At 53.4% G+C, this 52,597-nt stretch carries 53 protein-coding genes (1 of these 53 running past the window's edge); 28 read left to right on the top strand and 25 right to left on the bottom strand.

The window, feature by feature from the left end; all coding sequences use genetic code 11:
- The 9 genes from KWG64_RS25815 to KWG64_RS12875 all read left to right on the top strand — a co-directional run.
- On the top strand, nucleotides 1–717 hold a 717-nt coding region (locus KWG64_RS25815; RefSeq protein WP_218522114.1), incomplete at its 5' end, for a DUF4329 domain-containing protein.
- 18 nt (nucleotides 718–735) lie between these two features.
- Nucleotides 736–1,056, top strand: coding sequence for an NTF2 fold immunity protein (locus KWG64_RS25680; protein WP_255562175.1), 321 nt, complete (start codon nucleotides 736–738; stop codon nucleotides 1,054–1,056).
- Between the two features lie 108 nt (nucleotides 1,057–1,164).
- Nucleotides 1,165–1,461, top strand: a complete 297-nt coding sequence (locus tag KWG64_RS12905) for a hypothetical protein (protein WP_218522113.1) — start codon at nucleotides 1,165–1,167, stop codon at nucleotides 1,459–1,461.
- A 5-nt stretch (nucleotides 1,462–1,466) separates the two neighbouring features.
- The gene (locus KWG64_RS12900; RefSeq protein ID WP_218522112.1) at nucleotides 1,467–1,802 is read left to right on the top strand and encodes an Imm58 family immunity protein; all 336 of its coding nucleotides are present in this window, start codon (nucleotides 1,467–1,469) and stop codon (nucleotides 1,800–1,802) included.
- Nucleotides 1,803–1,846: 44 nt separating this feature from the next.
- Nucleotides 1,847–2,173: a DUF6258 family protein gene (locus KWG64_RS12895; RefSeq protein ID WP_218522111.1), complete on the top strand. Its 327-nt coding sequence runs from the start codon at nucleotides 1,847–1,849 to the stop codon at nucleotides 2,171–2,173.
- Between the two features lie 198 nt (nucleotides 2,174–2,371).
- Nucleotides 2,372–2,653, top strand: coding sequence for an RHS repeat-associated core domain-containing protein (locus tag KWG64_RS12890; RefSeq protein ID WP_370628664.1), 282 nt, complete (start codon nucleotides 2,372–2,374; stop codon nucleotides 2,651–2,653).
- A 15-nt stretch (nucleotides 2,654–2,668) separates the two neighbouring features.
- Nucleotides 2,669–3,103: a hypothetical protein gene (locus KWG64_RS12885; RefSeq protein ID WP_255562174.1), complete on the top strand. Its 435-nt coding sequence runs from the start codon at nucleotides 2,669–2,671 to the stop codon at nucleotides 3,101–3,103.
- A gap of 11 nt (nucleotides 3,104–3,114) precedes the next feature.
- Nucleotides 3,115–3,591 (top strand): hypothetical protein, encoded by a 477-nt coding sequence (locus KWG64_RS12880; protein WP_218522109.1) that lies wholly within the window; start codon nucleotides 3,115–3,117, stop codon nucleotides 3,589–3,591.
- A gap of 101 nt (nucleotides 3,592–3,692) precedes the next feature.
- Nucleotides 3,693–4,103 carry a hypothetical protein gene (locus tag KWG64_RS12875; RefSeq protein WP_218522108.1) on the top strand — a complete coding sequence of 137 codons (411 nt, stop codon included), beginning with the start codon at nucleotides 3,693–3,695 and terminating at the stop codon, nucleotides 4,101–4,103.
- A 101-nt stretch (nucleotides 4,104–4,204) separates the two neighbouring features.
- Here the strand turns inward: KWG64_RS12875 and KWG64_RS12870 are convergent, their stop codons facing one another.
- A complete protein-coding gene (locus tag KWG64_RS12870) occupies nucleotides 4,205–5,011 on the bottom strand; it encodes an IclR family transcriptional regulator (RefSeq protein ID WP_218522107.1) in 807 nt (268 codons plus the stop codon).
- Nucleotides 5,012–5,311: 300 nt separating this feature from the next.
- On the opposite strand from KWG64_RS12870, the gene yiaK reads away from it, so the two are divergent.
- The 9 genes from yiaK to KWG64_RS12825 all read left to right on the top strand — a co-directional run bounded on the left by yiaK (nucleotide 5,312) and on the right by KWG64_RS12825 (nucleotide 14,013).
- The gene (gene yiaK / locus KWG64_RS12865; protein ID WP_218522106.1) at nucleotides 5,312–6,310 is read left to right on the top strand and encodes a 3-dehydro-L-gulonate 2-dehydrogenase; all 999 of its coding nucleotides are present in this window, start codon (nucleotides 5,312–5,314) and stop codon (nucleotides 6,308–6,310) included.
- 11 nt (nucleotides 6,311–6,321) lie between these two features.
- Nucleotides 6,322–6,789 (top strand): YhcH/YjgK/YiaL family protein, encoded by a 468-nt coding sequence (locus KWG64_RS12860; protein ID WP_218522105.1) that lies wholly within the window; start codon nucleotides 6,322–6,324, stop codon nucleotides 6,787–6,789.
- A 52-nt stretch (nucleotides 6,790–6,841) separates the two neighbouring features.
- Nucleotides 6,842–7,831: a DUF4862 family protein gene (locus KWG64_RS12855; RefSeq protein ID WP_218522104.1), complete on the top strand. Its 990-nt coding sequence runs from the start codon at nucleotides 6,842–6,844 to the stop codon at nucleotides 7,829–7,831.
- A gap of 94 nt (nucleotides 7,832–7,925) precedes the next feature.
- Nucleotides 7,926–9,263 carry an MFS transporter gene (locus tag KWG64_RS12850; protein ID WP_195814726.1) on the top strand — a complete coding sequence of 446 codons (1,338 nt, stop codon included), beginning with the start codon at nucleotides 7,926–7,928 and terminating at the stop codon, nucleotides 9,261–9,263.
- A 9-nt stretch (nucleotides 9,264–9,272) separates the two neighbouring features.
- Nucleotides 9,273–10,802 carry an FGGY-family carbohydrate kinase gene (locus KWG64_RS12845; protein ID WP_218522103.1) on the top strand — a complete coding sequence of 510 codons (1,530 nt, stop codon included), beginning with the start codon at nucleotides 9,273–9,275 and terminating at the stop codon, nucleotides 10,800–10,802.
- Complete coding sequence (gene ulaD, locus KWG64_RS12840) at nucleotides 10,795–11,454, top strand: 3-keto-L-gulonate-6-phosphate decarboxylase UlaD (protein ID WP_218522102.1); 660 nt, start codon at nucleotides 10,795–10,797, stop codon at nucleotides 11,452–11,454. The genes KWG64_RS12845 and ulaD overlap by 8 nt, the downstream gene beginning before the upstream one ends.
- Nucleotides 11,451–12,311: an L-ribulose-5-phosphate 3-epimerase gene (locus KWG64_RS12835; RefSeq protein WP_165061092.1), complete on the top strand. Its 861-nt coding sequence runs from the start codon at nucleotides 11,451–11,453 to the stop codon at nucleotides 12,309–12,311. The genes ulaD and KWG64_RS12835 overlap by 4 nt, the downstream gene beginning before the upstream one ends.
- The gene (gene araD, locus KWG64_RS12830; protein ID WP_218522101.1) at nucleotides 12,305–13,006 is read left to right on the top strand and encodes an L-ribulose-5-phosphate 4-epimerase; all 702 of its coding nucleotides are present in this window, start codon (nucleotides 12,305–12,307) and stop codon (nucleotides 13,004–13,006) included. The genes KWG64_RS12835 and araD overlap by 7 nt, the downstream gene beginning before the upstream one ends.
- A 137-nt stretch (nucleotides 13,007–13,143) precedes the next feature.
- Nucleotides 13,144–14,013 carry a phosphoribulokinase gene (locus tag KWG64_RS12825; RefSeq protein ID WP_104923613.1) on the top strand — a complete coding sequence of 290 codons (870 nt, stop codon included), beginning with the start codon at nucleotides 13,144–13,146 and terminating at the stop codon, nucleotides 14,011–14,013.
- 6 nt (nucleotides 14,014–14,019) lie between these two features.
- Here KWG64_RS12825 and KWG64_RS12820 read toward each other — a convergent pair whose 3' ends face one another.
- Together KWG64_RS12820 and KWG64_RS12815 are read right to left on the bottom strand one after the other, a co-directional pair.
- Complete coding sequence (locus tag KWG64_RS12820) at nucleotides 14,020–15,204, bottom strand: M20 family metallopeptidase (RefSeq protein ID WP_218522100.1); 1,185 nt, start codon at nucleotides 15,202–15,204, stop codon at nucleotides 14,020–14,022.
- A 15-nt stretch (nucleotides 15,205–15,219) separates the two neighbouring features.
- A complete protein-coding gene (locus KWG64_RS12815; RefSeq protein ID WP_218522099.1) occupies nucleotides 15,220–16,410 on the bottom strand; it encodes an MFS transporter in 1,191 nt (396 codons plus the stop codon).
- Between the two features lie 204 nt (nucleotides 16,411–16,614).
- Here KWG64_RS12815 and KWG64_RS12810 point away from each other — a divergent pair, with 204 nt between their 5' ends.
- Nucleotides 16,615–17,526, top strand: coding sequence for a LysR substrate-binding domain-containing protein (locus KWG64_RS12810; RefSeq protein WP_218522098.1), 912 nt, complete (start codon nucleotides 16,615–16,617; stop codon nucleotides 17,524–17,526).
- A 1-nt stretch (nucleotide 17,527) separates the two neighbouring features.
- Here KWG64_RS12810 and KWG64_RS12805 read toward each other — a convergent pair whose 3' ends face one another.
- On the bottom strand, nucleotides 17,528–17,935 hold the full coding sequence (locus tag KWG64_RS12805) for an OsmC family protein (RefSeq protein WP_101077441.1): 408 nt from the start codon (nucleotides 17,933–17,935) through the stop codon (nucleotides 17,528–17,530).
- 362 nt (nucleotides 17,936–18,297) lie between these two features.
- On the opposite strand from KWG64_RS12805, the gene crp reads away from it, so the two are divergent.
- Nucleotides 18,298–18,930 (top strand): cAMP-activated global transcriptional regulator CRP, encoded by a 633-nt coding sequence (gene crp / locus KWG64_RS12800; RefSeq protein ID WP_013573634.1) that lies wholly within the window; start codon nucleotides 18,298–18,300, stop codon nucleotides 18,928–18,930.
- 61 nt (nucleotides 18,931–18,991) lie between these two features.
- Nucleotides 18,992–21,067 carry a YccS/YhfK family putative transporter gene (locus KWG64_RS12795; protein ID WP_218522097.1) on the top strand — a complete coding sequence of 692 codons (2,076 nt, stop codon included), beginning with the start codon at nucleotides 18,992–18,994 and terminating at the stop codon, nucleotides 21,065–21,067.
- A gap of 83 nt (nucleotides 21,068–21,150) precedes the next feature.
- Here KWG64_RS12795 and KWG64_RS12790 read toward each other — a convergent pair whose 3' ends face one another.
- The 9 genes from KWG64_RS12790 to KWG64_RS12750 all read right to left on the bottom strand — a co-directional run bounded on the left by KWG64_RS12790 (nucleotide 21,151) and on the right by KWG64_RS12750 (nucleotide 29,809).
- Nucleotides 21,151–21,546, bottom strand: a complete 396-nt coding sequence (locus tag KWG64_RS12790) for a hypothetical protein (protein ID WP_218522096.1) — start codon at nucleotides 21,544–21,546, stop codon at nucleotides 21,151–21,153.
- Nucleotides 21,547–21,778: 232 nt separating this feature from the next.
- Nucleotides 21,779–22,996, bottom strand: a complete 1,218-nt coding sequence (locus KWG64_RS12785) for an aspartate aminotransferase family protein (RefSeq protein ID WP_218522095.1) — start codon at nucleotides 22,994–22,996, stop codon at nucleotides 21,779–21,781.
- Nucleotides 22,997–23,163: 167 nt separating this feature from the next.
- Nucleotides 23,164–23,739 carry an aminodeoxychorismate synthase component II gene (locus tag KWG64_RS12780; protein WP_218522094.1) on the bottom strand — a complete coding sequence of 192 codons (576 nt, stop codon included), beginning with the start codon at nucleotides 23,737–23,739 and terminating at the stop codon, nucleotides 23,164–23,166.
- Between the two features lie 91 nt (nucleotides 23,740–23,830).
- Nucleotides 23,831–24,433: a putative adenosine monophosphate-protein transferase Fic gene (locus KWG64_RS12775; protein WP_218522093.1), complete on the bottom strand. Its 603-nt coding sequence runs from the start codon at nucleotides 24,431–24,433 to the stop codon at nucleotides 23,831–23,833.
- Nucleotides 24,423–24,593, bottom strand: a complete 171-nt coding sequence (locus KWG64_RS12770; protein WP_152327499.1) for a YhfG family protein — start codon at nucleotides 24,591–24,593, stop codon at nucleotides 24,423–24,425. Before KWG64_RS12770 ends, KWG64_RS12775 begins: the two co-directional genes overlap by 11 nt.
- Nucleotides 24,594–24,689: 96 nt before the next feature.
- The gene (locus tag KWG64_RS12765; RefSeq protein ID WP_218522092.1) at nucleotides 24,690–25,895 is read right to left on the bottom strand and encodes an aldose 1-epimerase family protein; all 1,206 of its coding nucleotides are present in this window, start codon (nucleotides 25,893–25,895) and stop codon (nucleotides 24,690–24,692) included.
- A gap of 242 nt (nucleotides 25,896–26,137) precedes the next feature.
- Nucleotides 26,138–27,661, bottom strand: coding sequence for a helicase HerA-like domain-containing protein (locus tag KWG64_RS12760; RefSeq protein ID WP_218522091.1), 1,524 nt, complete (start codon nucleotides 27,659–27,661; stop codon nucleotides 26,138–26,140).
- A gap of 140 nt (nucleotides 27,662–27,801) precedes the next feature.
- The gene (ppiA, locus tag KWG64_RS12755) at nucleotides 27,802–28,368 is read right to left on the bottom strand and encodes a peptidylprolyl isomerase A (protein ID WP_152327502.1); all 567 of its coding nucleotides are present in this window, start codon (nucleotides 28,366–28,368) and stop codon (nucleotides 27,802–27,804) included.
- 145 nt (nucleotides 28,369–28,513) lie between these two features.
- A complete protein-coding gene (locus KWG64_RS12750) occupies nucleotides 28,514–29,809 on the bottom strand; it encodes a cytosine deaminase (RefSeq protein WP_370628663.1) in 1,296 nt (431 codons plus the stop codon).
- A gap of 199 nt (nucleotides 29,810–30,008) precedes the next feature.
- Between KWG64_RS12750 and nirB the strand changes: the two genes are divergently transcribed.
- The 5 genes from nirB (at nucleotide 30,009) to KWG64_RS12725 (ending at nucleotide 37,549) form a co-directional block, all read left to right on the top strand.
- A complete protein-coding gene (nirB, locus tag KWG64_RS12745; RefSeq protein WP_218522089.1) occupies nucleotides 30,009–32,561 on the top strand; it encodes a nitrite reductase large subunit NirB in 2,553 nt (850 codons plus the stop codon).
- The gene (gene nirD, locus KWG64_RS12740) at nucleotides 32,558–32,908 is read left to right on the top strand and encodes a nitrite reductase small subunit NirD (protein WP_101077450.1); all 351 of its coding nucleotides are present in this window, start codon (nucleotides 32,558–32,560) and stop codon (nucleotides 32,906–32,908) included. The genes nirB and nirD overlap by 4 nt, the downstream gene beginning before the upstream one ends.
- A gap of 60 nt (nucleotides 32,909–32,968) precedes the next feature.
- Nucleotides 32,969–34,351, top strand: a complete 1,383-nt coding sequence (gene cysG, locus KWG64_RS12735) for a siroheme synthase CysG (RefSeq protein ID WP_218522088.1) — start codon at nucleotides 32,969–32,971, stop codon at nucleotides 34,349–34,351.
- 239 nt (nucleotides 34,352–34,590) lie between these two features.
- A complete protein-coding gene (locus KWG64_RS12730; protein WP_218522087.1) occupies nucleotides 34,591–35,742 on the top strand; it encodes a collagen-like triple helix repeat-containing protein in 1,152 nt (383 codons plus the stop codon).
- Nucleotides 35,743–35,830: 88 nt separating this feature from the next.
- Nucleotides 35,831–37,549 carry a ShlB/FhaC/HecB family hemolysin secretion/activation protein gene (locus KWG64_RS12725; RefSeq protein WP_370628662.1) on the top strand — a complete coding sequence of 573 codons (1,719 nt, stop codon included), beginning with the start codon at nucleotides 35,831–35,833 and terminating at the stop codon, nucleotides 37,547–37,549.
- Between the two features lie 81 nt (nucleotides 37,550–37,630).
- Here KWG64_RS12725 and trpS read toward each other — a convergent pair whose 3' ends face one another.
- The 11 genes from trpS to pilM all read right to left on the bottom strand — a co-directional run bounded on the left by trpS (nucleotide 37,631) and on the right by pilM (nucleotide 47,672).
- Nucleotides 37,631–38,647 carry a tryptophan--tRNA ligase gene (trpS, locus tag KWG64_RS12720; protein WP_152327509.1) on the bottom strand — a complete coding sequence of 339 codons (1,017 nt, stop codon included), beginning with the start codon at nucleotides 38,645–38,647 and terminating at the stop codon, nucleotides 37,631–37,633.
- A gap of 1 nt (nucleotide 38,648) precedes the next feature.
- Nucleotides 38,649–39,347, bottom strand: a complete 699-nt coding sequence (locus tag KWG64_RS12715; RefSeq protein WP_195825421.1) for a phosphoglycolate phosphatase — start codon at nucleotides 39,345–39,347, stop codon at nucleotides 38,649–38,651.
- Nucleotides 39,340–40,017, bottom strand: a complete 678-nt coding sequence (gene rpe / locus KWG64_RS12710; protein ID WP_152327511.1) for a ribulose-phosphate 3-epimerase — start codon at nucleotides 40,015–40,017, stop codon at nucleotides 39,340–39,342. The genes KWG64_RS12715 and rpe overlap by 8 nt, the downstream gene beginning before the upstream one ends.
- A 49-nt stretch (nucleotides 40,018–40,066) precedes the next feature.
- Nucleotides 40,067–40,882, bottom strand: a complete 816-nt coding sequence (dam, locus tag KWG64_RS12705) for an adenine-specific DNA-methyltransferase (protein WP_152327512.1) — start codon at nucleotides 40,880–40,882, stop codon at nucleotides 40,067–40,069.
- 80 nt (nucleotides 40,883–40,962) lie between these two features.
- Complete coding sequence (locus tag KWG64_RS12700; RefSeq protein ID WP_218522086.1) at nucleotides 40,963–42,021, bottom strand: SPOR domain-containing protein; 1,059 nt, start codon at nucleotides 42,019–42,021, stop codon at nucleotides 40,963–40,965.
- Nucleotides 42,022–42,150: 129 nt separating this feature from the next.
- The gene (gene aroB / locus KWG64_RS12695) at nucleotides 42,151–43,233 is read right to left on the bottom strand and encodes a 3-dehydroquinate synthase (RefSeq protein ID WP_195825419.1); all 1,083 of its coding nucleotides are present in this window, start codon (nucleotides 43,231–43,233) and stop codon (nucleotides 42,151–42,153) included.
- A 56-nt stretch (nucleotides 43,234–43,289) separates the two neighbouring features.
- Nucleotides 43,290–43,811 carry a shikimate kinase AroK gene (gene aroK, locus KWG64_RS12690; protein ID WP_104923635.1) on the bottom strand — a complete coding sequence of 174 codons (522 nt, stop codon included), beginning with the start codon at nucleotides 43,809–43,811 and terminating at the stop codon, nucleotides 43,290–43,292.
- A gap of 348 nt (nucleotides 43,812–44,159) precedes the next feature.
- Complete coding sequence (hofQ, locus tag KWG64_RS12685) at nucleotides 44,160–45,416, bottom strand: DNA uptake porin HofQ (RefSeq protein ID WP_218522085.1); 1,257 nt, start codon at nucleotides 45,414–45,416, stop codon at nucleotides 44,160–44,162.
- The gene (locus tag KWG64_RS12680; RefSeq protein ID WP_218522084.1) at nucleotides 45,416–46,273 is read right to left on the bottom strand and encodes a DUF2531 family protein; all 858 of its coding nucleotides are present in this window, start codon (nucleotides 46,271–46,273) and stop codon (nucleotides 45,416–45,418) included. The genes hofQ and KWG64_RS12680 overlap by 1 nt, the downstream gene beginning before the upstream one ends.
- Complete coding sequence (locus KWG64_RS12675) at nucleotides 46,270–46,833, bottom strand: PilN domain-containing protein (RefSeq protein WP_218522083.1); 564 nt, start codon at nucleotides 46,831–46,833, stop codon at nucleotides 46,270–46,272. Before KWG64_RS12675 ends, KWG64_RS12680 begins: the two co-directional genes overlap by 4 nt.
- Nucleotides 46,833–47,672, bottom strand: a complete 840-nt coding sequence (gene pilM, locus KWG64_RS12670) for a pilus assembly protein PilM (RefSeq protein ID WP_218522082.1) — start codon at nucleotides 47,670–47,672, stop codon at nucleotides 46,833–46,835. The genes KWG64_RS12675 and pilM overlap by 1 nt, the downstream gene beginning before the upstream one ends.
- A gap of 121 nt (nucleotides 47,673–47,793) precedes the next feature.
- On the opposite strand from pilM, the gene mrcA reads away from it, so the two are divergent.
- A complete protein-coding gene (mrcA, locus tag KWG64_RS12665) occupies nucleotides 47,794–50,352 on the top strand; it encodes a peptidoglycan glycosyltransferase/peptidoglycan DD-transpeptidase MrcA (protein WP_218522081.1) in 2,559 nt (852 codons plus the stop codon).
- Nucleotides 50,353–50,449: 97 nt separating this feature from the next.
- Here the strand turns inward: mrcA and nudE are convergent, their stop codons facing one another.
- The gene (gene nudE, locus KWG64_RS12660) at nucleotides 50,450–51,007 is read right to left on the bottom strand and encodes an ADP compounds hydrolase NudE (RefSeq protein WP_104923641.1); all 558 of its coding nucleotides are present in this window, start codon (nucleotides 51,005–51,007) and stop codon (nucleotides 50,450–50,452) included.
- A gap of 442 nt (nucleotides 51,008–51,449) precedes the next feature.
- Between nudE and KWG64_RS12655 the strand changes: the two genes are divergently transcribed.
- Nucleotides 51,450–52,597, top strand: partial view of an intracellular growth attenuator family protein gene (locus KWG64_RS12655; RefSeq protein ID WP_218522080.1) — the 5' portion only. It continues 994 nt past the right edge of the window; 1,148 of the gene's 2,142 nt are visible here — the first part of the coding sequence; the start codon lies at nucleotides 51,450–51,452; the stop codon falls past the right edge of the window.

The following is a 52,597-nucleotide window of genomic DNA, read 5'->3' as shown; positions in this document are numbered from 1 at the left end:
ATTTCAGACGTCTGGGGCAACGCGGTAGATATTTTTAATCCGTACAAACTGCGTCAGCCAATTAAAATGCAGGGCCAGCATTACGACGAGGAATCAGGGCTGCATTACAACCGCCACCGTTATTATGACCCGGCGCCGGGACGGTATATTACTCAGGATCCTATTGGGCTGAGAGGGGGATGGAATTTATATTCGTATCCGTTGAATCCGTTAAATCAGTTTGACCCAACTGGTTTATCTCCTTGGGGGGATGCAAATTCTGGTTCTTGCGAAGGTGGTCTGTGCGAGGTTTATAGTTTTATAACTGGCCCTGAGAAATTTAATAATGAAGAAGAGGCAGCCTTAGATGCGCTTAAAAAAATAAATGGGCTGTCAATAGCTAATAATAGAGAATACGCTGGTATGATTTTTAAGGATAAGAAGAATAGATATTTTTCAACAAAACCAAATGAAGGTAGCCGTGATAGTTCTAATTCATTGAGCAGCCCATGTCCAGCAGGTACAGATTCCACAGGGGCTTACCATACACATGGGGCATACGATCGCCATTACAAAAATGAAATATTCTCTCCTGCTGATATTAATTATTCATCAAAACATAATCTCAATGGTTATCTTGGTACACCAGAAGGGCGTTTTGGAAAAATGAATTCAAAAGGAAAAGACATTAGTTATTCAGAAATAAACACATTACCCACTGTTTATGAAATACGGTGAGACTGACTTGAGGTTTTTATGGAAAAAAAATTTAAACTTAATGCAATTTTATTATTTTCATCTATATTTTTATTTATAGCCAAAAACAATTCTTATGGTGGAGAAGTGTTAATAGATGTATTGGTAAATAATCAAAATATGGCAAAGGAACTGTCATATATTTACATCAAGAGTGTGTACGGAGAAGCGAGTGCTGAGAAACAAAAACCTTACAAGGTTATTGACAAAAAGAGTGAGTGGTTAGTAGAAGGTAAGACACCTGATGCGCAGGGTGGAAATTTTACCATTGTTATAATCAAGAAAGATGGGCAGGTTACCGAACTTATTCATACGAAGTAATACTATTCAACACAATTTAAGGTTATGCATTTTAATTATTCGAAGGCAATACGATGAATATATTGAACCCGTACAAATTACATCAACCAATAAGAATGCAGGATCCGATTGAGTTGGGAGGAAGATGGAAATATTCGTAAAATCACTGCCTTTAATCTAGAAATTGGACCTGATGGTTACCCAACAGGGACATCTATGGATAAGTTGCTAAAATCATTATCCACTAAAGCAGGTAAAGGAACATCTGCGCAACTAACCTGTAATGCAAACGCTGACCAAAACAAGGTTTACAAATATGCAGAAGATATTGCGAAAAACAAAAATAGGGATAAATACAATTGGAATCCGTTTAGTTCAAATCAATGCAGAACTTTTGCAGAAAAAGCATTAGAAGCAGGAGAGTGAAAATAATGAAAAAAACAATCGCAATTCTTTCCATTTTACTTCTTTTATCATTAATTTCTGGTGTTTGCTTTGCCTATTTATGGGTCGACCGCTCGATTACACTTTCTTATAGTGAAAAATGTGTTAATAACAGCACTCAAACGACTAATACATTAGAAATACTGCTTGAAAAGGAGTGGTTCGGGAAGTCAAAGAAAAGTGTCTTGGAAAAAGTCAAAACCGGATTAAAATCCTCTGAGCAGGAAAATGAAATAATTCAAAATGATGACGGGACTATTATTTTGGTCGATAACATAAAAATTTCATTTAGTAATGGTAAGTTAATTAAAATCGGTGAGTAGGTGATATTTATCAACGTAACCTTTACGATAACTAAGGGCTTGTCATGATTGAGAGCGTTTACTTAGGCGAGAGGGCAGTCAAAGGGATTGAAATAAACTCTTGGGATTTGATTGTTAGAATTAAGATTGATTTTATTTCGAGGCTAAAGGTTGGTACTCACAATTGGGGGTTTTATACTGATGAAGATATTGAAGATGGTTATATGGTGTTCTCAGGTGTAACACATTTTCAGATAACTCCCCAAGGGGCAATTCCGGATGACTATATTTTTGATTATTCCATGGAGAAAATTAGAGATAATAAATCTCTATTCAAGATTTATTCAGGAGGAATGACTCCTGATATGCCTGATAACAGAGGAGGCTGCTAAACTTTAATCAGATACAAGGACTCTTGGCTCAAAGATAGTTCGAAAGTAAAAATGGAATGAATATTTCAGAGGCTGCAGTTATTTTAGTACAACTTACTTTTTGGATATGTTCGCTCCAACTACAATACTGTCAGGCACACGGACACAGAACTCGGCGATTATCACTACACACATATGCAGTCGACCGGGACTAATTGCGTGATTAATCACAAAACCGGCAAGGTGGAATGGGACGCGATTTCAGACGTCTGGGAAAACGCGGTAGATATTTTCAACCCGTATAAACTGCGCCAGCCAATAAGAATGCAGGGTCAGAATTACGACGAAGAATCGGGGCTGCATTACAACCGCCATCGTTATTATGACCCGGCGCCGGGGCGGTATATTACTCAGGATCCGATTGGGCTGAGAGGGGGATGGAATTTATATGCGCATGCATTAGATCCAGTTCTTGGAGGGGATCCTCTTGGATTAAATTGAGCCTTATTGGGCGATATGGCTAATCAATCTGGTATTAAAGATTCTGCAAACCGTGCGCAACAACAGATTTTAGAACCTTGGTATGTGAATGCAGGAACATTCAGCATACTGAATACAACAAATAAGGATATGAAAAGATTAAATCTTGGCAAAAGCGACCAGTTTTTTCACTGCACTGCTTTTTGCCGGGTATCAAAATCAAGTGGTTACAATAAAGCTTGGGCTACATCATTAGGGGGGATGAAAGAAATGAGTGATTTTGCACTTAATAAATTTGGTCTATATGGTAAGGGGAAATTGAGTGAGGAGGATATGCTCAGAGATAATCTAGCGGATCTGGAAGTGAATAGTTACGGCTTAAGTTGTCCATCACAAACGAGTTGTTCTGATCGATGTGAAAAATATATTGACTCATCTAGCATTGAGACCAAGAAAAAATTAAGAAGCTAAGGGTATTTAGAATGAATAATATAAAGAAATTAATTATTTCAATACTTTTCTCTATCCTATGTATTTTGTGTTGGGCATTTTTTTCTACAGAAAATGATATTGTGACGTTGGAATATAATTCATATGTAGGCATTAAGGAGGATGGTGGCGTGAAAAAATGGTTACCTGAATTCTTTCCAAAAGATGCAGAAAATATATACTTTTACTCTAATTTGGATGTTAATTTCTTTTATATAGAATTTGAATTAAATGAAAAACAATCGGTTTTATTTGAAAAGGGTATGGTAGTAAAGACGACTGAAAAAGGAACTTTATATATAGATAAAATAAATAAAATTGAAACATCATGGTGTAAGCATGGAGTCTCTGAAAGTGAAGGAAGCGACGAATTATATCTTGTCGGGAAAGTAAACCAGAAGGGGAAGTATGTATTAACGGCAATATTTAAAGGTGAGAAGAGAGATCTTCAATCTTACTGCGAGAAATAATGAGAGAATTACTCGATGCAGAAATTATTTATGATATGTCGTTTTTTAAGAAACGGTTCTAGTTTCATGCGGTAAGTAAAAATACACTTAGGAAGTACTCTGTGAAAAAATACCGCCTTTACATACTTGCATATATACTTTTGCTATCAATGGGATGCACTGAAAATGACGAATCTGTTTTACTTAAAGAGAAAGTTGATGGGTTTAGAGAATTGTATGCAAAAAGTGAATATACTGAAATATATGAAAATTGTACAAATAGAATGATGGTAACCACCACAGCGAAAGAGTTCAATAGTTTCATGAAGGTGGCTAAGGCTGAACTAGGAGAATTCAAAATATCTCAATTAATAAATCTTAATTACATTAGTTATGTGGTTGGTGATCCTGATATTATTTCCACCTATAAATCAGAATATTACACCGTCTATGTCACAGAAAAATTCACATTCAACAAAGTAAATAATGATCTTAAACTTTCAGGCTATAGCTACACGCTTAATGCGGGTTAAAATAGAGTTTATAATTATAAACTAAAAAACAAACCACATTGCCAGAAATGTATAATTCTTAACCGATACCCCAACCTGAGGTACCGGCTACTGACTCTCCCTCACCCCACCTTCAGCCCAAGCTCACCGGAAATCGCGGCCGCGGTTTCTTTCAGCGGTTTCAGCAGGGCGTCTTCTCCGATCACGCCGAGTTTTGCCGTCGAGAGTGAAATCGAGACGGCATAGGTCACGCGCCGGTGGATATCAAATACCGGCACCGCCAGACAGGATACGCCAAGCTCATTTTCTTCCCTGTCCATCGCCAGGCCCTGCTCGCGGATTTGCGCCAGCTCTTTGTCCATCTCTTTCAGGCTGACAATCGTATTGCGGGTCAGCGGCTGGATCTGTTCGCTGTGACTTTCCCAGTAAGCCGGCACGTAATCCTGATGCCCGTACGCCATGTAAATTTTGCCCATCGCCGAACAATACAGCGGCATATGCTGGCCGATGTACGCACGCGTTCGCAGCATTCCGGTGGTCGGTTCCAGCTTGTAAATCAGAATGGCGTGGTCGTCTTCACGGCTGGAGAAATTAACGGTTTCCCCGGTCGCGATATTCAGCGCTTCAAGATGCGGCGCGGCGACGTGGATAATATTCAGGGAAGACAGTGACTTCTGGCCGACAGAAATAAATTTGGTGGTTAAGCGATAACTTCCTGCCGCCGGAGCAGGCGTGACATAACCACAGGATTGCAGCCCCTGAAGTAAACGGTGAACCGTACTTTTATTCAGTTCCGCCAGTTCAGAAAGATGCGCCAGCGGGCAGCCGTTCGGGTAATTGCTGAGGATTTCGATCAGCTGTAACCCACGGAACAGGCTCTGACTTCCTGCCGGTTTATCTTTGCCCTGTTCGTTCTCTGCGTCTTTCATACCTTGAAGAATTCCCGTTGTGCCGATGGCGTTTCAATCCTGAACCGATGGTATAGCAAACTTCCTTCGCACGCGAAATAACTCCTTTTCCCTGCCTCCTTTTTGCCCTGCCTAAAATGTGTCCTTCATCACGAACCGGACATGATTTTTTTATCCACCTGATTTTAAAGCGTTTTAAAAACACCCGGATGGATTGTGATCCGTACCGGACAAGAGTAGATTTTTGAAATCAGATTCCACATATTGAAATTTAGAGATCTAAAAACAACCAAATGTTTAACAATCTCACCGGAGAAAGGTATGAAACTGAGCTTTGAAACGTTGCAAAAGGAGTTCAAACGGGTGCTTATCGCGCGTCACGTCAAACCTGACGTCGCAGATGAATGCGCCACGATGTTTGCCCAAACCACAGAGTCCGGCGTGTATTCCCACGGCGTAAACCGTTTCCCGCGCTTCATTCAGCAGTTGGATCAGGGTGATATTCAGCCGGACGCCGTGGCGAAAAAAATCCTGTCGCTGGGCGCCATTGAACAGTGGGATGCGCAGCGCTCAATCGGCAATCTGACGGCGAAAAAAATGATGGATCGTGCCATCTCTCTGGCCTCCGACCACGGCATCGGGCTGGTGGCGCTACGCAATGCCAACCACTGGATGCGCGGCGGAAGTTACGGCTGGCAGGCGGCAGAAAAAGGTTACATCGGGATTTGCTGGACGAATTCCATCGCGGTTATGCCGCCGTGGGGCGCAAAAGAATGCCGCATCGGTACGAACCCGCTGATCGTTGCCATCCCCGGCTCGCCGATCACCATGGTGGATATGTCGATGTCGATGTTCTCCTACGGCATGCTGGAAGTGAACCGTCTCGCAGGCCGTGAACTGCCGGTCGACGGCGGCTTCGATGACAACGGCCAGCTGACCCGCGAACCCGCCGTTATTGAAAAGAACCGGCGCATTTTGCCGATGGGCTACTGGAAAGGTTCCGGTTTATCCATTGTGCTGGACATGATTGCCACCCTGCTTTCCGACGGCGCGTCCGTGGCTGAAGTCACCGAAGACAACTCGGATGAATACGGGATTTCGCAGATTTTCATCGCCATAGAAGTTGACCGCCTGATTGACGGCTCGACCCGCGATGCAAAACTCCGGCGCATTATGGATTACGTCACCACCGCCGAACGCAACAATCCGGACGAAGCCGTGCGCCTGCCGGGCCACGAATTCACCCGCCTGCTGGCAGAAAACCGCCGCAACGGGATCACCGTCGATGACAGCGTTTGGGCGAAAATTCAGGCCTTATAAGGAGGCGGCTCATGATATCCGGACATATCAGCAACCCGAATCCCTGCACTTTTCCCGCAGCGATTGAGAAGGCGCTGAATTTTCTGCGCACCACGGATTTTCGCGCACTGGAAACTGGCGTCGTCGAAATTGAAGGCAGGGATATTTACGCACAGATCCTCGATCTGACGACCAAAGAGAAAACGGAAAATCAGCCTGAAGTTCACCGCCGTTATATTGATATTCAATTTTTAGCCTGGGGCAATGAAATTATTGGTTATGCCGCCGACCGGGGGAATAATCTAATATCTCAGTCATTGCTTGAAGAACGCGACATTATTTTTTATCACGACATGGAAGACGAATCCGAAATCATCATGACACCGGGAACCTACGCCATATTTTTCCCGCAGGATGTGCACCGCCCCGCGTGTATTCATCATACCGTCAGTAATATCCGTAAAATTGTCGTCAAAGTAAAAGTGGATAAACTCGGGTAACCGTCAGGATAAAACAGTTCGGGAAGACAGTTAATTGAATGGGGAAATATCTATGCAAAAACATGCAGGCTTTATTGTCGGCGCTTACCCTTGCGCGCCCTCTTTTCATCAGCGAAATGAAAACGAAGAAACCGAATTCTGGCGCAAACTGGCCGATATTCCGGGGATCCGTGGAATAGAACAACCTTGTCTGGAAACATTACATCCGTATGGCGATGAATGGTTATTCCGCCATCTGCCCGACGAGTGGGACATCGTGGTGACCGGCGTGATGGAAACCATGCGCAGGCGCGGAACCTTGCCGGGCTTCGGGCTGGCGTCTGAAGACGCTGAACAGCGCCGCGCCTGTGTCGGCTTTTACCGCCACATTTTCGAAAAGGTTGAGCAGACCAATACGCGCTTTGGCAGAAACAAAGTGCTGGCCGTAGAGTTGCAGTCCGCGCCGCTGGCTGGCACACAAAATGTCAGTCTTGCCGCGCGCTGTTTCACGGAGTCTTTGCAGGAAATCCTGAGCTGGGACTGGCCGTGCGGGCTGATTATCGAGCATTGCGATGCGATGGATAAACCGGCTGCACGCAAAGGTTTCCTGCCGCTGGCGCACGAACTGACGGCGATTGCTGAGGCCAAAGCCCGCACCGGGAAAACGGCCGCAATGTGTATCAACTGGGCGCGTTCCGCCATTGAAGGCCGCAATACTTCCCTGCCGCTGGAACATCTGCAAATCAGCCAGCAGGCCGGTGTTCTTCAGGCGCTGATGTTCTCGGGCACCACCCGCGAAGGGGCTTATGGCGACTGGCAGGATCTGCACGCACCGTTTGCGCCGTTCGCAGGCAGTGAAGCGGGATGTCAGGAAAGCCTGATGACCATCGATATTGCCGCCGAAATGTTCCGGCATGCGTCACCGGAATCACTGAGCTTTTCGGGAATTAAACTACTGGAAATTAATGCCAGTGCCGGCGTGGATCATCGAATTGCCATTTTGCAGGACGGTATTAAAGCCATGAATCTGGCGATAGACAAAAAAACAATAACCTTAAAATAGCGATATCTTATTTTACACCACATCCCTTTCCTCTGAGGGGAACCCCGCTCGTCTGTTAAACGGGCTCTGTAACTAATTATTAAGGTAATAAGTTATGAATAAAAACTCTGATACTCTGCAAAGCAATCGCTTATTAAAAGAAATACCCAAACAGCGCTGGCTTAGAATTATTCCGCCGATCCTGATCGCCTGTATTATTTCTTATATGGACAGGGTAAATATTGCCTTTGCCATGCCGGGTGGAATGGACGCGGAATTAGGCATTACCGCATCAATGGCCGGGCTGGCTGGCGGCATATTCTTCCTCGGTTATTTATTCCTCCAGGTACCGGGCGGGAAAATTGCGGTTCACGGCAGCGGTAAGAAATTCATCGGCTGGTCACTGGTCGCGTGGGTCATCATTTCGATTCTCACCGGCCTGGTCACCAATCAGTATCAGCTGCTCTTCCTGCGCTTCTCGCTGGGCGTTGCAGAAGGCGGTATGTTGCCGGTCGTACTGACGATGATCAGCAACTGGTTCCCCGATGCCGAACGCGGCAGGGCGAACGCGATTGTGATCATGTTCGTGCCGATCGCCGGGATCATCACTGCCCCGCTCTCCGGCTGGATCATCAGCGCACTCGACTGGCGCTGGCTGTTCATCATTGAAGGTCTGCTTTCCGCCGTCGTTCTGGCGATGTGGGTACTGACCGTTTGCGACCGTCCGCAGGAAGCGCGCTGGATTTCACCCGAAGAGAAAAACTGGCTGATATCGACGCTGGCCGCCGAACAGAAAGCTATTGCCGGGAAAGAAGTCAGAAACGCCTCGCTCGGCGCGGTGCTGGCCAACCGGACGATGTGGCAGCTTATCGCCCTGAATTTCTTCTACCAGACCGGCATTTACGGTTACACCCTGTGGCTGCCGACCATCCTGAAAGAACTTACGCATTCCACCATGGGACAGGTCGGCGTCCTCGCGATACTGCCTTACATCGGCGCCGTCGCGGGCATGCTGCTGTTCTCCTCGCTGTCTGACCGCACCGGCAAACGCAAACTCTACGTGTTCCTGCCTCTGCTGGGCTTCGCGGCCTGCATGTTCCTGTCGGTGATGCTGAAAAATTACATCTGGGTTTCCTACGCCGCGCTGGTCGGTTGTGGCTTCTTCCTGCAATCCGCCGCCGGTGTTTTCTGGACCATTCCCGCCAAGCTTTTCAGCGCAGAAATGGCCGGTGGCGCACGCGGTGTGATTAACGCGCTGGGTAATCTGGGTGGATTCTGCGGGCCGTATGCCGTCGGTTTGCTCATCACGTTCTACAGCAAAGATGCCGGTGTTTATTGTCTGGCGATCTCACTCACGCTGGCGGCACTGATGGCATTGCTGCTGCCCGCACGGTGCGACGTTCCGGCGCAATCGGCGAACAAATTACCCGACAGCCGTCCGACAGCAGCCTGAGGAAATACGATGAACGCTTCATCCGGAGAATACTGGTTAGGGATCGACTGCGGCGGCACCTACCTCAAAGCGGGATTGTACGATCACACGGGGCAGGAACGCGGCGTTTGCCGCCAGCCGCTGCCGGTGCTGAGCGACCATCCCGGCTGGGCCGAGCGCGATATGCCCGCGCTGTGGGCGTCGTGCGTCAGCTGTATTACCGCGCTGCTGCGCCAGCAAAACATCAGCGGCAATCAGGTGAAAGGCATCGGCATTTCGGCGCAGGGCAAAGGCTTATTCCTGCTGGATAAAGCCGGGGATCCGCTGGGCCGGGGGATTTTGTCCTCCGACCGCCGCGCCGGGGATGTGATCAGCGCCTGGCAGCGTGACGGCTTGCATCAGCAAATCTATCCGCTGACCCGTCAGGCACTGTGGGCCGGGCATCCGGTGTCATTGCTGCGCTGGATAAAACTGCATCAGCCGGCGCGTTATCAGCAAATCGGCACGGTAATGATGGCGCACGATTATCTGCGTTATTGCCTGACCGGCGTGCGCGGTTGCGAAGAAACCAACATCTCCGAATCCAATCTGTACCACATGGCGAACGGCGGTTACGACGCCCGGCTGGCGGAAATGTTAGGGATTGCCGATATCAGCGCAGCGCTGCCGCCGGTGGTGGGTTCGGCGGAAATCTGCGGAACCGTGACGCCAGACGTCGCGGCGCTGACCGGATTAACCGCAGGCACGCCGGTGGTTGGCGGATTATTCGATGTGGTTTCCACCGCGCTTTGCGCCGGGCTTCACGACGAATTTACCCTGAATGCGGTGATGGGTACGTGGGCGGTCACCAGCGGAATATCAGCGGACATGGGCGAGCGGGAAAATCATCCGTACGTCTATGGCCGCTACGCTGGCGGCGAAGGCTATCTCATCCATGAAGCCAGCCCGACGTCCTCCGCCAATCTCGAATGGCTCAACCAGCAAACCGGCGGTATGCCGTTTGACGAGATTAACCGCGCCGTCAGCGACCTGCCGAAAGCCGGAACCGACGTTTTGTTCCTGCCCTTCCTTTATGGCAGCAATCAGGGTGCGGAAATGACTGCCGGATTCTACGGCCTGCAATCGCTGCACCATCGTGGCCATTTGTTGCAGGCGGTTTACGAAGGCGTGGTGTTCAGCCATATGACGCACCTTAACCGCATGCTCGAACGCTTTCCGCAGGCGAAAACCCTGCGCGTCACCGGCGGTCCGGTGCGTTCAGAGGTCTGGATGCAGATGCTGGCCGACGTCAGCGGTATGCCGGTGGAACTCCCTCAGATCGAAGAAACCGGCTGTCTGGGCGCGGCGCTGGCGGCGATGGTCGGCACCGGCGTGTATCCCACTTTCGCGCAGGCCCAGCGCCATCTGCATTTTGCCGTGAAGCGTCTGGAACCCGACGCCGGTGCGCAGATGGCCTATCAGAAAAAATCACAACGTTACCAGTTCCTGATCGACGCACTGGGCATTTACCACGCCCGCTGCGCGGCGGCTGACTCACAGGGAAAACCTCATCATGACTAAACCTCTCCTCCAGCTGGCGCTGGATCACACCGACCTTCCGGCCGCGCTGCGCACCGCGAAGGCGCTGAAAAATCACGTCGACATCATCGAGGCGGGCACCATTTTGTGTCTCTGCGAAGGGTTACAGGCCGTGGAAATGCTGCGTGAACTTTGCCCGGACAAGATTCTGGTGGCCGACCTGAAAGTGGCCGACGCCGGAGAAACGCTGGCGCTGGAGGCGTTTAAAGCCGGGGCTAACTGGATGACGGTGATTTGCGCCGCACCGCTGGCGACGGTTATCAAAGCGCATGACGTGGCAAAAACATATCGGGGCGAAATCCAGATAGAACTCTTCGGCAACTGGACAATGCAGGATGCGCGCGACTGGCACGCGGCGGGGATCCGTCAGGCGATTTACCACCGCGGACGCGACGCGCAGGCCAGCGGACAAACCTGGGGCCAGCAGGATCTGGATCGTATGAAACAGCTGTCGGATATCGGCCTGCGCCTTTCCGTCACCGGCGGCATCACGCCTGCGGATTTACCGCTGTTCCGCGATATCGACGTGCAGGCGTTTATCGCCGGACGCGCGTTATCCGACGCAACGCAACCCGCACAGGTCGCCCAGGCGTTTCACCAGCAAATCAGCAAAATCTGGGGAGCAACGGCATGAGAAAACATCCGCTGGGCATCTATGAAAAAGCACTGCCCAAACACCTGAGCTGGCCGGAAAGGCTGGCGCTGGCGAAAAGCTGCGGCTTTGATTTTGTCGAAATGTCGGTTGATGAAACCGATGAGCGCCTGTCGCGCCTCGACTGGAGCATCACGCAACGCGTCGCGCTGGTCGAAGCGATGATGGAAATCGGTGTCTCCATTCCGTCGATGTGCCTTTCCGCGCACCGCCGTTTCCCGTTCGGTAGCCATGATGAAAGCGTCCGCGAACGTGCGCGGGAAGTGATGACCAAAGCCATCAAACTGGCGCGCGATTTAGGGATCCGCACCTTACAGCTGGCCGGTTATGACGTGTATTACGAAGCGTCCGACGCCGGTACCCGCGAACGATTTGCCGAAGGGCTGGCGTGGGCGGTGGAACAGGCCGCCGCCGCGCAGGTCACGCTGGCGGTCGAAATCATGGACACCGAATTCATGAATTCGATAACCAAATGGAAAGCATGGGATGAACGCCTGAATTCACCGTGGTTCAGCGTATATCCGGACATCGGCAATCTCAGCGCGTGGGGAAACGACATTCCGTCGGAGCTGGCGCTGGGCATTGACCGCATCGCCGCTATCCACCTGAAAGATACCTATCCGGTCACCGCAACCTCTAAAGGCCAGTTCCGCGATGTGCCGTTCGGCGACGGTTGTGTCGATTTCACCGGCTTTTTCCGCACGCTGGGCGCGCTGAATTATCGCGGCGCATTCCTCATCGAAATGTGGACGGAAACCGCCGCCGAGCCGGTACTGGAAATCATCAAAGCCCGTCAGTGGATTGAAGCCAAAATGCAGGAAGGAGAATTCGCATGTTAGAACAGCTGAAACAGGCCGTACTGGAGGCCAATCTGGCGCTGCCTGCGCATCATCTGGTGACGTTTACCTGGGGCAACGTCAGCGCGGTTGACCGCGAAAATGGGCGGGTGGTGATCAAACCGTCGGGCGTGGAATATACCGACATGTGCGCCAGTGACATGGTGGTCGTCGATCTGCATACCGGCGAGCGCATCGAAGGCGACAAAAATCCATCGTCGGATACTGCCACGCATCTGGCGCTTTACCGGCAGTTTCCGGAAATCGGCGGCATTGTGCACACGCATTCCCGCCACGCGACAATCTGGTCGCAGGCCGGGCTGGATTTACCGGCGTGGGGCACCACGCACGCGGATTATTTCTACGGCAATATTCCCTGCACGCGCCGGATGACTGAAGCAGAAATCAACGGAGCGTACGAACTGGAAACCGGCAACGTCATTATCGAAACCTTCCTGGAGCGGGGTCTGGACGCCATGCAGGTTCCGGCGGTTCTGGTGCATTCTCACGGGCCATTCGCCTGGGGAAAAAATGCCGCCGACGCCGTGCATAACGCTGTCGTGCTGGAGGAATGTGCCTACATGGGCATATTCTCCCGCCAGCTGACGCCCGCACTTGCCGATATGCAACAGACGCTGATGGACAAACATTACCTGCGCAAACACGGGAAAAATGCCTATTACGGACAGCTGAAATAACCGGTCGTCGCCTGTCACTTCTCGAATAAATATGGTAACAATAGGCTTAATTATGCGCAGCGATGCCGCCAGGTCTTCGAACACAGAAAAGACCGCGACACGCCTGCCTGCCTCACCTTTATGGAGAACAGCGCATTATGTCAGCCAAACATCCTGTTATTGCCGTTACCGGTTCGAGCGGTGCAGGCACCACTACCACCAGTCTGGCATTTCGGAAAATATTCCAACAGCTTGGCCTGCGTGCCGCCGAGCTGGAAGGCGACAGTTTCCACCATTTCACCCGCCCGGAAATGGACGCGGCCATCCGCAAAGCCCGCGATCTCGGGCGTCATATCAGCTACTTCGGGCCGGAAGCCAACGACTTCGGTTTGCTGGAAAAAAGCTTTATAGAATACGGCAAAACCGGCACAGGCCGTTCGCGCAAATATCTGCATACTTATGACGAAGCCGTTCCCTACAATCAGGTACCGGGGACGTTTACACCGTGGCAGGCCTTACCGGAACCGACGGACATTCTCTTCTACGAAGGCCTGCACGGCGGCGTGGTATCCGACAAAACGGACGTCGCGGCGCATGTCGATTTGCTGGTCGGCGTGGTGCCCATCGTTAACCTCGAATGGATCCAGAAACTGGTGCGCGACACCGGCGAGCGCGGGCATTCCCGTGAGGCGGTGATGGATTCCGTGGTGCGCTCGATGGATGACTACATCAACTACATCACGCCGCAGTTTTCCCGCACACACATTAACTTCCAGCGCGTGCCGACCATCGACACCTCCAACCCGTTTGCCGCGAAAGCCATTCCTTCGCTGGATGAAAGCTTCGTGGTGATTCATTTTCAGGGGCTGGACGACATTGATTTCCCGTATCTGCTGGCAATGTTGCAGGGCTCGTTTATCTCGCACATCAAAACGCTGGTGGTGCCGGGCGGCAAAATGGGGCTGGCAATGGAGTTGATTATGGCGCCGCTGGTGCAGCGCCTGATGGAAGGGAAGAAAATCGAGTAAGTGAAATCAGGCGTCGTTCATCAGCAACTGCTGAATGAATCCGACGTGTAATTTCACGCCAATCTGCAATGCCTCTTCGTCCAGCCGGAAGCGCGGGTTATGCACGCCATAAGTCGCGCCAATTTTCTCGTTACCGCTGCCGATAAACAGGAAACAGCCCGGCACTTTTTGCTGATAAGAAGAGAAATCTTCGCCACCAAACAGCGGCTGGGTCACTTCCCGCAGCGCATTCCCGCCGAGCGTATTAGCAATCACCTGACGCGCAATCGCACAGGCGTCGGGGTGGTTATCGCCATTCACATAACCCCGCGTCCAGCGCAGTTCATACTGCGCACCGTGCGCCGCCGTGATCCCCGAAATTATCTGTTCCATCAGCTGCGGAACCTGCTCGCGCACGCTGCTGTGATGGGTCCGCAATGTTCCGGCGAGTTTCACGCGTTCCGGAATGACGTTATAACTCTCCCCGCTCTGGAAGGTGGCGATGGTCAGCACCGGCACCTGAAGCGGATCGATGCGGCGCGCCACGACGTTTTGCAGCGCCGTCACCACTTCCGCGCCAATCACCACCGGATCAATGCACAAATGCGGCATCGAACCGTGCCCGCCTTTGCCGGTAATCGTGATGTCGAAGTTATCGGTGGACGCGCAGAACACGCCCTCTTTCAGGCCAACCTCACCCGTCGGAGAATTCGGCATAACGTGCAGACCGAAGATTTTCTCCACGCCGTCGAGTACGCCTAAATCCACCAGTTCCTGTGCGCCGCCCGGCGGTAATTCTTCCGCGTGCTGGAAGATAAACCGCACCGAGCCGTGCAGCGCGGACTGACACTGCGTCAGCACTTTCGCCGCACCCAGTAACATCGCGGTGTGCGCGTCATGGCCGCAGGCGTGCATGACGCCCGGCACCGTCGAACTGAACGGCTCGTCGTTTTCTTCCTGAATCGGCAAGGCGTCGATATCCGCCCGCAGCGCATACGTCGGCCCCGGATAAGCGCCTTTGAGATCGGCAACCACGCTGTTAGGTGTCAGCCGCGTCAGAGTCAGGCCGCCGAAACTTTCCAGCTGTTCCGCGATATAATCCGCCGTTTTATGCTCCTGAAATGACAGCTCAGGATGCGCATGAATATGTCTGCGCCAGCGCACAACGTCCGCTTTGACTTCCGCCAGCATCGCTTCAAAATTAAATGTCATCAGACTTCTCCTCAGTTATGCCACGTCGCGCAACGCTGCGCGCGGTTTCAGGGTCAGCGGCAAAATGGCCAGCCCGGCAACCACCATCGCCAGCGCCAGAAAAACAAATGTCGAAAAATACCCGTGCGTCACGGTGATCAGATAGCCCATCGCAATCGGCGCCACGAATCCGCCGAGCGTTCCGCCGGTATTGATAACCCCCATTGCGGCACCCATCACTTCCGGCGGCAGGCGTTTCATCGGCAGCGTAAACACCGTGACAAACGCCGCCATCAGGAAGATGTAGCCGAGGAACAGGAACAGCCCGGCGGTCACCGCCGACGCGGAGGTGTAAACCAGCCAGATGCACAGCGCGCTGAGCAGTGCGCTGCAAAAAATCACTTTCGGCTCTTTGCCCTGCATATAACGGCCGACCAGCCAACCGGTCGCGAGAGAGGAAATCCAGATCCCCATTCCGCCGGTGGCGACCACCAGCCCGGAAACGTCCAGCGACATTCCGCGCTGTTGCACCAGATATTTAGGCAGCCACGCCATCAGGCCGTAGGACGGAATGTTGATGCAGAAAATGGATACGAACAGCAGCACGACAATCGGGTTTTTCAGCAGTTCACGGTAGCCGGTCGCCACGCCGGTGCGGGCTTCTGCTTTCGGGGGATTCGGCACAAAAATGATAATCGCGACGGCAATCGCAAACGCCAGCAGGCCGAGAATGGAGAAAGAGCCGCGCCAGCCGAGCGTATCGAGTGCGTACACCGCAATCAGCGGCCCGGCGGTCATCGCCAGACCGGCGGATGACAGCAATACGGACTGCGCGAAAGTGCGCTGCCCGACATCAAAATTCGAGACCACCGCTTTGGCGCAGGAACACGGATAACCGGAATGCCCGACGCCGGAAAGAAAGCGAAACGTCACCAGTAAACCGAGGCCGAATCCCAGCAAACCGAAGCAGAGCGCGAACCCGCCGAGCAAAAACAGCGAGATACCGAGTACTTTCTTGTAGCCGAATCGGTCATTCAGCCAGCCAGCAGGAATTTGAAACAGCGAATAGGCCAGGAAGAAAATGCCTGTGATGTAACCCAGCTGCTCCGGTTGCAGGTTAAATTCCCGCTCAATCGGCAACAGCGCGAACCCCATCACCGTTTTGTCGATATACACCACCGCATAACCGACGAACAGCAGGAAGATCATCAGGGAACGACTTTTCATAGCGGATATCCCTTTTTGTTATCACCGCGTCAGAAGTTCTCACTGTCGGGCGAATAGTAAAATGCGACATGCATCACGTAATCAACTGAATAACAACACATTATTTATTCCAAATCTGAAGCTATCAGCTTTACAGGTTTGCCATAAGATGCAATTTTTGGGTAGGTGATGCTTTTTACTGATAGGGCTTTCAAGCGAGGCGACATGCGTTATTTACCGAAATTGCAGCAACTCAAGGTTTTCCAGCAGGTTATCCGCAGCGGCAGCATTCGCGGCGCGGCGCGGGCGATGAATCAGTCGCAGCCCGCCGTCAGCAGAACCTTGCGGGAACTGGAACAAACGCTTGAAACTCAGCTTATCGTGCGCGGCAATCAGGGCATGGCGCTGACGGAAACCGGCCGCGCCTTTGCGCAGCGCATGCAGTTTATTCTCGAAGAACTTGAACGCGCGGCGGATGAGATCCGGCAGATCAATCAGTATTCGCAGGGTTCGGTGGCTATCGGGTTTTCATCACTGCTGGCGCTGACGGTGTTTCCGGCTCTCAATGAAGCATTCAAAACGCAGTTTCCCCAGTCCAAACTGCTGATTAAGGAAGGCCAGCTTTCGACGCTGTTACCGGCGCTGCGTGAAGGGAAACTCGATTTTGCCGTCGGGACCGCCGGGCCGGGTTTTCCGCTGGAAGATTTGGTGCGTGAACCGCTGTTTAGCGCGCCGTTTGGCGTGATTGCGCGGCAAGGGCATCCGCTGGCAGGTGCCACCACGCTCGAAGAATTACAGGGCGCGCGCTGGGTGTTGCCGGAAACGGATATGGGTTACTACCAGCAGATTCAGCTTTCGATGAACGGCTTTAATGCGCCAGCCGGTGAAACGCCGGTAAGAACGGATTCGGTGGTGTGCGGGCTGAATATGGTGTTGCAGTCGGATTATCTGACGATTGTGGCGAAGGCGATGCGCGCGCCGTTCGGCTTGCAGGAAAGACTTTGCCTGCTCAATATCGATACGCTGCCGGAAGCGGAATATTGCGTACTCTATTCGCAGAAATCGCCGCTGACATTTGCTGCGCGGCGATTTCTGGATTTACTGCGAAGTCAGTGCCAGTCGTATCGCTGGTCGTGACTTATTCGGCGTTCACGACTTCAAAACTGTGGGTGATCGTCGCGGCTTTGCCCAGCATCAGGGATACAGAGCAATATTTTTCCGCAGACAGGCTGACCGCGCGTTCCACAATTTTATCCGTCAGGTCTTTGCCGGTGACGATGAAATGCAGGTTGATGTGCGTGAACAGACGCGGTGCTTCTTCGCGGCGCTGAGACGTCAGTTTCACTTCGCAGTCACGCACGTCGTTACGGCCTTTTTGCAAAATAGACACCACATCAATCGCGCTGCAACCGCCCGCCGACATCAGCAACATTTCCATCGGGCTCGGGGCTTTGTCGCCCGCATTACCGTCCATTGTGATCTGATGGCCCGACGCTGACTCACCTAAAAACGTCAGCCCTTCTACCCATTTTACGCGTGCGTGCATGTGCTCTTCTCCCGGTGGATAAATTCGTCAAATTTTCCCCTCAGACTACCCTTTCACCCAAAAACTGGCAACGTAACCCGATCGCCATCATGCTGAAGCGAGACAACAGAAGACAGCATTGCAAACCTGTGTTACAAACAAAGCCGAAACATACTTTCCAGTAAATTGCGGTGACGGTTTTTGCGGTTTAAGAACAGAACCCACGGTGTTAACAGCAATAATCAGGCTGTTTCACTCCGACATCCGCTTGCAGCATTTCTGGGGAGTTATATGCTGAAAGGGCGCTTTTTAAAGTAAGTGCCGTACAGGGAACTCTGAGCCCTGTGATTTTGGGCAGCGATAACAACAGAGGATAATAGCAAATGGTTCTCGGCAAGCCACAAACAGACCCGACTCTCGAATGGTTCCTGTCTCACTGTCATATACATAAGTATCCTTCTAAAAGTACGCTGATTCACCAAGGTGAAAAAGCCGAAACGCTGTACTACATCGTGAAAGGGTCGGTTGCCGTCCTGATTAAAGATGAAGAAGGCAAAGAAATGATACTGTCATACCTTAACCAAGGTGACTTCATCGGCGAGCTGGGACTCTTCGAAGAAGGGCAGGAACGCAGTGCCTGGGTTCGTGCTAAAACTGCCTGCGAAGTGGCTGAAATTTCTTATAAAAAATTCCGCCAGCTGATTCAGGTAAACCCGGATATTCTGATGCGTCTTTCCGCGCAGATGGCAAACCGTCTGCAAGTGACGTCAGAGAAAGTCGGCAACCTTGCCTTCCTCGACGTAACAGGCCGTATCGCGCAAACTTTGCTTAATCTGGCTAAACAGCCTGATGCAATGACCCATCCGGACGGGATGCAAATCAAGATCACCCGTCAGGAAATCGGCCAAATCGTCGGTTGTTCACGTGAAACAGTCGGACGTATTCTCAAAATGCTGGAAGATCAGAGCCTGATCTCCGCACACGGTAAAACGATTGTCGTTTACGGCACACGTTAATCCCTCAGGAATTGGCGCGACAGCTTACTGTCGCGCCTTTTTTATGGGCTAAGCTTTACCCATGACGCTATGGCGAAGACTGTTCTATCATCCCGAAGTTAACTACGCGCTGCGCCAGACGCTGGTGTTGTGCCTGCCTGTCGGTATTTGCTGGCTGTTTGGCAATCTGCAAATGGGCCTGCTGTTTTCCCTGTGCCCGGCCTGCTGCAACGTCGCCGGCCTTGATACCCCGCACAAACGCTTTTTCAAACGCCTGATTATCGGCGGTTCGCTGTTTGCCGTCAGCAGTATCCTTTTACAGGTGATGCTCGAAAACTGGCACATTCCTCTGCCGCTCATCATGTTAACGCTGGCTTTGCTGCTCGGCGTCACCGGTGAAATCAGTCCGCTGCATGCGCGCCTGTTGCCCGGCGCGCTGGTGGCCACCATCTTTACGCTGAGTATGGTCGGCGTGAGGCCAATGTGGCAGGCACCCGCGCTTTTTGCCGCCGGCACCGCCTGGTACGGGCTGTTTAACTGGGCGTGGTTCCGTATTTCCGAAGAACAACCGATGCGCGAAACGCTCAGCCAGCTGTATTTGCAACTGGCCGATTATTTCGAAGCCAAGTACAGCCTGCTGACGCAACATACCGATCCGGAAACTGCACTTCCGCCGCTGCTCAAACGCCAGCAGCAGGTTATCGACCTGATTGCGTTGTTGTATCAGCAACTGCACATGCTGCCGCAGCATGGACATCATCATCACCACAAACGGTTGTTCCAGCGTTTTCAGGTGGCGCTCGATTTGCAGGAGCACATTACGGTCAGCCTGCATCAGCCGGAAGAAGTGCAAAAACTGGTGGAAGAAAGCCACGCCGAAGCGGTGATCCGCCGGAATGCGCAGGTGATTTCCGCCCGTCTGCGCGTGATTGCGGACGATATTCTCTACCATCGCCTTTCCGAACGCTTCACCATGGCGAATGAGCTGGCGGCGCTGGAAAAAATCGCGGCGCAGAACCCGCAGAATCCGGTCGGCCAGTTCTGTTATTACCATTTCAGCCGTATCGCGCGACTGCTGCGGACGCAACGCCCGCTGTACCGCCGCGATCTGATGAACTCCCAGCCGCGCCTGCCTTTCTGGCCTGCGGTGAAAAGCTACCTGTCCTTTAAATCCTCCGCCCTGCGCAATGCCGCGCGCCTCGGGCTGATTCTGGCGATCGGTAGCAGCCTCGGGCTTTTCTTCAATCTGCCCAAGCCGTACTGGATTTTGCTGACCATCATGCTGGTCAGCCAGAACGGTTATAACGCCACGCGTGTGCGTATCCAGCACCGTGCACTCGGCACGCTGGCCGGTCTGCTGATTGCCGCCGGATTACTGAGGCTGGAATTGCCGGAAGGCATCACGCTGATTTGCATGCTGGTCATCACGCTGGTGTCGTATACCGTGCTGCGCAAGAACTACGGTCTGGCGGTCATCGGTATGACGGTGACCGCAGTTTATACGTTGCAATTGCTGGCGATGAACGGCATCCATTTTCTGGTGCCGCGCCTGATTGATACGCTGATCGGTTGCGCGCTGGCCTTCGGCGGCAGCATCTGGCTGTGGCCGCAATGGCAAAGTGGCCTGATGCGCCAGAACGCCCATCAGGCGCTGGAAACCTATCAGGACGCCATCCGGCTGATTCTGCAAGAAAATCCCGACGCCTCTCAACTTGCGTACACCCGTATGCAGGTCAATCAGGCGCACAACAAGCTGTTCACCTCGCTGAGCCAGGCGATGCAGGAACCGGGTTTTAACTCGCATTATCTGGCGGATATGCGTTTGTGGGTCACGCACAGTCAGTTTGTCGTTGAGCACATCAACGCGATGACCATTCTCGCGCGCGAGCATTACATGCTGCCGGAAAAGCTGGCGACGGAGTATTTGCAGACCTGCGAAATCGCGCTGCAAAGCTGCCAGCAGCGGTTGCTTTACGACGGGCCTGGTAGTGAGAACACCTTGTTTAATGCGCCGGAGCTGCACCCGGATATGCCGCTGACCGAAATGGAGCGCCATCTGCGGAGGATGATTTCGCACCTGAGTGTGATGCATACCATTTCGTCACTGGCGTGGAAGCAGAGACCACACCACGGGATCTGGCTGACGCGGCGGGCGTAAAAGGGGAGATCCCCTTTTATATCCCCTGTTTGAGGGTTGGGTTTCACTTGCCGTGAGGGCTGGATCGAGAAGGTTTCGGTTTCTCACGTACGGTGATCACTTAACCCGCTGCGCCGAAACCGACAAAGAGGGAGGAAAGCGCCTCCCTCTTTGATCTCCCACGCTTTTTTTTCAATAAGCGCTTTCGCTGGATCGATGGACATATTCTGGAACATCCGCGTGTGGCGCAAATCCAGGCACTTCGTGCTGCCTTCACTCGGTCTTCGAGCCTCTGGTCTCGAAGCCGCTCCGTTCAGCTGGATTTTGAGTGCGCCAGATTGCCTTTGTAAAAGATTAAAACCGGCATGATTTTGAATTGGGGTCAGCCTCTGGCCGCTTTCAAAAATCACGCTGAAAGGAGAGGTGGAAAACCGCGTATCTTTTCGCGCGGTTTGTAATCCGACTGGAAGGAACCGCGCAGCGGCGGGATTTTGCGGCAATAGATGTGGCTCCTGAAACATAGCCAGCCAGCGGCAGCGCTTGTTTGAAAAAGCGGGGAGAGATCCAAGAGAGGGAAAGCACTTCCCTCTCTTGGTCGGTTTCGGCGCGAGCCGCTGAGCGATCACCGCACATGAAAAACCGAAATATTCTCGGTCATAACCCTCACGGTGAGTGAAAAACCGAAATATTCTCGATCTATATATTTTTTTAAATAAAGCCGGCTGCTAAAGCCTAAACCCCTGTAACTTTTGCCACAGCTTTCTCAAAGCGCCCCATCCCTTCTTCAATATCCGCGAAGTCGATAACCAGTGATGGTGCAAACCGCATCACATTCGGGCCCGCCACCAGCATCATCAACCCGAACTCAGCGGCGGCGGCATGAAACTCTCCGGCGCGGTTTTTGAAGGCGTCCGACAGCTCGGCGCCAATCAGCAACCCCTGGCCGCGGAATTCGCTGAAGACAGAATATTTCTGGTTGATGGCATCCAGCGCGCTGATGAATTTCTCGCGGCGTTCGTTAATACCGGCCAGCACTTCAGGTGTATTAATGATATCCAGCGCGGCTTCGGCGACGGCGCAGGCCAGCGGGTTGCCGCCGTAGGTGGTGCCGTGTTTGCCCGGTTCCATCACCGATGCAACGTCTTCCGTTGCCAGCATGGCGCTAACCGGGAAACCACCGCCCAGGGCTTTCGCCGTGGTCAGAATGTCCGGCGTCACGCCGTAATGCATATAGCTGAACAGCTTACCGCTACGGCCCATGCCGCTCTGCACTTCATCGAGCACCAGCAGCGCCTGATGTTTGTCGCAAAGCTCGCGCAGCCCTTGCAGGAATTCCTGAGTGGCGGGCATTACACCGCCTTCACCCTGAACCGGCTCCACGACAATGGCGCAGGTATGGTCGTCGATCACCGCTTTTACCGCGTCCAGATCGTTGAACGGCACATGCACGATGTCAGCCGGTTTCGGGCCAAAGCCGTCGGAATATTTTGGCTGGCCACCCACGGAAACGGTAAACAACGTGCGGCCATGGAAGGCGTTATGGAAAGCGATAATCTTGCTTTTGTACGGGCTGTGGCGATGCGAAGCGTAATAGCGCGCAAGTTTGAATGCGGCTTCGTTGGCTTCTGCGCCGGAGTTGGCAAAAAATACGCGGTCAGCAAAGGTCGCGTCGATCAGCTTCTGTGCCAGTCGCAGCGCCGGTTCGTTGGTGAACACGTTACTCACATGCCACAGGGTTTCGCCCTGATCGTGTAACGCTTTCACCAGCGCCGGATGGCAATGGCCCAGCGCAGTCACCGCGATCCCACCCGCGAAATCCACGTATTCGGTGCCCTGCTGATCCCACACGCGACTGCCTTTGCCTTTCACCGGAATAAATTTCGCGGGTGAATAAACCGGCAAAATCACTTTATCGAACGTACCCCGATCTACCGCTGCTTTTTCTGCCATAACCCTTCTCCCTTTCTGATTTTTACCAGTGAGTTGTTACGATGAACTGGAATTCACAGCCGCAATGAATGTGAAAATATAATCACAAAATATGCATAAAAAATCACACGCAGGCAAACGGAAATCGCCCCTGTCGCGTAAGTAATTTTTACCGTGCAATTAAGTGTTTAGATTTTAAGGAAATTATCCAGAAGCTGATGCCCCTGCTCACTGAGAATGCTTTCCGGATGGAACTGAACACCGTGCAGCGGCAGCGTTTTGTGCATGATGCCCATGATTTCGTCGCGCTGGCCCTCACGCTCAGTCCACGCGGTGACGTCAAAGCAATCGGGCAGCGTTTCGGGCGCAATCACCAGCGAATGGTAGCGCGTCACCGTCAGCGGATTATTCAGCCCGCTAAAAACGCTGCTGCCGGTATGGCGGATGGGAGAGGTTTTGCCGTGAATGGCCTGGCGGGCGCGGACAATCTTTGCACCAAACGCCTGCGCCATTGCCTGATGCCCGAGGCAGACGCCGAGAACCGGCAGTTTACCGGCAAAATGGGTGATGGCTTGCAGGGAAATCCCCGCCTGATCCGGCGTACACGGGCCGGGCGAAATCACCAGATGTGACGGGGAAAGCTGTTCGATATACGCAATCGTCAGCTGATCGTTACGCACCACGCTGACCTCTGCCCCCAGCTCGCAAAAATACTGGTAGAGGTTGTAGGTAAACGAGTCGTAGTTGTCGATCAGCAGCAGCATGGTCAGTCCCGGTAAAGTCGAAAATTTACCGGGCAATTCTACGCATTTTTACGTGCGGGCTTCAGCCTTTTTGTTGGTCAAAGTGCGCCGGCTAATGTGCATCATCGATTTCACTGATCACCTGATTAAAAATCGCCACCAGTTCAGTTTCATCGCCAAACACCGCTGTTTTGTTGGCGGCCAGCCAGCGCTCGCGCCCGACGTTGGCCCACTCAATGTCATAACCGGCGTGGATAACCAGCTGCTCGATGAATATTCTCAGCGCGCGCCCGTTACCTTCCCGGAACGGATGCAGCAGGTTCAGGCCGGTGTAATAGTGCGCCAGCCGTTCTGCCAGATTATCGGGCGGCAATCCGACCAGAAACGCCTCTTCTTCGAGTTCCTGCATCAGCGCGTTGCCTTCATTTTCGATGTATCCGAAATGGCAAAACTGCGTATCGTCTTTATAAATATCGATTTCGCGGAACTTGCCCGCCCACGGATAGATGTCCTGGAACAGGGAAAGATGGATAGCGCACAGATGCGGTAAGCCCATGGTGGCCGGGCCGAGCGGCATGGCGGCGGCGCGCAGTGCGGTGAAAGCCAGTTCGGCCTGCAACAGGCGATGTTCCTCGCGGATTTCGAGGCTGTTTTTCAGAACGTTAATGCCGGGATAGTAGTAAGGATCGGCGCCCGCCACGAGTTTATCGTTCATAGTGCCTCCTCAGCTCGGACAAACGCTGTGAAATTTGTTCGTTATCCAGCGTAACGGCTTCAACCTGCAAACCGTCCAGCAGGCTGCTGGCCTGAAAGTTCTCCCGCTGACGTTCGCGAAAGAGTTTTTCCTGCTGTCTGAGGGTCATTTTTTTCGCCATATTTCCTCCCCGGATATGGCCATTCGGGCGCATACCTTGTGAAGGTAAGTATAGACAGAGAAAAAAGGGCACCCGGCTGAGTGCCCAAAACTCGGATTATTCAACAGCGATCGGCTGGCTGATGACGTCAGTTTTATGCTCACCCTGCAACGTTTTCACCCGGTCTTCGAGCTGCTTAACCGCCTGCGCGTCTGGCAGCAGCGAGTATTTCAGCTCAAACACAGTGCTCTGGCCGGGTTGCAGTTGTTTCACGCGGCCTTGTTTACGCTCAATCGTCACCGGATACGCATAGTTGGTGCCCGGTTCAATACCGGTGACATATCCCTGTTTCAGCGTGTCAGTGTTTTTCCACAGCGTCAGCAGCGGAAGCTGATGGGTATCGAACTCAATCGATGCGCCTTTATCACCGGCTTTGTTGACGACGCCCGCGATGGTTTTACCCTGCGCATCCGCCTGCGGCACCATGTTGAAGACCATTTCATCGAAGCCTTTGGTTGGCCCCGCGTAAGTCTGCCAGTCGGTCAGGCCTTTTTTGGCGTAATCGTTGAACGGAGAAATGGATTTCAGCGGTGCAATAAAGCGCGCGCCCTGCTCAAGGATCGGCTGACCAAAGTTGCTGTGATAAATAATCTGGTAGTCGTGCGGATAATCCGACTGGTTGGTGAGTTCATCGTGAATGGTCCACGACTGGCTGCCCGGCACGTAACGCAGCTCGGTCCAGGTTTCCAGTTTGGCTTTCTTGAAGGTGTCTTCTTTGAGCAGCCCGCGCACGGTGATTTCGTACGGCGCTTTTTCTGCAATCTCCACCACGACTTTCGACGCTGGCGTGTTGCCTGCGCGGCCATGCAGCGTATAAATCATGCCGTCCGCGGTCACCGGATGGCCCGTCCATTCAAAGCCACAGCGCACCATCATTTCGTTGAAACCTTCCAGCCAGCCCACGCCGTTGCGGCTTTCCAGATTGATGTACGCCGGATTCACCACTTCCTGTACCGGCGAATCCCAGCCCAGCCGGATGTTATCGCCGGTGACATGCAGCAAATCCATGCCGCGCGTCGGGCTCAGGGCGATGGTCAGCCCTTTGCTGGTGATCGTAATGACTTTAGACCCTTCCTGTTTACCGCCGTGCAAAACTTTTTGTTCGATGCTGAAATCTGCACCGGCGACATTCAGCTTTTTGCTGTCAGTTTTCCAGTTTCCCAGTTCAGTACCGGCTTCAGCATCCGTCAGCACGATAGTTTGTGCGGCAGCCTGCCACGAAAAAAGCCCCATGACGATCCCGGTTACGAGTAATTTTTTCACATCCACTCCTTTTTGCTGAATTGATTTAGCCCAAAAGCAATTCAGCCTACAAATCCCGCAGGGTGAAAAACGTGACAGCCTTCACCTTGATAGGTTTTGCCGTAAAACCACCCGTCACAACGTGCTCGGGGTGGCAAAAAGAAGAATGAAACGGGATTTGTTACAGGAAATAGTGCGAAGTCAGGCAGGGAAAACGCACACAAAGCTGACGCGTTTCAGCTTTGTGTGTTGAACAGAAGAGATTATTTTTTACGGCCACCCATTATGGAGCCCAAAACGCCGCGCAGAATTTGTCGCCCTAAATCGCGGGCCATACTTTTGGCGGCAACCTGCACCACGCCGTCGCGTTTACCGCCACGCGGGCCGGTGCTGCCGAACAGGATTTCATTGAGACCGCCCATCAGCCCGCCGCCGGATCCGGCTTCCGCTGCGGGTTTAGCCGCGCCGCCCGGTTGCGGGGCAGCCACGGTGCCAAAACCCTGTGCGGTGATTTTTTCATACGCAGATTCGCGATCCACGCTGTCTTCGTAGCGGCCATACAACGGCGACTGATTGATGGCTTTATTGCGCTCATCTTCCGCCAGCATGCCCATTTTTGATTCCGGTGCGATGACCATGGCGCGCTGCACAATTTCCGGTCGCCCTTTTTCATCGAGGAAAGACACCAGCGCTTCGCCGACGCCCAACTCGCTGATCGCCGTTTCCGCGTCAAACGCCGGATTCGCGCGCATAGTCTGCGCCGCGGCTTTCACCGCTTTCTGGTCACGCGGCGTAAAGGCGCGCAGGGCGTGCTGAACCCGGTTGCCAAGCTGCCCGAGCACGCTGTCGGGAATATCCAGCGGGTTCTGCGTGACGAAGTAAATTCCGACGCCTTTAGAACGGATGAGACGCACCACCTGTTCGATTTTCGTCAGTAACGCTTCAGGCGCGTCATTGAACAACAGATGTGCTTCATCAAAGAAGAACACCAGCTTCGGCTGTTCCGGGTCGCCCACTTCCGGCAGATGTTCGAACAGCTCCGCCAGCAGCCAGAGCAGGAAAACAGAATAGAGTTTGGGCTGATTAATCAGCTTATCTGCAGCCAGCAGATTGATGATCCCGTGACCGTTTTTATCGGTGCGCATCAGGTCGTTGATATCCAGCATCGGCTCGCCGAAGAACTGATTCGCGCCCTGACCTTCCAGCGTCAGCAGGCCGCGCTGAATCGCTCCGATTGACGCCGTTGAAATATTGCCGTACTGCGTCTGGAACTGTTTGGCGTTTTCGCCGGTAAACTGCACCATCGCGCGCAAATCTTTCATGTCGAGCAGCAAAAGTCCGTTGTCATCGGCAATCTTGAAAACCAGCTGCAACACGCCGCTTTGCACGTCATTCAGATCCAGCAACCGCGCCAGCAATAACGGCCCGAGATCGGAAATCGTGGCGCGGATCGGATGGCCTTTTTCACCGAAAATATCCCACGGGATAATGCTGCACGCCTGCGGCTGCCAGTCAGTGACGCCGATATTCTTCAGGCGCGCGGCGAGTTTTTCCGAAGGCACGCCTTCTGCGCCAATCCCCGATAAATCCCCTTTTACATCCGCGAGAAAAACCGGAATGCCGATACGCGAAAACTGTTCAGCCATGCGTTGCAGCGTGACCGTTTTCCCTGTGCCGGTCGCGCCGGTTATTAATCCATGCCGGTTCGCCAGCGCAGGCAGGATCACCAGATCCTGAACCGGCTGGCCTTCATTCATGGCTTTCGCAATCAGGCGGGGTTCGCTCATTTCTTTTTCCTTGAAAGTGGGACGCGGGAACGCTCTTTAAAACCTATTAGTCAGGACATGGGGCGTCAAGAAACACCCAACAAAAAGCCTCCCGAAAGGAGGCTTAGATTATTTGCACAAAGGAACCGGAAAGCTGAACGTTATGGCAAGACTTTCGCAGACAGAATCACAATCGGCGTGGTCGGAACGTTCTGGTATGGCCCGACGTTATCGGTTTTCACGGAGGACATTTTGTCGACCACGTCCATGCCTTTGATGACTTTACCGAAAACGGCATAGCCAAAATCACGCTGACCGTGATCCAGGAAAGCATTGTCTGCCACGTTGATGAAGAACTGGCTGGTCGCGCTGTCTTTATCGGCAGTACGCGCCATGGCAACGGTGCCGCGCAGGTTACGCAGGCCGTTGTCGGCTTCGTTCTTAATCGGTTCTTTGGTCGCTTTCTGCTGCATGTCAGTCGTAAAGCCACCGCCCTGAACCATGAAGCCCGGGATTACGCGATGAAAAATGGTGTTGTTGTAATAGCCGCTCTGCGCGTAATCGACGAAATTCTTCACAGAAACCGGTGCCTTCGCACTGTCGAGTTCCAGTTCGATATTCCCTGCTGAAGTGGTCAGCATTACGTGGGTTTGACCGGCGGCGAAAACCGGTGACATTGCAGTCAGGGATAGCAGCGCAGTTAAGGCCACTAGAGTACGTTTAAACATGACGGTTCCTTTCTCCAGAATACAAACAACAGATCCCACTGATTCTAAAGAGGCTTTAGGCTCAGCGCCAGACCTTTACCTTTATTTACGCTTAAAACTAAATTGTTCAGATATTTCATAATATTACACGGCATTTATCTGAGTGTTAGCTGTTGAAATCTACCGGGTAATCTTTATCAAGATGGATGACCGTTTTTGCCGGTTCCGTTTGCGCGATGAGCCGTCCCTGACGGATGGAATAACGCACCGGCGTCTGACGTCGGACAGCATCAAAACCATTCTGCGCGGGCAGGATCACCAGGTTCGCAGGATTGCCGTCTTGCAGCGCGTAATCCGTCAGATTCATTGTTCGCGCGCTGTACGTGGTAATCAGCTTCAGGCCGTCGTCAATTTGCTGATATCCCATCAGCTGGCAAACATGCAGCCCCATGTGCAAGACCTGCAACATATTGGCGGTGCCCAGCGGATACCACGGGTCAAAAACGTCATCGTGACCGAAGCAGACGTTAATCCCCGCCTCCAGCATTTCTTTCACGCGCGTAATACCGCGACGTTTCGGGTACGTATCAAAGCGCCCTTGCAGATGAATATTCACCAGCGGATTGGCGACAAAGTTGATGCCCGACATTTTCAGCAGACGGAACAGCCGCGAGGTATACGCGCCGTTATATGAGTGCATCGCGGTGGTATGGCTGGCGGTAACGCGTTCGCCCATGTTTTCGCGCAGCGCCAGCGCCGCCACGGTTTCCACAAAACGCGATTGTGCGTCATCGATTTCATCGCAATGCACGTCGATAAGCTTGTTGTATTTCTGCGCCAGCGCAAAAGTTTTGTGCAGCGATTCCACGCCATATTCGCGGGTAAATTCAAAATGCGGGATCGCGCCGACAACGTCAGCACCCAGCTTCAGCGCCTCTTCCAGCAGGGCTTCGCCGTCGGGATACGACATTATCCCTTCCTGCGGAAACGCCACGATTTGCAGCGTAACCCACGGCGCGACTTCGGCTTTCACTTCCAGCATGGCTTTCAGCGCGGTCAGCGTCGGGTCGGAGACATCAACGTGCGTGCGGACGTGCTGAATGCCGTTGGCAATCTGCCACCTGAGTGTCTGCCACGCGCGCTGTTTTACGTCTTCATGCGTGAGCAGCGCCTTGCGTTCTGCCCAGCGTTCAATACCTTCAAACAGCGTACCGGACTGGTTCCACGCCGGCTGACCGGCGGTTTGCGTCGTATCAAGGTGAATATGCGGTTCGATAAAAGGCGGGATCGCCAGCCCGCCTTCCGCATCAAGAATATGTTCACCCTGCGCATCATTTTGTGGCCGGGAGATGATCTGGCGAACCACGCCATCTTCGATATCGATCTGCCACAATCCTTCGCTGCCGGGCAGGCGTACGTTTTTAATGGTCCGTAAAAGGGTTTTCGTCACGCGTAACCTCATCGTTATGGAAAGTCGGTTTCAGGAAGCAATAGAAGAACAATAGCCTGAAAGTGTTTATAAATCGAAAGGTTACACAAAAACCCAATGAAATCAGGCAAATACCACCTAAGGAGTATATTGGGAGCGGCTTGATTTGTATCAATACCCCCTGATACGCGCGGGTTATGTTTAGCCTCATAAAATCAAAATTGAGGCAATTATGAGCAAAGTCAGACTCGCGATTATTGGTAACGGCATGGTCGGCCATCGCTTTATCGAGGATTTGCTGGATAAAGCGGAGCCGGGTCAGTTCGATATCACGGTATTATGTGAAGAGCCGCGCGTGGCCTATGACCGCGTCCATCTTTCCTCTTACTTTTCCCACCATACCGCCGAAGAACTGTCGCTGGTTCGTGAAGGATTTTACGAAAAACACAACGTTAACGTGCTGATTGGTGAACGCGCCATCACGCTGAACCGCAAAGAAAAAGTGATTCACTCCAGCAGCGGCCGCACGGTGTACTACGACAAACTGATTATCGCGACCGGTTCCTACCCGTGGGTACCGCCGATCGCCGGTTCTGACGGCCAGGACTGTTTCGTTTACCGCACCATCGAAGATTTGCACGCCATCGAATCCTGCGCCCGTCGCAGCAAACGCGGTGCCGTCGTCGGCGGCGGTTTGCTCGGGCTGGAAGCGGCGGGTGCCCTGAAAAACCTCGGCGTGGAAACGCACGTTGTTGAATTCGCACCCGGCCTGATGGCGGAACAGCTTGATGTGATGGGCGGCAGCCAGTTGCGCCAGAAAATCGAAAGCATGGGCGTGCAGGTTCACACCGCGAAAAACACCAAACAAATCGTTCAGGGCGGAAGCTCTGCCCGCAAAACCATGGAATTCGCTGACGGTACCGCGCTGGAAGTCGATTTCATCGTGTTCTCTACCGGCATCCGTCCTCAGGACAAACTGGCGCGCCAGTGTGATCTCGAGATTGCACCGCGCGGCGGCATCGTCATTAACGACCAGTGCCAGACCAGCGATCCGGACGTTTACGCCATCGGCGAATGTGCGTCGTGGAATCAGCGTACCTTCGGTCTGGTCGCGCCGGGCTACAAAATGGCGCAGGTCACCGCAGACCATCTCCTGGGCCGCGAAAATACCTTCACCGGCGCAGACATGAGCGCCAAGCTGAAACTGCTCGGCGTTGACGTTGCGGGTATCGGCGATGCACACGCACGCACACCGGGCGCCCGCAGCTACGTCTATCTGGATGAAAGCAAAGCGTTATACAAACGTCTGGTCGTCAGCGAAGACAACAAAACGTTGCTCGGCGCGGTTCTGGTCGGCGATACCAGCGATTACGGCAATCTGTTGCAGCTGGTGCTTAACAGCATCGAGCTGCCGGAAAATCCGGACGCGCTGATCCTGCCTGCCCACGCGGGCAGCGGCGGCGCAGTGATCGGCACCGACGCCCTGCCGGAAAGCGCGCAAATCTGCTCCTGTTTTGACGTCACCAAAGGCGACATCATCAAAGCGGTTCAGGGCGGCTGCCACACCGTCGCGGCGCTGAAATCCGCGACCAAAGCCGGAACCGGCTGCGGCGGTTGTATTCCGCTGGTCACGCAGGTGCTGAACGCTGAGCTGAGCAAACAGGGCATCGAAGTAAACCATCACCTGTGCGAACACTTTGCGTATTCGCGTCAGGAGCTGTATCACCTGATCCGCGTTGAAGGCATTCGTTCGTTTGACGATCTGCTCAATAAATACGGCAAAGGTTATGGCTGTGAAGTGTGTAAACCGACCGTCGGTTCGCTCCTCGCCTCCTGCTGGAATGACTACGTGCTGAAAGCACAGCACACGCCGCTTCAGGATACCAATGACGTCTTCCTCGCCAACATGCAAAAAGACGGCACGTATTCTGTTATCCCGCGCTCACCGGGCGGCGAAATCACGCCACAAGGCCTGATGGCAATTGGCGAAATTGCAGCGGAATATAACCTCTACACCAAAATTACCGGCTCCCAGCGCATCGGGATGTTCGGCGCGCAGAAAGACGATTTACCGGCTATCTGGCAGAAACTGATTAACGCCGGTTTCGAAACCGGTCAGGCATATGCGAAAGCGCTGCGCATGGCGAAAACCTGCGTCGGCAGCACCTGGTGCCGCTACGGCGTCGGCGACAGCCTCGGTTTCGGCATCAGTCTGGAAAACCGCTACAAAGGCATCCGCACACCACACAAAATGAAGTTCGGCGTCTCCGGTTGTACCCGTGAATGTTCGGAAGCCCAGGGCAAAGACGTCGGGATTATCGCCACCGAAAACGGCTGGAACCTGTATGTCTGCGGCAACGGCGGCATGAAACCGCGCCACGGCGATCTGCTGGCCGCCGATCTGGATAACGAAACGCTGCTGCGCTATCTCGACCGCTTCATGATGTTCTACATCCGCACCGCCGATAAGCTGCAACGCACCTCGGTCTGGATGGACAACCTCGAAGGCGGCATCGACTATCTGCGCAAAGTGATTATCGATAACAAACTCGGCCTGAACGATCAGCTGGAAGCCGAACTGGAGCGTCTGCGTGAATCTGCGGTTTGCGAATGGCAGGAAACGCTGAACGATCCGGCGGCGCAGACCCGCTTCACGCACTTTATCAACAACGCGCAGCGCGACCCGAACGTCCAGTTCGTGTCAGAACGCGAACAGCACCGTCCGGCGCGCCCGGACGAACGCATTCCGGTGAAAATGATCGCCGACGGGGAGGAAGTATTATGAGCCAGTGGTTAACACTTTGTTCTGTCGAGCAAATCCTGCCGGGCTGCGGCGTTTGTGCGCTGGCGGGCGATCAGCAGGTTGCGCTGTTCCGTCCTTACGCTGATGAGCAGATTTTCGCGCTGTCGAATATCGATCCCTTCGCAAAATCAAGCGTGCTTTCACGCGGGATTATTGCGGAACATCAGGGCGAATTGTGGGTCGCCAGCCCGCTGAAAAAACAGCATTTTCGCCTGACGGATGGTTTGTGTATGGAAGACGATACGCATTCGATTCCGGCCTTTGAGGTTCGTGTTCAGGGCGGCAATGTGGAAATCAATACCGCCAGCCTTCACGCAGAAACCTGCTAAACTCCGCGCCTTTCACGCCGCCTTCGGGCGGCGTTGTTATCTGCTTTCGGGAACGTCGTCATGGATTATTTGCCCCTCTTTTGTCAGTTAAAAAACAGAGCCTGTCTGCTGGTGGGCGCCGGTGACGTTGCCGAACGCAAAGCCCGTTTGCTGCTGGATGCCGGTGCGAAACTGACGGTCAATGCCCTCACCTTCACGCCGCAATTTGAGATTTGGGCAGACGAAGGCAAAGTCCGCCTGCTGAAAGGCGAATTCTCGCCGCTGCTGGTCGATGAAAAGTGGCTGGTCATTGCCGCGACGGATTCTGATTTAGTGAATCAGGAAGTCAGCGAAGCCGCCGAGCAACGCCGCGTTTTCTGTAACGTGGTGGACGCGCCGGAAAGCGCGAGCGTGATCATGCCGTCGATTATTGACCGTTCACCGCTGATGATCGCTGTCTCTTCCGGCGGTAATGCGCCGGTTCTGGCGCGTTTATTACGCGAACGTCTGGAATCCATTTTACCGCAACATCTGGGCAAACTGGCGCAGGTCGCGGGCGGATTACGCGCGCGGGTCAAAGCGCAGTTCAGCGAGATGTCCGACCGCCGCCGCTGGTGGGAAAAGCTTTTTAATCATCATCGTCTGGCGCAATCACTGGCCAATAATGACGACGCGCAAAGCGGGCAATATCTCGAAGAATTATTCAGCGAGCCGGTAGATAAACACGGTGAAGTGATTTTGGTCGGTGCCGGGCCGGGCGATGCCGGTCTGCTGACGCTCAAGGGTTTGCAGCAGATGCAGCTGGCCGACGTGGTGGTTTATGACCGGCTGGTTTCCGACGGCGTGCTGAATCTGGTGCGCCGTGACGCCGAGCGCATTTTCGTCGGCAAGCGCGCCGGGCATCATTGTGTTCCCCAGGAACGCATCAACGAAATTCTGCTGGAACAGGCGCAAATGGGTAAACGCGTTGTGCGCCTGAAAGGCGGCGATCCGTTTATCTTTGGTCGCGGCGGCGAAGAGCTGGAAGCACTGAAAGCCGCGGGCATCGCGTTTTCCGTTGTGCCGGGCATCACGGCCGCCTCAGGTTGTTCAGCCTACAGCGGCATTCCGCTGACGCATCGCGATCACGCGCAAAGCGTACGGCTAATCACAGGCCACGCCAAACAGGACGGCGCACTCGACTGGGCATGTCTGGCGCAGGGTCAGCAAACGCTGGTGTTTTATATGGGGCTGACGCAGGCGGGCGAGATCCAACGGCGTCTGCTGGAAAACGGTCTGGCAGCACAAACGCCTGTCGCGCTGGTCGAAAACGGCACCAGCCAGCAGCAGCGCGTGGTTACCGGAAACCTGACTGACCTCGAAAATCTGGCTAAACAGGTGCAAAGCCCGAGCCTGATCATCGTCGGCAGCGTGGTCAGCCTGCGCCATAAACTCAACTGGTTTGCCAGCGAAACGCCGCAGTAACGCACCTCCCCGCCCGAAAACTCCATTTATTTTTTTAATCAATTCAGAGAAGTGATATGACTTTCACTTCTCTGCCTTAAATTATAAGAGAATTCTTATAACAGAATAAAATTCCTGAATTTTGATAATCACCCTCTTAAAACCAAAATAATCACCCCACACAAATGGAATATTCAGAATCTTCAACTTAGACTTTAAGTACGCCGACTGTGGCGTAATCTCCCGTGGAGGGTCAAATCATGCGCCATACCATTCATGTTGGTCATGTTAACAAGGTTGCTTTGGCAATCTTAGTCGCCCTGTCACTGGCTGCCTGTAGCGGCAGTGGCGGCGGCGGTTCTTCTCATACGGCAAAAACGTCCACCACCGGCTCGGCAACGACCGGAGACGGGACAACAACAGGCAGTGACGGCACCACGACCGCCGGAAATGGAACCGGAACAGGCACCACAACGACCGGTGACGGAACCACCACCGCAGGCAATGGAACCGGCACCGGAACGGGTACGGGGACAGGCACCGGGACGGGAACGGGTACCGGAACCGGATCGACATCCACCACACTCACTACCGGCACCATCCTGAGCAGTGCGGGTGGCGCAGTCAGTGGCCTGGGGACACAAGTCAGCAGTATCGCCAGCCAGACACCTGTCAGTAATATTCCGGTCGCAGGCACAGGCGTTGTGACCATTGTCGACAGCGCCGGGAATGCGGTGACGTCCGTGGGCAGCGGTATTCAAAACGGTGTCGGCCAGTTTGGCACCAATCCTAATGCTATCGGCACCACGGTCGCAGGCGTGCCAAAAGCCGTGGCTGATTTAGGTACCGGTGTATCCGGTCTTGGAACGTCCATTGCGGCTAACACCGCCGGAACGCCGCTGGGTGGCGTAACCGGTGCGACGGGCGGTCTGGTGAATAACGTCGGATCACTGGTCACCACAACCGGCAACGGTCTGGCGCAAAACGTGCAGAGCGGCGCGCTTTCCGGCGTCACGACGGCAGCGACTGGCATCGTCACGCCGGTTGTCGCCAATGTACAAACCACCACGCAAACCGTGGGCGGCGCGACCGGTTTAGGTACGCCTGTTAACGGCTTGCTGAATCAGGTGGGCGGCGCGGTCAGCTCCGTCGGGACACAGGTTTCTACCAGCACACCGGCGCTGGCGGGTCTGGGCACCGCCGTCACGGATACCGGCCAGGCCGTGTCTAAAACCGGTACGCTTCTGGTTCCGGCCAGCAGCACAACGACGACCACCGCCAGTAATTCCGGTGGTATTTCAGCAGGTGCAGGCGCTTCGCTCACACAATCAGGCGGCCTGATTGCGGGCGTCGGGACCACGCTGGGGACGGTCACCGGCGGGCTAGGCCTGAAGGTGAATAAAACACCATAGTACGTTGTTGTAAAAAGCCCGCTGTCCGGACATCCGGGGAGCGGGCTTCTCCCTCCGGGTTCCCACATTTGCCTGTGCGTTCAAAGGAATGTTTATGAGAATAAAATCCTGCATAGTGGCGTTACTGGGCTCTGTCGTTGGTTACAGTTCGGCAGACATGTTCCCTACGTTGATTGACCCGAATAACCCGGCCAAACTGGCCCAGCCGATTTCACAGCCTCCGGCTAAAACGCAAAAAATCGAACTGCCCGCACAAAAAACCGCCCCCAGCCTGACGCCTCAGACGCTGATAGAGGTGAAGCACATTCAGTTTGTCGGCGGCACACAATATCCGCTGGATTCCCTGGCCGCGCCTTTCGCTCCTTTTGTCGGCAAGAAAGTGCCGCTGTCGCAGCTACTGGCGGCCACGGACGGAATTACCCGGCGTTATCATCAGGACGGATTCGTGCTCTCTTATGCATACATTCCGGCGGATAATTTCAAAGATGGCGTGGTGAAAATCGGGCTGGTCGAAGGGTATATTTCCGGCACGCAGATCCACAGCGATAATCAGCAGGTCGGACGCTGGCTGAGCAAACTGTCGCAACACATCATGGCGGATAAACCGCTGACGCAGGATACGTTCGAGCGCTACACCCTCCTGATGGAACGCACGCCGGACACCAAAGTGACCGCCTCCGCCAACAATCCGGACAATATCTACGGCGCTACCGTGCTCAATGTGCAGGCTTTACGCCCGCGTAACTGGAACATTCAAACTGCGGTCGATACGCGCAAAGGCGACAGTTCTGCGGTGGTCAACGCCACGCTCAGCGGGCTGAGCACTTACGGCGAACAGCTGGGAATTGCGACCTTAATTCCGCTGGAAAGCGACACGCGGAAAACCTATGCCGGTCTGAACTATCAGCAATATCTCGGTGACGACGGGCTGCTGATGCAGCTTAAAGGCAGTTATTACCAGCAGAAAGACAAAGACTACAACACCATTTTGTCGCTGCCGAACGGCATCAACGTCGGTTCGCAGAATACTCAGACGCAATACAACGGCGGCGTCGTGTTCAGTTATCCGCTGGAGCTGACGCGGAAAAAACAATGGACGATCAGTGGCGGGCTGGATTATCTCGATAAAAAATATGATTACGATTTGCAGGCAAGTCTGGGAAACCAGCGCGTGCGGCTGCCGGAAGTGAACCAGCGCATACGCTACCCGGCGGCGGAGATCACACTGGCGGGTTATCGCGAATATGACCAGTCATACTGGAGCACGAAATTTAACGTCCGCCAGGGGATCGACGGGCTGGGCGCGACGAATTCCACGCCAAATGCCGATCTGTCGTTTACCCGCTGGAAATTCAACGGCGATGCCGCGTATCTGTTCGACAAAAAATGGCGACTCAGTACGTCAGTTGAAGGTGACTGGTCAGACAATGATTTGCCGGAACCGGAACGGGTGAATTTTGGCGCGCTGCATTACGGGCGCGGTTATCCGGACAGCGATGCGCAAGGCGATTACGGCGTCGGCGGCCAGGTGGAGCTGCGCTACATCCACAATCTGGAACAGGGGATCTGGCTGAAAACCATCCAGCCTTACACGGTGATCGACGGTGCGCACACCGAATTCAATCAGGCCGGATTACCGAAACAGAATCTGTCGTCTTATGCGATTGGCGTGATGTTTGGCGATAACCGTCACTACACGTTATCGGTCGAAGCCGCGCGGGCCATCGGCGATGTGCCGCTCGACAGCCACTCCCGCGACTGGCGCTACAACGCGACATTTACCTACAACTTCAGCGCCGGCTCTTAACGCGTTCTTCACCCGGTAATCCAAAACAAAAAAGCCACGTCCCGGAAGGCGTGGCTTATCATTTTCAAACAAACTCAGCGATTAAGGCGCGGTCACAAAACCGATAGCTTCATAGGCTTTTGCCAGCGTCACTTTTGCGCGCGCGCGGGCTTTCTCAGCGCCTTCACGCATCACTTCCTGCAGGTAAGCTTCGTCGTTACGGAAACGGTGATAACGTTCCTGCACTTCGGTCAGCATACCGGCAACCGCTTCAGCGACAGCGCCTTTCAGATGACCATACATCTGGCCTTCGAACTGGGCTTCCAGTTCCGGAATCGGTTTGCCGGTCACGCCGGACAGAATATCCAGCAGGTTGGATACGCCCGGCTTGTTTTTCACGTCATAACGCACGACAGGCGGCTCTTCGGAGTCGGTCATCGCGCTTTTGATTTTTTTGGACACCGCTTTCGGATCTTCCAGCAGGCCGATCACGTTTTTACGGTTGTCATCCGACTTGGACATCTTTTTGGTCGGCTCCTGCAACGACATCACGCGCGCGCCGGATTTCGGAATAAACGGCTCAGGCACGGTAAACACATCACCGTACAGCGCATTGAAGCGGCTGGCGATATCGCGGCTCAGTTCCAGATGTTGTTTCTGGTCTTCACCGACCGGCACCTGGTTGGTCTGGTACAGCAGAATATCGGCGGCCATCAGCACCGGGTAATCAAACAGACCCGCGGTGATGCTTTCGCTGTTGGACGTTTCGTAACGCGCTGATTTGTCTTTAAACTGCGTCATGCGACCCAGCTCGCCGAAATAGGTATAACAGTTCAGCGCCCAGCTCAGCTGGGAATGCTCAGGAACATGAGACTGCACGAAGATGGTACTTTTCTTCGGATCAATGCCGACAGCCAGATAAAGCGCCAGCGTATCAAGCGTCGCTTTACGCAGCTGAGCGGGATCCTGACGTACGGTGATCGCATGCAAATCGACGATGCAGTAAATGCATTCGTAATCGTCCTGCATATGAACCCATTGACGCAGCGCACCCATGTAGTTGCCAATGGTCAGTTCACCGGAAGGCTGTGCGCCACTAAATACGATGGGTTTACTCATTTTATGCTTCCTGATCTTTTAAAGATGACAGCCCCAGAGTGGGCAAAAGGTCGGCGAAATGATCCAGCACGCGATCGGGTTTCGTCAGCGCGATAGATTCACCGTAGTTATAGCCGTAAGTCATACCCACACAAGGGCAGCCCGCCGCCTGAGCGCACTGAATATCGTTGCGGGAATCGCCAACAAATACCATTTCACTGGCACGCAGACCGAGTTTTCCCAGCATCAGATAGACCGGTGCCGGATGCGGTTTTTTCACCACGACGTCATCGCCGCCAATCACCAGCGAGAAATAGCTGTCGATGCCCAGTGAGGCAAGAAGGGGCGCGATAAACGGCGTGGGTTTGTTGGTGACCAGCCCTAATGGCAGATCCAGAGCCGCCAGCGCAGCCAGCGTTTCTTTCACCTGCGGGTATAAACGGCTGCCTGAAGCGGCGGTATCGGCGTAGTAATGGTCAAACTTATCGCGTACTTTTTGCAGAAATTCCGGTGACAAATCACCTTCTGCCCAGCGAACCGCACGTTCAACCATCACGTCGGCACCGTTACCAATCCATGTGCTCAGGCGCTCAACGCCTGCGGCCGGTAAACCAAAATCGCGCAGCGCCAGATCAACCGCTTCGGAAAGGCCCGGCGCGCTGTCGACCAGCGTGCCGTCTAAATCGAACGCAATGCCGCGTGCAACAAGAGGCTCAGTCATGGGAGACCTTAGCCAGTTCACTGCGCATATGGTCAATCACGGTGCGGTAATCAGGCTGGTTAAAGATGGCGGAACCGGCGACGAACATGTCTGCACCGGCTGCGGCGATTTCACGGATATTCTCGGCCTTCACGCCGCCATCGATTTCAAGGCGGATGTCATAACCGCTGTCATCGATAATTTTGCGAACCTGGCGCAGTTTATCAAGCGTGCCGGGAATAAATGACTGACCACCAAAGCCCGGGTTGACGGACATCAGCAAGATCACATCAAGTTTATCCAGAACATAATCCAGATAACTCAGGGACGTAGCAGGGTTGAAAACCAGACCGGCTTTACAGCCGTGGCTTTTAATCAGTTGCAGCGAGCGGTCAACGTGCTCAGAGGCTTCAGGATGGAAAGTGATGTAAGACGCCCCGGCTTCTGCGAAATCCGGGATCAAACGATCGACCGGTTTCACCATCAGATGCACGTCGATAGGCGCCGTGATGCCGTAATTGCGTAATGATTTGAGGACCATCGGCCCCATCGTTAAATTCGGGACGTAGTGATTGTCCATCACATCAAAATGGACGACATCTCCGCCAGCTTCCAATGCTTTCGCCGTGTCTTCACCCAGACGGGCAAAGTCAGCCGATAGAATGGACGGTGCAATCAAAAACTGTTTCATCCGCTTCTCCAAACGATAAGGTTCCCGAAAATCACCGGCGAGCCGGCAATCAGCGATATAACGCTAAAAGTTCATTTACCATGCTGCGTTGGGCAACTTTGCTGCTGATGGTCCGGCGCGCCGAGACGCGGTGCAGCTGTTTCGCTTCTGCGTACCATTCCAGCGTCAGCGGTGTTTCATGGTTGGAAATCAGCACCGGCACATTATTTTCATGAGAAAGCTGATACGCCAGCCGCGCCAGATTGCGCTGATCTTCCATACTAAAACTGTTGGTGTGGTACGCCGTAAAATTGGCCGTCGCCGAAAGCGGTGCATAAGGGGGATCACAATACACCACCGAACCCGACTGCGCTTTCAGCAAAGTGTCCTGATAATGCTCGCAAACAAACACCGCATTGCGGGCTTTTTCCGCAAACCAGTGGAGCTCTTCTTCAGGGAAATACGGCTTTTTATAGCGTCCGAACGGGACATTAAACGCACCACTGAGGTTATAACGACAGAGGCCGTTGTAACAATGGCGGTTGAGATAGAGGAAAAGTACCGAACGACGATAAGGATCGCTGCTGGCATTAAACTCAGCCCTCAGTGCGTAAAAACGATCTGATTCATTAAACTCAGGCGTGAAAAGCACACGGGCGTCGCGTACGAATTCTTCGGTACGCATTTTCACGATGTTATAGAGATTGATCAGGTCGCTGTTGATGTCCGCCAGAATATAAGCGTCATACTCGGTATTCAAAAATACCGAACCCGCGCCAACAAAAGGCTCTATCAAACAATCTCCCGCTGGAAGATGACGTCTGATGTCATCAATCAGCGGGTATTTGCCGCCAGCCCACTTCAAAAACGCGCGGTTCTTCTTCATGCCGTCAGTTAGCTACTTATACAATTCACAGCCGCGGATTGTATCCTGTTTTTAGACAGCAAATCGCGTTGAGATCAGATTCATTTTTTCAGGTCTTGCTGTACCTGATGTACAGGTTTGACCCACGGTTTTTTCGCCTGAACTTCCGCAGGCAAGCTGGAAATGGCACGTTTAGCCTCTGCGGAAGAGGCATAATTACCACTAACCAGCACAAACCACGGCTTCCCGTCGCGGGCTGTCTGATAAACCAGATAATTTTTCAGACCCTGCTGTCTTGCAAACGCGTTCAACGTGCTGGACTGAGAAGCGCCGCTTAATTGCAGGGTAAAGTGCGAACCCGGAGCAGACTTAATCGCCGATGCGCTGCCGGAAGCAACAACAGGGGCTGAGACAGCCGGTGCTGCTGACGGATGTGTCGCAGGAGATTTCGTCGCCTGAGGCTGAGACTTCGCGGTCTGCGACGCCGTTGCCGACGGTTTGTGTTCAGCCGGTTTCGCGCTATGAGCAGGTTGGGTATTACGCGCAGGTTGAGCCGGACGGGTATGCGTTGCTGCTGGCTGAGAGGCCGCAGGCATCTGAGTCCGCGCCGAACCATTCACCGTTGCCGGTGCTGTCGGTAAAGAGGTCAGTGACTGGGCACCGGGCGTCATGCTGCCCTGCGCTACGCCATCCACCTGATTCTGCTGGGAAGATAAGGCATCGCCCATATCGCCTGGCAGATCGACACGCTCTTTCTGCCCGGTATCTGGCAGAGGCTGCGCTTCAGTCGGTGTGGAAGAAACTGGCGGTAAGCCAATGCTCTGAGGTTGCTGGCCGTTCGCCGCCTGCGCCGTATTCGCCTGAGCTTGCGCCGAAGGCTGAGCCGGAGCGGCCGCATTGTTGCCGGCAAGGTCGTTGCCCGCAAGATTGATGTCTTTAGGCCCGTTGTTCTGCTGCGCGGATGGGGTAGTCGTTGGCGACTTCATGGCGGAACCTATACCGACAATCAGCAATACCAGCACCACAATACCAATGCCGATCATCACGTACTGACGATTCACAGGAACCTTTGGAATGGAAGGAGACGGTTTGCGCGCGCGCGGTGGGCGGCGATCGCTGGTGTCTGGTTTGAGATCGTCTTCCGGTGTTAAATCATCCATCTAAAACCTCCAACCCGGCTAAAAACCTGAAACAGGTTTTACGCGGAGCAACTATCCTGACTAAAAAATAAAGCTTTGCTGGGCATTGGTAAAATCGGTCGTTATATGGCCAAAATCATGGCCGCAGTCTTAACGGCAATCTTCAATCGAAGCCAGCACCATTTCATGCGATACGCCGGAGCGCACTTCAGACTGACCAATTGCTTTAGGTAAAACCAGACGCAGCTCGCCAGCCAGTACTTTCTTATCACGCATCATGTGCGGCAGATAAGACTGCGCTTCCATGACCTGCGGGCCTGCAACCGGTAATCCCGCGCGGGTTAACAACGCTTTGACCCGGGCGATATCCCCCAGGCTAAATTGCCCGAGGCGATGCGCGGTATAACACGCCATCACCATACCTGCCGCGACAGCTTCGCCGTGCAGCCAGTTGCCATAACCCATTTCCGCTTCAATAGCATGGCCATAAGTATGGCCCAGATTCAGTAAGGCGCGCATGCCGTTTTCGCGTTCATCGGCAGCCACAACCTCAGCTTTCAGCTCGCAGCAACGACGGATGCAATAAGCCAGCGCGTTCATATCCAGCGCCAGTAATGCGTCCATGTTGTCTTCAAGCCATACAAAGAAATCGGCATCCAAAATAATGCCGTATTTGATAACTTCCGCGAGACCCGATGACATTTCACGGGCAGGCAGCGTTCGCAGACAGTCGAGATCAACCACCACCGACGCAGGTTGATAAAACGCGCCGATCATGTTTTTTCCGAGTGGATGGTTTACCGCCGTTTTACCGCCGACGGAAGAATCAACCTGAGACAGCAACGTGGTTGGCACCTGAATAAAGCGCACACCGCGTTGATAACTGGCAGCAGCGAAGCCGGTCAAATCACCGACTACGCCGCCACCAAGGGCGACAAGCGTGGTATCACGTCCGTGCGGCTTTTCGAGCAGCGCGGAAAACACGTCATTCAGAACAGTCAGGGATTTGTATTGTTCACCATCAGGCAGTATCACCTGATCAACACGAACGCCTGCCTGCTCCAGAACTGAACGGATAGCGTCCAGATAGAGAGGAGCAAGCGTTTCATTGGTCACTATCATGACCTGATCGCCTGCCTTTACCGGCATAAAAGAAGCCGGATCGTGGAACAATCCGGCAGCAATCGTAATGGGGTAGCTACGCTCCCCTAACGTTACGGTAATCCTCTCCATGTCGTGCTTTGTAACCTTTTTAGCTGACACCCTCAGGCAATGATTGGAACCAATAATCAGTTACTTTCCAGCATGTTAATAATCTGGTTAGCAACGACTTTGGCGCTTTGATCATCGGTACGAATAGTGACGTCGGCAATCTCTTCATACAAAGGATTGCGTTCCTTCGCCAGTGCTTCAAGCACTTCACGTGGCGGAGCACTCACTTGTAATAATGGACGTTTTTTGTCGCGTTGTGTACGCGCCAGTTGTTTTTCGATGGTAGTTTCAAGATAGACGACAACGCCACGCGCTGACAAACGGTTACGGGTTTCACGTGATTTAACGGAACCCCCACCAGTTGCCAGAACAATGCCCTGTTTTTCTGTCAGTTCGTTGATCACTTTTTCTTCGCGGTCGCGGAATCCGTCTTCGCCTTCTAAATCAAATACCCAGCCCACATCAGCTCCGGTACGTCGCTCAATTTCGTGATCGGAGTCGAAAAACTCCATATTGAGTTGCTGAGCTAACTGTCGACCAATAGTGCTTTTGCCGGCACCCATAGGCCCAACCAGAAAGATATTGCGTTTCTCTGCCATGTTTTTCGGTATTACTAAGACAATTCGTTGATGATAACCCGCCCCGCCAATCAAATTAGCGGCGGGACCTAAACTGAAACCTCATGAGCGATATAGTGCGAGATCAGAAAAAAATTATCTCAACACTCTTGGTAGTTTGGCAACCGAATAAATCACTTTGCACGCCGCAGGAGGGAAACCGTACGTTTTTATCGGCGTGTCTGTCGTAATAAAAAGATCACGGTGCTCAATTCGGTAACCCTTGTAAGCTAAATCGACCGCAGCGTCAAACTCAGAAGTCTCTCACGACACAAAAAGTTGCATGCGCTCAACGTTATTGTGCAATTTCAGTTAAGTCAGAATACCCGTTTATTGGGTGCGGATTAAGGTCGGAGTGATGAAAATCACCAACTCGCGGCGCTGTTCATTCGTGTACTGGTGTTTAAACAAGGAACCGACGACGGGAATGTCGCCCAACACCGGCACTTTCGTGTCTGTTTTTTGGTTTTTGCGCTGAAAAATCCCGCCAAGCACGAGGGTTTCCCCATCTCTCACTGTCACCTGCGTTTTAATTTCCTGCTTATCTATAGCCAGCGCTTCACCTTCGGCCTGTTTGATGCTTCGCCCCGGCATATTTTGGCTGATTTGCAGCGCCAGCTCGATACGCCCGTCGCGCAGAATTTTCGGTGTCACTTCCATGCCGAGTACCGCCTCTTTAAATTCAACCGAAGTACTGCCGCTGGCGCCGCTTGAAACCTGATACGGAATTTCGGTGCCCTGCTTGATGCTGGCGGTTTGCATGTGCGCGGTCAGCAGGCGCGGGCTGGCGATGATATCCACCTTATCTTCCTGCTCAAGCGCCGTGAGTTCCAGATCCAGAATCCGGCCGCTGATGTGCGCCAGATTAAAACCTGCGGCAAACATCGGGTTCTCCACCGGCAGCCCCATGCTGAAATTATTGACGCGTACCGCTTTGGTGATGGCTTCCTCACCGTTGAATCCCCAGCGAACGCCCAGTTCACGCAGGCTCTCGCTGTTCATTGTGACAATATGCGCAGCCAGCTGTACCTGCTGTAGCGGCAAATCCATCTCCCTGACCCAAGGTTCTGCGACATCCAGCGCTTCGCGGGTATCACGTAATAAAAGTGTGTTGGTGCGGGGATCGGCGGTGGCGCTGCCTTTGGCCGAAAGCAGCGAGCCTTTTTGCGCGTTCAGGCTGAGCGAAACTTCTTTTGCATCGGCATATTTCAGCGGCACCGTCAGGCTGAGAACGGGGCTTTGCCGCGCCATTTGCTCCGCGGCGTCCTGACGCTGCTGCTGTTGCACAAGCGGATCGATAACCGGTGACACCAGCAAAACGTTCCCCTGTAGCTGGCTGGTGAGATGGCTCATTTGCAAAATGATATCCAGCGCCTGCTGCCAGGGGACATTTTTCAGCTTCACGCTGATCTGGCTGTCGACACCCGGCGCTATCACCAGATTTAACTCCTGCGTTTCCGCAAGTGCCTCCAATACCATCGCAACCGGGGAGGCCTGGAATTCGAGTGAAACCGGTGGCAGCGTTGCCGCTTTCACCCCACTGAAGCAGAGTATTAAGGCTGAGAAGAGATAACGGATGTTTTTCATTAATTTCCTTTCCCTGGAGAATTCGTGTTTTTGCCAAACCAAAGTGTCTGCCGCAGCTCGCCACAGCGGGGATCCGCCATGCTGAGCTCAGCGTGTGAGCTGTCCAGATTATCGATGGTCCACGCAGGCGTGCCGAGCTGTGTACCCGTTTCAATACGGGTCCATCGCCCCTCCGGCGAAAGCAGCCAGCCGGAAAGCTGCTCACCGGCATAAGAGATACCGCTTAACCGCCACAAAAGCGGTTGAACGGCGGTTGTGCAGGACGATGAAACGGCCGCCGCGAACGGATCACGCTGTGTTACCGCAGTGATTGCATTTTCAGGAAGAGATTCCAGACCCGTCGTTTGTGTCAGTAAAACGGACGCCGTCATTTCACTTCCGGCAGATTGCAAAATCAGTTCACTGAATGCGGGCTGTTCCGGCTGCTGCTGGAGTGCAGACAGAAAATTCATCAGGCCGCTGAAGGATAATTTGAGCTGCAATTCTCCCTGTGGCGCTGCTGACATTTCTGCCGCAGGCTGCCAGCGGATCAGCGTGGCCTGCGCATCTTTTAGCGGTTGCGAAAATTGCTGCTCTAGCGGCAAACTTTGCTTTTGCTCCGGCGTATTTTCCTTTAGCGAAGGCTCGAGACTGTCCAGCGCCGGAGCGCGTAATAATGACATCTGCGCCCGCGAAACCGTCAGTTGCTGCGCTTCGGTTTGCTGCTTTAATTCTGTTTGCTCCAGCCATAAGCCCCGGAGCAAAAACTGATAACACATCAGAACGGGCACCAGTGCGCATCCTGCCAGTGCCGCAAGACGTTGCCAGCCCGGTTTTTCCATCAGCGGTTCAAGGCGCGCGGAGAATGTCATCATCATGGCAACGCCCCATCAACCGGCGCAGCATTCTTCGGCTGAAAACGGGTTGTCAGCACGAAACTCAGCGCATGATCAGGTTGTTGCTCAACGTTCGACAGATGAACATCCCTCAGCAACGGGCTGGCGGTCAGCGCTTCGCTGAAGGCCAGAATGTCGTGATAAAAACGCCCCTCTCCTTTTAACGTCAGTTGCCCCTGATGTTCAGTCAGCTCGCTTAGCCAGACTTCCGCCGGGATCTGCGCCGACAGGAGCACCAGAAGTTGCAAATCGTTCAGGCTGGCCTGTCTGCGCTGCTGGCTCGCGGCACGTTTTTCGGCGATGACTTTGTGCTCAGCCAGCGCCAAGGTCACGCGGCGTTGCTGAACCGACAATTTATGCGCGCAGGAAGTCAGTGCAGATAAATGCATCTGCAACAGGGTTCGCTCCTGAAGGATAAAAAGCGACAGGCCAAATACGCCGCACATCACACAGACGGGTACGCAAACGAAAAACCTGAGCCAGTAGCGCAAAAGTCGCTGACGGCGCAATTTACGCCACGGCATGAAGTTAACTTGCAGCATCAGTAATCTGCCTGCCTGAGCGCCAGCCCGACGGCGGGAGCAAATGCACCCGGGTTGGCCGGAAGCGGCGCAGAGAGCTGACCGATGGCACTCAGTGGCGACCAGTTCTGCATCAGTGGTTGCGGTGATTCACCACTGAAAAACACGTCACTGCTGCACAATGAGGCTGCGCGATATTGAGCACGTACTTTTTCTAACAGGGAGGATTCAGTTTCGATTTCTCCATGAGAAAACAGGCCAAACTGAAAAGGCAGGCTGTGCGGAGAAGCCCACAGAAAAGCGTCATCCATCGGATGGACGAGCAACGCATCGCCCGGAAGCCCGGCGGCATGCGCGGCAACATGCAGCGCACAGGGTGCGAGCTCAATGGTATCGGGAAACAGACGCGCCTGAGCCATGCAGGCCATCCACTGTTCAATTTCCTGCTGCCGGGCCGCCGTCACCACGATCTGATTATCGCCATGAGGGTCTGCGCGGTAATCCATCACCAGGTGTTCCATGCTCAGCGGGAACTGCTTTGCGGCACTGGCAAAGATAAATGCACTGCGGGCGGGTTCGCGTAAACGGCTGTCCGGCACGGCCAGCCGCTGTTGCATAATCCGTTGTGCCGGAAGACTTATTCGCAACGAAATCAACGCCGGCAGAGTTTTTCGCCAGCACGATAAAATGGCGATCAGCGGCGCGGTCTCATGTAATATCCCCTCCCGCAATGTGAAATCGGGCAAGGGGTGTTGCCACCAGTGACGTAATTGCCAGCCATGCCGCCGCCGCTGAACGGCAATCGCACGGGCAAAACCGGCTTGAATATCCAGACCTACCTGCCATGCTTGTAGTCGCATTTTCGTCCAATCTCCATATTGTCAGGTAAATAAAAGAACGTATCCATGTTGCTGGCTTGCCTTTATACTACCGCGCGGTTGTTTATAAACTGCCCAATTGACACTTAATGGGAAATCTCAGGTGAAGTTCGTAAAGTATTTATTGATTCTTGCAGTGTGTTGCATTTTGCTGGGAGCGGCCTCGATCTTCGGTTTGTATAAATATATCGAGCCTCAGCTTCCCGACGTCGCCACGCTTAAAGACGTGCGCTTGCAAACACCGATGCAGATTTTCAGTGCTGAAGGTGATTTGATCGCCCAGTACGGTGAAAAGCGCCGTATCCCACTGAAACTTGACCAGATCCCACCGGAGATGGTGCATGCGTTTATCGCAACAGAAGACAGTCGTTTCTATGAACACCACGGCGTGGACCCGATCGGTATTTTCCGTGCGGCTTCCGTTGCGCTGGTGTCTGGTCACGCCTCACAGGGCGCGAGTACGATTACTCAGCAGTTAGCCCGTAACTTCTTCCTCAGCCCTGAACGCACGCTGACCCGTAAAATCAAGGAAGCTTTTCTGGCCATCCGTATCGAACAGATGATGTCCAAAGATGAAATCCTTGAGCTGTATCTGAACAAGATCTACCTCGGTTATCGCGCCTATGGCGTCGGTGCCGCAGCGCAGGTTTACTTCGGTAAAAACGTCGATCAGCTGACGCTCAGTGAAATGGCGGTGATTGCCGGCCTGCCTAAAGCGCCGTCAACCTTCAACCCGCTTTATTCCCATGACCGTTCTCTGGCCCGCCGCAATACCGTGCTGGCCCGTATGCTTGATGAGAAATACATCACGCAGGCGCAGTACGATCAGGCACGCGCAGAGCCGCTGGTGGCGAACTATCATGCTCCGCACATTGAATTCTCCGCGCCGTATCTGACTGAAATGGTGCGTCAGGAGATGGTGAAACGTTATGGCGACAACGCTTATAACGACGGTTATATGGTCTACACCACCATCACCAAAAAAACGCAGCTGGCCGCGCAGGAAGCTTTGCGCACCAACGTGATGAACTACGACATGCGCCATGGTTACCGCGGCCCGTCAAATCAGTTGTGGAAAGTCGGCGAGCCCGCGTGGGACGAGAACAAGATTGTTCAGTCTCTGAAAACGCTGCCGGTTTATGGCCCGCTGTTCCCGGCGGTTATCACGGCAACGGATGACGCTCAGGCGACTGCCACGATGTCGAATCGCGCCGTGATCAGCCTGCCATTTAGCGGCATGCGCTGGGCGCGTCCTTATCGCAGCGACACTGCGCAGGGCCCGACGCCGAAACGCGTTTCCGACGTGGTTCAGCCCGGTCAGCAAGTCTGGGTACGTAAAGTGGGCGATGTCTGGTGGCTGGCGCAGGTTCCTGACGTCAACTCGGCCATTGTTTCCCTGAACTCAACGGACGGTGCGATTGAAGCGCTGGTCGGCGGTTTTGACTTCAACCAGAGCAAATTTAACCGTGCTAATCAGGCGGTGCGTCAGCTCGGTTCGAACATCAAGCCGTTCCTGTATACCGCCGCGATGGATAAGGGCCTGACACTGGCAACTATCCTCAACGACATGCCGATTACCCGCTGGGATGCCGGTGCGGGCACGGACTGGCGTCCGAAAAACTCACCGCCTACGTATTACGGCCCGATCCGTTTACGTCAGGGTCTGGGCGAATCCAAGAACGTGGTGATGGTGCGTGCGATGCGTGCGATGGGCGTGGATTACGCGGCAGAATATCTGCAACGTTTCGGCTTCCCGGCAGCGAACATCGTTCACTCCGAATCACTGGCGCTGGGCTCGGCTTCATTCACCCCGCTCCAGGTTGTGCGTGGTTATGCGACGCTGACCAACGGCGGCTTCCTGGTTGATCCGTATTTCATCACCAAAATCGTGGATGAATCCGGTCAGGTACAGTTTGAAGCGAAACCGAAAATTGCCTGCCGCACCTGTAATATTCCGGTGATTTACGGCGAAACACAGAAATCTGCTGTGCTGTCGGATGACAATGTTGAAAACGTGGCAACGTCTACGTCGAACAACAATGCCAGCGTACCAACGCCGCAGCTGGAACAGGTTCCGCCGAACTCGCCGCAGGTCGATGCCGCGCAGCAATACGCACCACACGTTATCAGCGCACCGTTGTCATTCCTGATCAGCGACGCCCTGAACTCCAACATCTTCGGGGAACCGGGCTGGATGGGAACAGGCTGGCGCGCAGGACGTGATCTGAAGCGTCATGATATTGGCGGCAAAACCGGTACGACCAACAGCTCGAAAGATGCCTGGTTCTCCGGATACGGCGGCCCTGAAGTAGTAACGTCTGTCTGGATAGGTTTTGACGATCATCGCCGTGATTTAGGCCGCACAACGGCTTCTGGTGCGATCCCGGATCAGATTTCAGGCTATGAAGGTGGTGCGAAGAGCGCCCAGCCAGCGTGGGATGATTACATGAAGTCCGTGCTGGAAGGCGTGCCTGAACAACCGCAGACGCCGCCTCCGGGCATTGTCACGGTCACCATCGATAAGAGCACCGGTAAGTTGTCCGACGGCGGCGGTAACAGCCGTCCGGAATACTTTATCGACGGAACGCAGCCGACTGAACATGCGGTTCATGAGGTCGGGACAACCATTATGGATAATGGTCAGGAACACGAACTGTTCTGATGGCGTGAAAGAATAAGTTGTCCGGTGCAAACCGCCGGATAATAAAAAGCCGGTCTGCATAATGCACGACCGGCTTTTTTTTGGATGTGGTTCCCGTCTAGCGTGCGTTACGCGTCAGGAAATCATGCGCGAGGAATAGCGCACTGACGTTACGTGCCTCGCAAAAATCAGGATGTTGCAGCAGTTCCATCATGCGAGAAACCGGCCAGCGGGTTTGCGGCAAAGGTTCAGGCTCATCACCTTCCAGGCTTTGCAGATACAAATCTTTGGCGATGACGATGTTCATGCGGCTCGAGAAATACGACGGAGCCATGGTCAGTTTTGCCAGCACATCAAAGTGCCGCGCGCCAAAGCCCACCTCTTCCATCAGTTCGCGGTTCGCCGCTTCAAGCACGCCTTCACCGGCATCAATGAGCCCTTTCGGAAATCCCAGTTCGTAACTTTCGATCCCCACGGCATATTCGTGGATAAGCACCAGCTCATCGTCAATGACCGGGATAATCATCACCGCTTCGCGTTCAGAAGGGCGCATGCGCTCATAGACGCGCTCGGCGCCATTGCTGAAAGCCAGTTCGACGGATTCAATGGTGAACAAACGCGAACGGGCAACGGTTTCCACCTTCAGGATTTTCGGTTTTTGCAGGTGTTGTGTCATTTCATCCCCAGCTTATTATTCACCTGACCAGAGGCGTTCTAATGGGTTCGTTTTACGATTAAAAAGCCGCTTGCAGAAGTCATTGTGCGTTAATGCGGGCCAGAATCGCAATATTTACAGAATAACATCCGTGCCGCCGATCCCTTTAGCAAGAATTTTTGTTTAAAAAGTACGCCTGTCCGGTTTAAAAAAGACGCGTTGACTTACCGGTGTCACACTTTTGCTTTAACAAAAACACACCCACATCAAAATAGGATTATACCGATACCCTGAACTTCACAATTACCGGTATCCTTTACATTGGTGTTTTTGTGCACACCATTCAGGCAAATAATAATAAAATTCCTATCAAAAAGGCCGCCGCGCGCAGAATGTGCATTTCGTTTATGTATAATACTTTCACAGAGTTGACGTAAGTCACCCACGTCTGAACGGGGATCGGATGAGCACAGTAGTCGTGACACTGGTTTTGTTGTGTATCGCAATCATTGCCACAGGGTCTTATTTTTGGCTTGTAATGCGTCGTCGCCAACGCGACGAGTCCGTCGTGCGATTCCCCACACCCAGCCAGCGGAAACTTTCGCAGAATGAGCGCGACGCCGTCGAACGCTATCTTCGTCAGAATGAAGGGCTCGGCCAGACGCCGATCACTCACCGCAATAATCTGATTATCCTGCGCGATAAACTCACGCTGACCACCAAAAGTGAAAACGTCTACAGCCTGACGCGGGCGATCACGCGCTATGGCGTCGCCAGCGAAGATCCCAACAAGTGGCGTTATTTTCTCGACGCCACTGAAATCCATCTTCCGCCTTTCTGGGAACAATATATTGCCCAGGAAAATCAGGTCGAGCTGATCAAAACCCAAACCATGCCGCTGGTGATCTCGCTCAACGGCCACACGCTGGCCGATCACGTTTACGAAGGCCCTGCGCCGGTTTCTGCCGTTATCCCCTCACAGCCGCAAAATGCCTCGATTCGTCATGAAGAAAGCGAACATATTGAGCTGGTGAAAGTCCGCAGGGAAACGCGGGAAGAGCACGCCCTGACGCGTTCGAACGGCGTGAAAGAAGCGCTGGCTATCTCCGGCGCGCTTCTTCTGTTATTTATCACGCTGCAAAGCCCGGTCATGTTGCTGCCTTGGTTATTGACGCTTTCTGCCTGTCTGGTGGCATGGGTCATCTGGCGGCTGGTGTCCGAACGTTTAGGTAAAAACCGTAAGGAAATCCACTGCCTGCGCGGCTTACCTAAACGCTGGGGTCTGTTTGGTGAATCCAAGCAGGGCGATATCAGTAACATTTCACTGGGCGCTGTCGATCTGGTTTATCCGCCGCACTGGCAGCCTTATATCGGCCGTGACTTAGGGCAACCGACCGACGTCGAAGTGTATATGAACAGCCAGGTTGTCCGTCAGGGAAGCTATCTGTCGCTGCATGAAGAAGTGAAAAAATTCCCGCTCCAGCTTTGGGGTAAAAATCTGGTGCTGGCAACCTGCGCTTTCCTCCTCCTGCTGGTTTTACTGGTTTATGTCCCGCTCGGATTGCCTTTAAAGCTCAGCGTCGCGTGGCTTCAGGGCGCACAAAGTTCTCA

This window comes from Rahnella sp. PD12R, assembly GCF_019200965.1.
Lineage (GTDB): Bacteria > Pseudomonadota > Gammaproteobacteria > Enterobacterales > Enterobacteriaceae > Rahnella > Rahnella laticis.
Note: the sequence above shows the minus strand (reverse complement) of the source record. Positions and strands in the feature narration are given on the sequence as shown.

Bases quoted from the DNA above. Each gene is read 5' to 3' on its own strand.
- KWG64_RS25680 (WP_255562175.1), top strand. From the start codon at position 736: ATGGAAAAAAAATTTAAACTTAATGCAATTTTATTATTTTCATCTATA.
- KWG64_RS12900 (WP_218522112.1), top strand. From the start codon at position 1,467: ATGAAAAAAACAATCGCAATTCTTTCCATTTTACTTCTTTTATCATTA.
- KWG64_RS12895 (WP_218522111.1), top strand. From the start codon at position 1,847: ATGATTGAGAGCGTTTACTTAGGCGAGAGGGCAGTCAAAGGGATTGAA.
- KWG64_RS12885 (WP_255562174.1), top strand. From the start codon at position 2,669: ATGGCTAATCAATCTGGTATTAAAGATTCTGCAAACCGTGCGCAACAA.
- KWG64_RS12880 (WP_218522109.1), top strand. From the start codon at position 3,115: ATGAATAATATAAAGAAATTAATTATTTCAATACTTTTCTCTATCCTA.
- KWG64_RS12870 (WP_218522107.1), bottom strand. From the start codon at position 5,011: ATGAAAGACGCAGAGAACGAACAGGGCAAAGATAAACCGGCAGGAAGT.
- yiaK (WP_218522106.1), top strand. From the start codon at position 5,312: ATGAAACTGAGCTTTGAAACGTTGCAAAAGGAGTTCAAACGGGTGCTT.
- KWG64_RS12860 (WP_218522105.1), top strand. From the start codon at position 6,322: ATGATATCCGGACATATCAGCAACCCGAATCCCTGCACTTTTCCCGCA.
- KWG64_RS12855 (WP_218522104.1), top strand. From the start codon at position 6,842: ATGCAAAAACATGCAGGCTTTATTGTCGGCGCTTACCCTTGCGCGCCC.
- KWG64_RS12850 (WP_195814726.1), top strand. From the start codon at position 7,926: ATGAATAAAAACTCTGATACTCTGCAAAGCAATCGCTTATTAAAAGAA.
- KWG64_RS12845 (WP_218522103.1), top strand. From the start codon at position 9,273: ATGAACGCTTCATCCGGAGAATACTGGTTAGGGATCGACTGCGGCGGC.
- ulaD (WP_218522102.1), top strand. From the start codon at position 10,795: ATGACTAAACCTCTCCTCCAGCTGGCGCTGGATCACACCGACCTTCCG.
- KWG64_RS12835 (WP_165061092.1), top strand. From the start codon at position 11,451: ATGAGAAAACATCCGCTGGGCATCTATGAAAAAGCACTGCCCAAACAC.
- araD (WP_218522101.1), top strand. From the start codon at position 12,305: ATGTTAGAACAGCTGAAACAGGCCGTACTGGAGGCCAATCTGGCGCTG.
- KWG64_RS12825 (WP_104923613.1), top strand. From the start codon at position 13,144: ATGTCAGCCAAACATCCTGTTATTGCCGTTACCGGTTCGAGCGGTGCA.
- KWG64_RS12820 (WP_218522100.1), bottom strand. From the start codon at position 15,204: ATGACATTTAATTTTGAAGCGATGCTGGCGGAAGTCAAAGCGGACGTT.
- KWG64_RS12815 (WP_218522099.1), bottom strand. From the start codon at position 16,410: ATGAAAAGTCGTTCCCTGATGATCTTCCTGCTGTTCGTCGGTTATGCG.
- KWG64_RS12810 (WP_218522098.1), top strand. From the start codon at position 16,615: ATGCGTTATTTACCGAAATTGCAGCAACTCAAGGTTTTCCAGCAGGTT.
- KWG64_RS12805 (WP_101077441.1), bottom strand. From the start codon at position 17,935: ATGCACGCACGCGTAAAATGGGTAGAAGGGCTGACGTTTTTAGGTGAG.
- crp (WP_013573634.1), top strand. From the start codon at position 18,298: ATGGTTCTCGGCAAGCCACAAACAGACCCGACTCTCGAATGGTTCCTG.
- KWG64_RS12795 (WP_218522097.1), top strand. From the start codon at position 18,992: ATGACGCTATGGCGAAGACTGTTCTATCATCCCGAAGTTAACTACGCG.
- KWG64_RS12785 (WP_218522095.1), bottom strand. From the start codon at position 22,996: ATGGCAGAAAAAGCAGCGGTAGATCGGGGTACGTTCGATAAAGTGATT.
- KWG64_RS12780 (WP_218522094.1), bottom strand. From the start codon at position 23,739: ATGCTGCTGCTGATCGACAACTACGACTCGTTTACCTACAACCTCTAC.
- KWG64_RS12775 (WP_218522093.1), bottom strand. From the start codon at position 24,433: ATGAACGATAAACTCGTGGCGGGCGCCGATCCTTACTACTATCCCGGC.
- KWG64_RS12770 (WP_152327499.1), bottom strand. From the start codon at position 24,593: ATGGCGAAAAAAATGACCCTCAGACAGCAGGAAAAACTCTTTCGCGAA.
- KWG64_RS12760 (WP_218522091.1), bottom strand. From the start codon at position 27,661: ATGAGCGAACCCCGCCTGATTGCGAAAGCCATGAATGAAGGCCAGCCG.
- ppiA (WP_152327502.1), bottom strand. From the start codon at position 28,368: ATGTTTAAACGTACTCTAGTGGCCTTAACTGCGCTGCTATCCCTGACT.
- KWG64_RS12750 (WP_370628663.1), bottom strand. From the start codon at position 29,809: ATGAGGTTACGCGTGACGAAAACCCTTTTACGGACCATTAAAAACGTA.
- nirB (WP_218522089.1), top strand. From the start codon at position 30,009: ATGAGCAAAGTCAGACTCGCGATTATTGGTAACGGCATGGTCGGCCAT.
- nirD (WP_101077450.1), top strand. From the start codon at position 32,558: ATGAGCCAGTGGTTAACACTTTGTTCTGTCGAGCAAATCCTGCCGGGC.
- cysG (WP_218522088.1), top strand. From the start codon at position 32,969: ATGGATTATTTGCCCCTCTTTTGTCAGTTAAAAAACAGAGCCTGTCTG.
- KWG64_RS12730 (WP_218522087.1), top strand. From the start codon at position 34,591: ATGCGCCATACCATTCATGTTGGTCATGTTAACAAGGTTGCTTTGGCA.
- KWG64_RS12725 (WP_370628662.1), top strand. From the start codon at position 35,831: ATGTTTATGAGAATAAAATCCTGCATAGTGGCGTTACTGGGCTCTGTC.
- trpS (WP_152327509.1), bottom strand. From the start codon at position 38,647: ATGAGTAAACCCATCGTATTTAGTGGCGCACAGCCTTCCGGTGAACTG.
- KWG64_RS12715 (WP_195825421.1), bottom strand. From the start codon at position 39,347: ATGACTGAGCCTCTTGTTGCACGCGGCATTGCGTTCGATTTAGACGGC.
- rpe (WP_152327511.1), bottom strand. From the start codon at position 40,017: ATGAAACAGTTTTTGATTGCACCGTCCATTCTATCGGCTGACTTTGCC.
- dam (WP_152327512.1), bottom strand. From the start codon at position 40,882: ATGAAGAAGAACCGCGCGTTTTTGAAGTGGGCTGGCGGCAAATACCCG.
- KWG64_RS12700 (WP_218522086.1), bottom strand. From the start codon at position 42,021: ATGGATGATTTAACACCGGAAGACGATCTCAAACCAGACACCAGCGAT.
- aroB (WP_195825419.1), bottom strand. From the start codon at position 43,233: ATGGAGAGGATTACCGTAACGTTAGGGGAGCGTAGCTACCCCATTACG.
- aroK (WP_104923635.1), bottom strand. From the start codon at position 43,811: ATGGCAGAGAAACGCAATATCTTTCTGGTTGGGCCTATGGGTGCCGGC.
- hofQ (WP_218522085.1), bottom strand. From the start codon at position 45,416: ATGAAAAACATCCGTTATCTCTTCTCAGCCTTAATACTCTGCTTCAGT.
- KWG64_RS12680 (WP_218522084.1), bottom strand. From the start codon at position 46,273: ATGATGATGACATTCTCCGCGCGCCTTGAACCGCTGATGGAAAAACCG.
- KWG64_RS12675 (WP_218522083.1), bottom strand. From the start codon at position 46,833: ATGCTGCAAGTTAACTTCATGCCGTGGCGTAAATTGCGCCGTCAGCGA.
- pilM (WP_218522082.1), bottom strand. From the start codon at position 47,672: ATGCGACTACAAGCATGGCAGGTAGGTCTGGATATTCAAGCCGGTTTT.
- nudE (WP_104923641.1), bottom strand. From the start codon at position 51,007: ATGACACAACACCTGCAAAAACCGAAAATCCTGAAGGTGGAAACCGTT.